This is a genomic window from Actinomadura spongiicola, from assembly GCF_003432485.1.
Lineage (GTDB): Bacteria > Actinomycetota > Actinomycetes > Streptosporangiales > Streptosporangiaceae > Spirillospora > Spirillospora spongiicola.
Genome location: NZ_QVNQ01000009.1, coordinates 1 through 54923 on the forward strand (window position 1 = coordinate 1; position 54923 = coordinate 54923).

Below are 54923 nucleotides of genomic sequence, written 5' to 3' on the forward strand. Positions count from 1 at the left end.
TCGTGGCTGAGCGGCTGCCGCCGCCTGCATCGCCGCTACGAACGCAAGCCCGAGCACTTCCTGGCCTTCGTCGGCATCGCCGCCACCCTCATCTGTCACCGCCGACTCGCCAAATGAGATGACGTCTTACTCGCAGGAAGGGCTGGCCTGCACGGTCGCGGCCACCCGGGACGGGGTGCGCTGGGCGGCCGAGCCGGAACTGCGCATGGGCCGCGAGCCGGGTGCCGAGGAGTGGCTTGACCTCGTCGAACCGGAAGATGACGCGCTCGTGCCGCGGTCACCGCTGTCGGTGCGCGCTCTGGAGGGCTGGTTCGGGGAGGGGCGGTACCGGGAAGTGTTCGCTCTGGCGCTCGACACCGGCGTGAACCGGCTGGTGCTGATGACGACCGACCAGTTCGACCTGACGTGCACCACGGTCGAGGCAGCGCTACGGCGAGCAGAGCTGGTGACGGGGAACATGGGACTGCGCTTGGTGCATGAGAGCGTGACGACCGGACCGTAGGGGTTGCCCGGTGTCATGACCGTCGGCCCCCGGGGAGCCACGGCCGAGTCGCGGGCAGGCAGACGATGGGTGCCCTGCTCCGGGCACACCCGTACCCCTCACCTTCGGTGTCTCTCGCCCCGGGTGGCGGCCGGTCCGGCGGGGACGGCGGGACGCGCGCTGTGGAGCATCTGCGGTCGGTCACGGCCGCGCTGGGCATGGCGGGCGTCGGGCCGCACGTCACGCTGAACATCTTCCAGGACTTCGACGGCGAGGACTGCGCGCCGCGGCCGGAGCGGGTGGGGGAACGTGATCGGATGCTGGACGAGGTGACGCGCTGGGCGACGGCCCTGCGGCCGCTGCGCGCTCCCCGTCCCGGCGCCGGCGACGGCGACCGGCCCGCGCTGCACGACCCGGTCGCCTCCGCAGGCGCGCGAGCCGCCGTGGAGATGCTGGTCGCCGAACTGAACGCGGCGGCCGAGGACCAGGACGCCGACCGCTACGACGGGATGTTCGCCGCCGATGTGCTGTGGGGCAGCCCGCACGGCCGCACGCTCGCCGGCTACGATGCCCTCAACGCCGTCCACCGGCGGCTGATGGCCCGGCCGGTCGTCCCGGCCTCGCGCTACGAGATCGTCCAGACGCTGGCCCCCGCGCCGGGCGTCGCGGTAGCGCACGTGCGCCGCCGACCGGTCGCCGACGACGGCAAGGACCACCCGCTGTCAGCCGAGATGGCAATGTACGTTCTGATCGAGCGGAACGATCACTGGTGGCTGGCCGGAGGCCAGAACACGCCGATAACGGAGGCGTCCTGAAAGACCGATGACAACTCCTGGGAAGCAAGAGATCCACGACAGCCCCATCGACTGGGTGGCCAAGCACATCCGCACCTACGTCGAATCGGGCGGACGGAAAGGGCACCTCTACCATGGGTCGCCCACGCTGCTACTGACCACGCGCGGCCGCAAGTCAGGCCTGCTACGCCGTACCCCTCTCATTTATGGGCAGCACGGCGATCGCTATCTACTGGTGGCATCGAACGGCGGAGCGTCCGAGCACCCCGCCTGGTACCTGAACCTCAGCGCACATCCGGAGGTCACCGTGCAGGTCGGCACCGACATCTTCACCGCACGGGGACGTACCGCTACCCCGGAGGAGAAGGACTCGCTGTGGCAGGTGATGACGTCGGTGTTCCCTCTCTACGACCGCTACCAGGCAGCCTCTGAACGAGACATTCCACTGGTCATTCTGGAAGGCGACACACCGCTGACCGTCGCCGGGTGAGCGCGGTGGCGTAGTGGCCCCGGCACTGAGCTAGGCGTGCGGGCGTGCTGTTCGGTGTCGTCCGGTCTAGGTGGGTTATCGAGGCGGGGGCGGGGCTTGCGCGTCGGGGAAGGGGAGTCTGTCGACGGCGTCGCGTCGGCGTCGTTCGGGGCGCCGGTCGTAGCGGGCCGTGGTGGCCGGGGAGGCGTGTCCGACCAGGTGCTGGACGGTCGCCAGATCGACGCCCTGGTCGAGGAGGTCGCCGATGAACGTCCGGCGGAAGTCGTGCGGTGTCATCGGCGGGAGGGCCGCCTGTCTGCGGCGTTTGATGACCGCGTTGCGCACGGCGGCGTCGCTCATCGCGCGGTGCTGGACGGCGCCCGACCGGTGCACCGGTTTGAACAGCGGCCCGCGCGGGGCGTCGTCGACCGCGAGCCACGCGCCCAGCAGGGTGGCGGCGCTCTCGTGGAGGTACTCCAGCCGCTGTTTTTCTCCCTTGCCGACGATCCGCAGTGACCGCTCCCCCGGGTCGTAGTCCTCGCGGCGGAGCGCGGCGACCTCGGCGCGCCGTGCGCCCGTCGTGTAGAGGACGGCCAGGAGTGCCGCGTCGCGGACGCCCGCGGGTGAGCGGTCGGTGGCGCAGGCCCGCAGCAGGGCGGTGAACTCGGTGGTGTGGACGCTGCGTCCGGCGGGCAGCCGTGTCCCGCGGAAGTTCCGCACCGACGCGGCCCGCTGGTAGTCGTCGGTGGACATCTCCCCCAGCCGCCACGCCGTCCGCAGGACGCCGCGCAGCGCGGACAGGTGCAGGTTGCGGTAGGCGGGCGACCACGGCACCGGCTGCCCTTCCGCGCCGTGGGTCGTCTGGCGTCCGACCAGGGCGCGCAACGCGGTCGTGTGCTCCGCGCGCAGTTCCGCCCACGGGAACGTCTCTCCGGGTGCGGGGCCGGGTTCGCGGCCGGCGGCCGTGTGCAGCATGGCGGCCAGCCGGTGCAGGCAGGCGCTCATCGCGCGCCGCGACCGCGGGCTCTCCAGCGAGGCGACGTACACCATGAACGGGCCGCGGTCGTGCGGGCCGGTGCGCCACACGGGCGTGGCGGTGGTCGTGGCGCGCGGCTGGAGATCGTCCATGGGACGGCAGCCTAGCCGAGCCAACTTCTGAGAACGAGCATTGTCGTCAGTTAGAAGTCGCGATTTCCAAGGCTTCTTATTTTCTGGAAATAGATATTCAGAAAGTCTAGGCTGGGTGGGTGACCGTGAACGAGCAGCAGGTGACGGCTGATCGGGGCTGCCGGTACTGCGGGCGTCCCGTCCCCCGGCGCGGAGGGCGCGGCCGTCCACGCGAGTACTGCCTGGACGGCGACTGCCAGGCCCGCGCCAAGCGCGAACGGGAGTTGAGCCGCGCCGCGCCCGGCCTGGAAGGGGCCCTGGCACGCGCCGAGGACCTGTACGAGCGGATGGAGCAGGGCCTGACCGCCGCGCTGGCCCCGCTCGCCCAGGCCTTGGACGCCGAGTTGTCGCCGCGTGGGGTCGAGGCACGGATCAGCGCGGTCCGCGCCGAGGCGCAGCAGACCGTCGCGGCCGCGCTCGCCGACCGTGAGGACGCCGCCGCCCGGGCGGTCCGTGCCGAGCGGTCAGCGGAGGAGGCGCGTGAGGAGGCCGCCTCCGCCCGCGGCGACGCCCAGCAGGCCGCACGTGAGCGCGACGACGCGCTCCGAGCGGCTGAACAGGCCCGTTCCGAAGCGGACGCTGCGGTACGGGACACCCAGGAGGAGGCCGAGCGGGCGATCCGCGCGGCGCGCGCCGAAGCCGACGAGCACGTCCGCCAGACCCGTCTGGAGGCCGACCGCGTCACCGCCGAGGCGCGGGCGCAGGTCGAACAGGCCCGCCTGGAAGCCCAGGCCGCCCGGTCGCAGGCCACCGAAGCCCGCCGCGCCGCCGACACCGCCCGCGACGACGCGGAACGGGCCCGCGCGGAGGCGACCGAGGCCCGCGAGGCGCAGTCCCGCGCCGAAGGGCTCCGTGCGGCCGAGGAAGCACGTGCCCAAGCCGCCGAGCAGGCCCGCGAACGCGCCGACCAACGCGCCGCCTCGGCACGGCACTCCCGCGGCGAGGCCGTCGCCGCCCTGGAGGCCGCCCGGACCGAGATCGACCGGTTGCGTCAGGACGCCGACCAGGCGCGAGACCAGGCCGACGCCGCGCGCAGGGACGCGTCCGACCTGCGCGCCGAGAACGAACGGCTCCGCGAGCAGCTGGCCGAGGCCCGCCTGGACCTGCGCGCCGAGCAGGCACGGTCCGCCGAACTGGCCCGCGACCGTGACACCGCCCGCGCCGAGGCCGTCGCCCAACGCGAACGCGCCATCGCCGCCGAACTGGCGACCCGCGAACCGGCACCCGACTCTTCTCAGGATTCACAAGACCGGTAGCGCAGAGCGGCACCGCCGGTGAGCCGTCCGCCCCGCCTGATTCGAGAGCAGCGCAGATGATGACCGGCTGGCGACTGGAGCGAGATGCCCGGTTCGTTCCTTGCTGGAGGGGCTGGTGGCGTAGCGTCGTCCCCTTGCAAGATCAGTCAGTCGTGTCGGGTGGCGAGGGACGCCGGAGGGGGCCGGGAGCATGGAGAACCGGGCAAGCATCGAGGAACGTTTCCAGCGTGACTGGGGTCTGGAACCGCCGGAGTCCATCTTCCGGTTCTGGGAGTTCCACCAGTCCTTGGACGCGGACGAGCGACGGGCCATGCACGACGACCTCTGGCTCGGCACCGCCGGCATCATGGACCTGTTCGCCGATCCCGGCGCGCGACCCCGTGACGGCATCGACATACGCGTGCACTGGCGCTTCTACCGGGACCCGCCCGAGTTCCTGACCTTCATGACCGGTGGCAGCGACGGCCTGCACTACGGCCTGTGGTTCGAGGACGGCCGCACCTGCACCGGCGTCGCCTCCTACTACAGCAACGACGGAGGCGGCCTGGACACCAGCGCTGCGACGCCGCTGGAGGCCGTCCGCGACTACCTCGAACGGGTCTGGTTCGATCTCGACGATCCGCGCCATGGAGAAGGCGCGACCGAGGCGCGGGATCGCCTGCGCCGGCTCCGCGACAAGCTGACCGCCTACGAGACCGCGGACCGGCCCGAGGTGGGCAGGGCCTACAGCGACCGGTACCACCCGCCCGTCATCCCGCCCGTTGACCCGGACCGGATCACGACCCTGGACAGCGCGGGAGCACTCGTCGTCGGAGAGACCGCGCTGGACCGTCCCGCCCACAACGGAGCCGACCAGAACAAGTTCGCGAGGTACGTGCACGACCTGTTCCAGGACGCCGAAGCCCGCGAAGAGAGCGTGGCGGACGCCCGGGGCCGGTGTGCGGCGGGCGATCCGGCCGAGGCCCTGGTTCTGGGCCGCGACCTGCACTGGACGTCCGGCGGCGACCCGGTCCGCGAGGCTCACGCCCACGAACTCCTCGTCATGGCCTACCGCGCTTTGGGGCGTTCCGCACTCGCGGAGATCGCCGACGCTCATCATCGCCACCGCGACCTGCCGTCCGTGGACGTCCTGGCCGATCAATAGACCTGAGGTGGACGACGCGTCCCACCGGCAGTTCGCCGTCGGACGCGTCTGATGGCGTACCGGACGAGGACCCTCCGTGTCACGGTCTCGTCGAAGAGGGGGGCGCAACAGCGGATGTGGTCGTGTTGTCCGGCGGCGTCCCGCTCGCGGAAGGGGCAGCTACTCCCCCGTGACTCGCACGGCGTCGCAACACCCGGAAGCCTCACAGTGTGAGAAGAAGATCGCTGAGAGGAGACCATGACCGCTTATAAACCCGTTAGCGGACCATGGCGACCGCTGCTAGCCTTCCGATGGCCGTGCCAGAGAACGAGGAGGTGGTACCCGTGAACGCAGTATCGACATGGGTGCTCCCCTCCGGGGCCGCGGTCGGGCGATAGGTCGTCCGGGAGCGCCGTTCAAGAGCACTCCCGAAAGGCACGACCATGCGATTCACTTCTGAGCAGCGCCTCGATGACGGCGCCTTGGAACGCGAGTTCACCCTTGGTGAGATCCCCGGCATCCTGTGGACCCCCTCATCGACGTCCGCGCCGGTCCCGCTGATCATGCTCGGCCACCCGCCGCTCGGACTGCGCAGGATGTATCCCCGGCTGGTGGCGCGGGCCCGGCAGTGCGCGGTGCACGGTTTCGCCGCGGCCACCATCGAGCTCCCCGGGAGCGGCGACCGGCCCCGCCTGCCCGGCGCCGAGCAGGCCCGCGTCGCCCTGCGCCGGGCCCTGGAGGCCGGCGAGCCGGTCGGCGAAGAGATCATCGACGCCCTCGTCCTCCCGCTCGTCGACAGGGCGGTCCCGGAATGGCAGGCCACCTTGGACGTCCTCCTGTCGCTGCCCGAGATCGGAGGACCGGTCGGATACTCGGGGGGAGTGATCTCCATCGGCATCCGGCTCGCGGTGGTCGAGCCGCGCATCGTGGCCGCCGGCCTGTTCGCCGGGAGTTTCGTGCCCCGCACCATGTTCGAGGAGGCCCGGCAGGTCACCATTCCGCTGCATGTGCTCCTGCAGTGGGATGACGAAGGCAACGACCGGCAGGTGGCCCTGGACCTGTTCGACGCCTTCGGTTCCGAGGAGAAGACGCTGCACGCCAACATGGGCGGGCACACCGGTGTTCCGCACTTCGCAGGGGAGGACGCGGCCGGGTTCTTCGCCCGGCATCTGCGCCAGCCGCAGGTTGGGGCCGCGCCGTCGGGCCGGCAACGGCGGTAGGCGGCACCGGCCGGCACGCCGCCATCGAGGACAGGTCCCGAGCCTCCTCGATGGCCGTGGCCGGCACACCGCACAACCGCCCCAACACCGCCCTCATCAGCTGGGTCCATGCCGCCAACTCGTTGAGCCGAGATGACGCCTTCGGGAGGTCGGTGAGGTCCAGGTGGCGGTCGGTGCGCAGCCGGACCTGCCCGTCCGGGGTCATGTTGGTGTGGACGGCGGGGTGAGCCCACGCCCGTCCTCCGCGCCAGACCGATGTGATCCGGAGGCACGGCCGAATCACGGACGAAGTGCACACGTCCGGGGTGGGAGGGCGCCGGCTGCCCTCCCACCCCGGGTCGTGAGGCCTACAGGACCTTCAGGAGCCCGCCGTCGATGACGTAGTCGCTGCCGGTGACGTAGCCGGCGGCCGGGGAGCCGAGGAAGGCGATCACGTTGGCGACCTCCTGCGGGGTGCCCCAGCGGCCCAGGGTGACGTTGACCTGATCGGGCAGATCGTTCATGAGCTGCTGGAAGTCGCCGCCGCGGGACTGGCTGAGGCGAGGGCCGTACTCGTCCCACAGCGGGGTGCGGATGAGCGCGGGTGAGACGGTGTTGACGCGGATGCCGCGGGGGCCGAGCTCGTCGGCGAGTCCCTTGCTGAAGGCGGTCAGGGCCGCCTTGGAGGCTCCGTACCAGTGCGGGCCGGTCGCCGGCCAGTGCGCCACGCTGGTGGAGACGTTGACCACCGCCTCGCGCAGGCTGGGAAGCAGGGCCCTGGTGATGCGCACGCTGCTGAAGAAGTTCAGCTGGAAGGCCCGCTGCCAGGTCTCGTCGCTCAGGTCGGGCAGGGCGCCGAGGTCGAGGCCCGCCAGGCCGCCGACGCCGTTGACGAGCAGGTCGACGCCGCCGAGTTCGCTGTCGGCGACCCGCCGCAGTTCCTCGATCCCGTCCGCGGTGAGCAGGTCGGCCTCGACGGTGACGGCTCCGCTCCTCTTGAGCTGGTCGGAGACCGCGCGGTCGGCGCCCAGCACCCGGGCGCCCTCGGCGATCAGGGTGCGGACGACCGCGCCGCCGATGCCGCCGCCGGCGGCGGTGACGACCGCGGTCTTGCCGGCAAGATGCAGATCCATGTTTTCTCCTCCTCTTACTTGATCGCCTGCAGGGCGAGGTCCGCGGACGTCAGAGCCCGCTCGCCCGCGCTGAGCGAATCGTGAATGAAGTGAACGGATACGTCGGTGATGCCGCAGAACTCCGAGATGCCCTCCCGCAGGACGCGGGCGACCGGCTCGTCCCAGCCGAGTTCGGCCCACCGCTCCCGCGTGTAGCTGACCAGGCCGAGCCAGAGCATCTGCTTGTCGCGCAGCCGCGGCACCCTGCGGCCATAAGCGAAGCCGTAGTTCCACACCCGGTCGATCCAGCCCTTGAGGATGGCCGGCAGGCCGAACCACCAGACGGGGAAGACCACGACGATCACGTCCGCGCGGTCGAGTCGCCGCGCGTGCGCCCGAACCTCCGCGGAGTAGGGCTTGTCGCGGTCGGCCCAGTCCGGCTCGTCCGCCGGGATCATCCGCGGGTCGAACCCCTCGGCGTGCAGGTCCAGGAGATCGACGGTGAGCCCGTCGGCGGCGAGCCGCTCACCGACGCGATGAGCGAGTTGCGCGGTCAGTGAGTCGGGGCGGGGGTGGGTCAGGACGAGCAGGGCGTGCCGTCCGGCGCTCACCTTTCCGCCAGATGGACGAGCATCTTGCCGAGGTTGGCGCCGTGCAGCACCCCGAGGAGCGCGGCGGGAGCCTGCTCCAGCCCGGCCACCACCGTGTGCTCCTCGCGCAGCGAGCCGTCGGCGAGCCAGCCCGCGGCACGCTCGATCCACTCGGGGAACAACGGGAAGTAGGAGCTGACCAGCAGGCCGCGCAACGTGAGCTCCTTGCTGTAGGCGGTGTAGAGGTTGCGCGGGCCGTGGACCGCCCCGGTGGCGTTGTACTGGCTGATCGCCCCTACCAGCGCGAACCGGCCGCCCGGCCGGGCCGAGTCGATGGCCGCCTCCAGATGCTCGCCGCCGACGTTGTCCACGTAGACGTCGATGCCCCCGGGCGCGGCCTCGGCGAGTCGGGCGCCGATGGGGCCGTCACGCCGGTCGAGGCCGATGTCGAACCCGAAGTCCTTCACGAGCCGGGCCACCTTGTCGGGGCCGCCCGCCGAGCCGATCACCTTGACCGCGCCGAGCCGGCGGGCGAGTTGCCCGGCCACGAGGCCGACCGCCCCGGCGGCTGCGGAGATGAACACCGTGTCGCCGCGCTGGACGGGCGCCACGCGGGTCAGCGCGGCGTAGGCGGTCAGGCCGGTGGTGCCCAGCACCCCCAGGTACGCCGCGGGCGGGGCGAGCGCGGTGTCGACGACGGTGGCGTCGGAGCCGTTCAGGACGGCGAAGTCGCGCCAGCCGAGGAAGTGCGAAACCGTCGCCCCGACCGGGACGTCGGGGTCCCGGGAGGCGATCACCTCGCCGACCGCGCCGCCGTCCAGCGCCGCGCCGAGCCGGAACGGCGCGATGTAGGACGGGGCGTCGTTCATCCGTCCGCGCATGTACGGATCGACCGACATCCACAGGTTGCGCACCAGGATCTGGCCGTCGCCGGGTTCGGGCACCTCGGTGTGCACCAGGGCGAACTGGGACAGGGACGGCTCGCCGTGCGGGCGTTCGACGAGCTGGATCTCGCGCCCCCTCATGCCGGGAGGTCCAGGATCGGGTAGTCGGTGTAGCCGCGGTGGTCGCCGCCGTAGAAGGTGTCGGCGTCGGGCTCGTTGTAGGGGCCGCCCGCGCGGACCCGGTCGGGCAGGTCGGGGTTGGCCAGCCACATCGTGGCCAACGCGATCGCATCGGCGACTCCCTCGCGCAGGGCCGCCGCCCCGGTCTCGGGCGTGGAGGGGAAGGAGTCGGCCGTGGGGTGCGGGCACAGCAGCAGGCCGCCGGGCCACTCGTCCCGGACGAGCCTGGTCATGTCGCGGGTGACGGCCTCGAACAGGTGCAGGTACGCCAGCGGCGTCGGCGCCAGCGCGCGCACCAGGGCGCGGTAGAGGTCGGCGGTGTCGCCCTCGACGATCCCGTTGTAGGCGAGCCCCGGCGACAGGCGCAGTCCGACCCGCTCCGGGTCGACCGCGGCGGCGACGGCCTCGACCACCTCCACGGTGAGGCGGATGCGGCCGGCGATGGAGCCGCCGTACCCGTCGGTGCGCAGGTTGGAGCCGTCGGCCAGGAACTGGTGGAGCAGGAAGCCGTTCGCGCCGTGCAGCTCCACCCCGTCGAAACCGGCGGCGATCGCGTTGCGGGCGGCCGCGGTGAAGTCGGCGATGGTGGCGGCGATGTCGTCGGCGGTCATCTCCCGCGGCACCGGATGCTCCAGCATGCCGTCGGGGGTGAAGAGCGATTCGCCCGACGCGACCGCCGAGGGGGCCAGCGGCAGCGCGCCGTCGGAGTACAGGATCGGATGGCCGATCCGGCCGCAGTGCACGAGCTGGGCGACGATCCTGCCGCCGGCGGCGTGCACCGCGTCGGTGACCGTCCGCCACGCGTGGACCTGCTCGTCGGTGTGCAGGCCGGGCGTCTGGATGTAGCCCTGGCCGATCTCGCTCACCTGGATGGCCTCGGTGATGATCAGCCCGGCCGAGGCGCGCTGGGCGTAGTACCGCGCGGTCAGGTCGCCGACCAGCCCGCCGTACGCCCTGCTGCGCGTCATCGGTGCCATCACCAGCCGGTTCGGCAGCTCAAGCTTGCCCAGGGTGACCGGTCGGAAGAACTCGTCTTTGGGGTTCACTGCGTCGTCCGTTTCTTGAGGGATCGGGTACGCCCCAAGATTCGGCGAAGGTCGCGTCCGCACCCAGATCCCCGTTCTGGCTACCCACCCGGTGACCAGCCAGGACATGACCGGCTACGCCATGACCACCATCCTGAAACGGATCATTTTGAACCGACCACGCCAGCCCGGCCTGCCGGGCCGCCGCGGCGGATCCGAAGCCGCCGCCTGTACGGCCTCGCTGTTGATCAAGGAAGCCGCGGGCTAGGCGAGGGGGAATCCGGGTGTGGCGAGAGCGGCGAGCCGACGCACCCGATCGTGCGACGGGGTGCCCGGTCGGGCCGACCAGAGCAGGAGACCCCGGACCTCGGGGTCGTCCGGAAGGAGCACGCGCTGGTAGTCGAACTCGATGGGGCCTTCCACCGGGTGGTCCCACACCAGGCTCTCGCCGCTGCCGGACCATTCCTCCACTTCGTGGGCCTGCCACAGCGCCTCGAACTCCGGGCTCCGCATGCGCATCGCCGCGATGTGCCCTTTCAGGCGCTCGTCGTGCGGATAGCGGGCCAGGCCCGTACGCAGATAGGCCACGTTGGCGCGGGCGTTGCGCTCCCAATAGGCGCCCCACCGCCGCGCGTTCTCGTTGAGGAACAGGTAGTGCGACGCGGTGCGTTGGCTCGGCACCGGACCCATTTCGCCGAACACCTGGTGGAACAGGGCGTTCCAGGCCAGCAGTTCGGTGCGGCGGCCGATCAGAAGGGCGGCGGTGAGCACCATGGAGTCCATCAGACCGAGCAGGCCGGGGCGGACGCCGGCGGACTCGTCGCTCAACGAGCCGGGCGCATCCGGCCGGGCCAGCCGGTGCAGGTGCGCCCGCTCATCCGCGGTCAGGCGCAGTGCGCCGGCGATGGCGTCCAGGACCTCGGCCGACACGTTCTGGCTCTGGCCCTGTTCGAGGCGCGTGTAGTGGGTGACGCTGACGCCGGCGAGCTGGGCCAGTTCCTCGCGGCGCAGCCCCGGCACCCGGCGCTGCCTGCCGTAGCTGGTCAGCCCGACCTCCTCCGGGCGCAGCCGGGCGCGGCGCGATTTGAGGAACCGGCTGAGCTCGCTCTGGACGTCCACGAACGAACAGTACAGGCGGGTTACAAGGCGATCCATGAGGGGTGCCGGTCATGTCGTAGCCGGTCACGTGCTGGCCGCCCGCCCCCGGGAACGGGATCTTGGTGTGGAGGCGACCTTCACCGAGATCTGGGGTGGGCACGGGCGTGGCGTCGGCAGCGGTACGTTGTGGTGTCCCTGGCGGGCGGGCGCTTGATCAGATGTCTGCGAAGGTGCGCCGTGGGGCCGTGAGGAGCAGAGCCGCGCGGACCGCGGCTACGCGGTCGGATCGATCGAGGTCACCGGCGAACCCCCGGGACCGCCGCCAACCCGAACGGGCTATGCAGGACGGCGGTGCCATGGCGGCGGCGGGCACCATAGCGTTCACGAACCCGCCTCGCCCATCTCTGACGGAGGGTGCATGACGTACGAGGACGTTGTGGCCGAGTCCGTGGCCGTCGAGGCAAGGCTCGCGGACCCTGCCGTGTACCGGGATTTCCTCCTTCACCGCCGGCTGCGGCGCAGCAGTGAGGCGCTGCGGCGGTTACTGCGGCTCGGTCCGCTGCGCGCCGATCTGGCCGCCGCCCGCGAGTTGGGCTGGACGGCGGAGATCGACCGGCTGGCGAGCGAAGTCGCCGCGCTCGAACGCGACGTCGCCCGCTGGGACCGTCACGACCCCTACGACGTGATCATGCACGTCAGGGGGCGGAAGCCGGACGACGATCAGGACACGGACCTGGGACTCGAAGCGGAACACCAAAAGATCGACCTGCTGCGAGAGTACGAGGCCCTCGCCCGCCGACGCGGCTGGCACGTCCGCTACCTGGACCAGGCCCGCGACCACTCCACCTTCGCCCTCACCGCGGGAGAGGGCGAGACGGGCGTCTGGTCGGTGCTCAAGGGCGAGAGCTCGGACTGGGTGACGGTACTCCCCGACGTCGGTGCCGAATTCCAGCTTTCCGGCGACGGGGAGGACCTACGCATCGAAACGTTCTGCCCGCCCCCTTACCGCCGTCCGTTCGACCTCCTCACCGTCCGGGTGACCCATGTGTCCTCCAGGGTCTCCGCGTGCGGAATGGCTCGTCGTCCGGGGGAAGCAAAGGCCAACGCGCTGCGCGTGCTCCGGGCCCTGTCGGCCGCCGGACTGTCCGAATGGTAGGTGCCTGTTCCTGCACCCGAGCCGTCCACCTGAGCGATGGGTCGCCGGACGGGCGATGATGTTAAGCCGTGTGGACGGGGCGGCAGTGTGCGGTGCCCGAAGAGGGGTTGTCGGCGGATCGTCGCTCCAGGCGCAGGTACCGCTCCGCGAGATCGGCTCGTCACGGGGTGGCGACCACGGCATGGCGTCCGAGGGCGCGCCGCCCCAGGACTCTGCCGAGCTGAACGCCTACCTCAGTGCTCCCCTCCACGGTCTGCGCCGGGCGCACGTCCAGCCTGCGGCTCACTGTTGTCGCAGGAGCCTCGGGCCGATTGGTTGGCCTTGTCGTCACCGCTGCCCCGTCCGTCCTCGATCAGTCGACTCCGGCGACGATGGCGGGAACGCACTCCCCCACGCTCACCAAGGGCGTGGGTGGCGGCCCGCTTGGCGTCGTTCGCCGCAGGCCGTCTGCTGAGGCGTCTCGTGGTGCCCCTCGGCGCGCAGGCGTCGCGTCGGGTCGCCGCGGGCCGGATCCACGTTCGTCAGTCGTCCCATCGGCGTCCCTTCAACGCCGGAGCGCGCCCCGTCATCCGCCGGTGCGTGGGCGGTGCCGGTCGGGGACGTTGCGGGCGCGCGGTCGTCAGGTGATAGAGCAGTGCCAGGAGCGTGACCGCGGCGGCCGGTAGGCCCAAGGCGGTTGGTGGGAGCGCGACCCATTCCTGGGCCAGTCCGCCGAGGCCGCCGCCGAGGGCCATCCCGGCGTAGATGGCCGAGGAGTTGAGGCCGAGAAGAACCGGCGCCGCGGCCGGGCTGAGGGCTATGAGCCGGTGCTGTTGGGGCACGACCACGACGCCCAGGGCCGTGCCCCAGACCAGGGCCCATACCAGGGTGGACGCCAGCGTGGCGGTCGCGACCGAGGTGAGGGCCAGGGCGACGGCGCCGACGGCGAGGGGGGCGGTCAGCACCCGCGCGGGGTCGTACCGGTCGACCAGTCGTCCGGCGACGATGTTCCCGGCCAGGATGCCGACTCCCCAGGCCAGCAGGACGACGGTGAGCAGCGCTTCGGAGCCGTCGGTCGCCTTCCTCAGGGCCGGGCCGACGTAGGTGTAGAGGGTGTAGGCGCCGAGGAACACCAGCGTGGTGACGGTCAGCAGCGCGAGGACCCGTCCCTGCCTGAGCGGACGCAGCCGGTCCCGCAGGGAGGCGGCCGGGAGTGTCACCTTGGGCAGGCCCGCGGCGATTCCGAGGACCGCGGCGAGGCCGATCCCGGCGACGGCCCACAGGGTGAGGCGCCAGTCGGTGCGGCCGATCAGCGTGCCGAGGGGAAGGCCCAACGCGGACGCCAGCGTGAGGCCGCCCAGCACGAAGGCCAGTGCCCTGCCCCGGCGTTCCGGGGGCGCGATGGCCCCCGCGGTGCTGGCGGCGGCGGAGTTGATCATCCCGGCGCCGATCGCGGTGACGACGCGGGCGGTCATCACCACCTCGTAGCCGGTGCCCAGAGCGGTGGCGGCGTTGCCGACCACGAAGACCGTCAACGCGACCAGGAGCGCGGACCGCCGGTCCAGTCGACCGGTGAGCGCGCCCATGAGGGGCGCCGACAGGGCCATCACCAGGGCGAACACCGTCACCAGCTGCCCGGCGGCGGGGGTCGAGACGTGCAGGTCGGTGGCGATGGCGGGAAGCAGGCCCGCGATGACGTAGCTGTCGGTGCCGACGGCGAAGGTCGCCAGGGCGAGGGGGAGCAGTCGTTTCCACACCGGGTGGTGCCGCCTTTCCGAAGGAGCCTCGGACGTGCCGAACGACACCCTAGGCAATATATGGATACTTGTCCATGTATCAAAGTGTCGTATCATGCCGGTGTGCGACACACGGGAGGCGGCCATGCGTGAGGTGTCACAACCGGCGGTGGAGGACATCCGGCTGGTGGACGTGTTGCGCGCCCTGGCCGATCCGGTGCGGCTGGACCTCGTCCTGCGGCTCGACCGGATGGGTGAGGACCTCTGCAACGCGATCGGCGCCGAGATCGGCGTTCACCAGACCACGTTGTCGCACCACTACCGGGTCCTGCGCGAGGCCGGTGTGACATGGACGACGGTGCGGGGCAGGTCCCGCCTGATTCGACTGCGCCGCGAGGACCTCGACGCACGCTTCCCCGGTCTACTCGACGCCGTGCTGAACGAGCGGCGCCGGGCCGGTGACACGACGACCGCCGGCACCGTCGAGGCGTCGTAAACCTCAGGAAACATCTGGCTCGGCAGCGACGGAGGGCGGGCCGGTGACGACGAGCAAAGCGCTTAACGGTCGCGATACTCAAGCCGTAACCGACCGGTTCCGGCTACGCCCATGGGTCACTGTTCCGCGTCTCCATCAACGGCGCGGATCGGCCGCCGCCCTACAACCTCGCGGGTGAAGCGGTTCTGATCCGGTCAGCGAGGAGTGTCATGGCCGGGCCGGACGCCAAGGGGCGCGCGACGTCCGTCCTGCTGGGCGGCATCACGCTCGCGTGCGTCGCCGGGGTGCCCGCGGGCGCGGCGCTCGGTCACGCCCTCGGCTGGCGGTGGGCGTTCTGGGCGGTGGCGTTGCTGTGCCTGCCCGCCGTCGTCGCCGTGGTCCGGTCGGTGCCGGAAACCGCCGCCGGGGCCTGGACGGTGCTCGACGGCAACGGGGAGCGTTGCGCAGCCCGAGGTCGGTGGTCGTGCTGCTGGTGGCCGCGCTGGTGAACGCCGCCACCTTCTGCGTCATCACCTATCTGGAGCCGCTGGTCACCGACGTCGCCGGTTGCGCCGCGGGGTGGGTGCCGGTGACGCTGGCGCTGTTCGGTCTCGGGTCGTTCACCGGGGTCACCGTGGCCGGACGCCTGTCCGACGCGCGTCCCATGCGGGTCCTTCTACCGGGCGGGTCGCTCTCCTCGGCGGATGGACGTTGTTCACGGTCGTGGCGGGAAGCGCCGTGGCCTTCTTGGTGCTCGTGTTCGTCCAGGGGGCTTTCTCGTTCGCCGTGGGGTCGACGTTGATCGCTCAGGCGCTGTACGCGGCGGCCCCGGAGCCCTCGCTGGGGTGGGTCGTTCGCGACGGCCGCGCTGAACGTGGGCGCCGCCGGCGGTCCGGCGGTCGGTGGGGTCGCCGTCGCCGTCCGGTTCGGGCTTCGCTCGCCGTTGTGGGTGAGTGCCCTGTTGGTGGCGGTGGCGTTCGCCGTCGCGGGTCTCGCTCGGGGGGCGCGTCGCCTGTGGGCCGTCGACGGAGCCGGTCCGGGGACGGTCAGTGGACGAAGACGCCGGCGCGGGCCGCGGCGTCGGCGGCCGCGGCGGCGCGGTCGGCGGTGGCCTCGTCGATCGGGTCGCCGGTGATGAACAGGCGGTGGTAGAGGGGCGCGACGGCGGCGCGGACGACGTCGGCGGCGTCGGTTCCGGAGGGGACCTCGCTTCGCTGGGCGGCGCGCCGGACGATGACGGCGGACTGCTCGTGCCGGCGGGCGAGGAACGTGTGCAGGGCGCGGGCGGCCTCGGTGCTGTGCGCGGCGGCGGACACGAACGCCCGGGAGACGGGGCCGTGCTCGGGGTCGGTGAGGCCGGTGAGGACGAGCCGTGCGAGTGCCCGCAGGTCACCGGCCAGGGTGCCGGTGTCGGGGATGGGCCACGGTTCGCCGGACGCGGCGTCCAGCGCGTCGGCGATGAGGCCGTCGGCGCTCCCCCACCGCCGGTAGACGGTGGTCTTGTGCACGCCGGAGCGGGTGGCGACGTTCTCCACGGTGAGACCCGGGTAGCCGTGCTCGGACAGTTCGGCGAGCGTGGCCTGCCGGACGGCGTCGCGGACCCGGGCGGTGCGGCCGCCGGGGCGGGCGGTGCCGGGCGCGGCGCTGGTCAAGCGACGTGCCCGCCGCGCGGGCGCCCGGGTCGTCGGCGAGGTTCCACACCGTCATCGTAACGCGACACCGGTTGCGTTAGGCGTGCGGTCGGGTCGCGCGTCCTGGTCGCCGGTTGGCCCCGCCAGGGTGTGCCGGGGTCCCGGGTCTCTACTGGCCGGTAGTGACGCTAAGGCTTGGTCCGCAGGTCAGCGGCGATCGTTGCAGCTGAGAGCGTTCGAGTGATCAAGTTTTGGCGCTACCGGGCGATAGTCGCTAGAAGCGCCCGCATGGTTACGTTTCATAGCTTATGAGTTCCTGTCGGATGAGCAGGTGCGGCGGTACGGAGCGTTCGTGACGGGCCCGACGCCGGAGCAGTTGGAGCCGTTCTTCTTCCTGGACGCGGCCGGGCTGGGGGTCGCGCAGACCGAGCGGCGGCACAACCGGCCGGGCTGGACGGTCCAGTGGGGGACGGTGCGGATGCTCGTTCCTGGAGGATCCTCTGGACGTGCCGCAGGTGGTGGTCGACTACGCCGCCGGGCAGCTCGGGATCGAGGACCCGTCGTGCCTCAAGCGGCACGCCGAGCGTACGCCGACGCAGTACGACCATGCGCGGGAGATCCGGGACCTGCTGGGGTTCCGGGACTTCGGCGACGTCGACTCAGCGATCAGGGGGTTCGCCGCTTCCCGGGTGGCGGCGACGCGGGATTCGCGGCGGGAGCCGTTCGACCGGGCGGTGCTGCGGCTGGTGGAGGACCGGGTGCTGCTGCCGGGGATCTCGACGCTGGCGCGGCTGGTGCGCGATGTCCAGCGTGATGGCCTGCGGGAGATCAACCGCGTGGTGACGGGCCCGGTCTCGCCGCACACGCGGCGGGAGCTGATCGCCGCGCTGAAGGTGCCGGACGGTAAGCGGGTCTCGACGCTGGAGTCGATGCGGACCCCGGTGACCAAGTTGACGGGGACAGGTCAGGTCGAGGCGCTGGACCGCGCGTCGTTCGTGATGGGGTTCGGTGGCGGTACGGTGGATCTGTCGACGGTGGCGCCGGTGAAGCTGGCGGAGCTGGCGTCCTACGGGCTGCACGGGTGTACACCACCCGCATTACCATCGCCGAGCGACAGCCACCACCAGGCAACTGAGCAGCACGCTTCACATCAGAATGGGTACTCGCCCGCAGTCCGCCGTGTGTCGTCCGCGTCCGCTTACCGCTCCCGGACGGCGTAGGTCAGGTGCGTCACCTCCGGGGAGGGCTCCGCGCGGATCTGCTCCAGAGCCACGCGCCCGGCGTCCACGCCCTCGAACAGGCGGATTCCGGAGCCGAACAGTACGGGCGACAGCGCGATCGAGAACTCGTCGATCAGGCCGGCGTTCACGTACTCCAGGATCGTCGCGCCGCCGCCCGCGATGCGGACGTCCCGGTCGCCGGCGGCCTCGCGGGCCTGGTCGAGCGCGGACTCGATGCCGTCGTTGACGAAGTGGAACGTGGTCCCGCCCGGCCGCTCCCAGGGGTCACGCTTCTCGTGCGTCACGACGAAGACCGGCGTGTGGAACGGCGCCTCCTCCGGCCACATCCGCTCGCCCGCGTCGAACATGCGCTTGCCCATCACGCTCGCGCCGGTGCGCTCGAACGTCTCCCGCGCGATGTCGTTGTCGCGCCCCTCCTTGCCGCCCCCGCCGAGCTTCAGGTTCTCCCGGAAGAACCGCTGCGGGAAGATCCTCGCCTGCAGTTCCATCCACTGCCGCTGCATCAATTCCTCGGGGGACTCGGGCGCGATGAACCCGTCCAGCGACATCGACACGCTGAAGAACACCTTCCCGGCCATCAGTTCTCGACTCCCTTCTGAACGATCTCGGTGACGTAGGCGGCCAGGTTGCTCAAGGTCTGCTGTCCGGCCTCGATCGCGTGGTACTTCTCGGCCGCCTCGTCGCGCAGTTCCTTAGTGGGGAACACGGCGCGCATCTCGATCCGGGTCGCCGCACCGTCGGGCTCGAACGTCAGGACCGACTCGAAGGCGTTCGGGTCGCCGCGGGACTCACCGTGCAGCATCGCGATCCGCTCCGGCTGGGCGATCTCGGTCCAGGTGATCCACTCCTGGTAGTCCGTCCCGTCCGGTCCGTGCATCACGAAGTCCCATTCTCCGCCGACGTGGAACTCGAACGCCCGCGTGGTCGTGGTGAACCCCTCCGGCCCCCACCACCGCGACAGGTGCCGCACCTCGGTGAACGCCTCGAACACCAGTTCCCGCGGCGCGTCGATGGTCCGGGAGATCACGATCTCCCGGTCGGCCGTCGCGGACGGGACCGCCGCTCCTCGTCCTGTCTCGCTCACCAGCTACTCCTTCTGCCTTGCCTGCTTCAGGTCCTGCACGTACGCCTCCAGCCGGTCGAAGCTCTCGTCCCAGAACCGCTCGAACCCGCCGGTCCACTCGTGAACCGGCCGCAGCCCGCGGGCGTCAAGGCCGTACAGGCGCTGCTTGCCCGCCTTGCGGTCCCGCACCAGCCCCACCTCCCGCAGCACCCGCAGGTGCTTGGAAGCCCCCGGCTGGGTCATCCCCAACTCCAGGGCCAACTCGGTCACCGGCCGCTCACCCGCCCGCAGCAGCATCAAGATCTCCCGACGCTGCGGCTCGGCGATCGCATTGAAGACGTCCGACGTCGTCGCTGCTCGTGCCATGACCTCATCGTATACCCATATCGGCATGCGTCAATTCGGAGGAATCAGGCGGGTTCGTCAGACGGCGATCGCCACCGACCCCCCTGAGCCGGCCCGCCCGCAAGGCCCATCACGTGTACGCCCTCCGCTCGCTTGGGGCCCGTGACGCGCTGCTTACCGGCATCCAACCCGGATCAGCCTTGGCGTCACTACCGGGCAGTAGAGCCCTGCGACCCCGTGCCCTGCGGTTCCGCCGACGGGTCCGGCGCGGGGACGGTCACGCGGGGTCGAGGCGTGGACACGTTTAGGCGACGAGCACGGGGAACGGCTCTAGCCAGGCTTCGAGACGAGCAGGACACGCGGAGGGGGCCGGAGTTATGAGCACTGTGCGGCCGGCACACGACGGAACCCAGGCCGGGCCCGACGTCACGGGCGCCCACCGGCAGGACTACGGTCACGCCCCCGAGTTCGACGGCGCACGACGCGAACCGGGCACCGGTGAGCTGGTCCGGCAGGCCAGCCAGCAGGTGTCGGAGTTGATGCGCGCCGAGCTGCGTCTCGCGGTGGCGGAGTTGAAGGACAAGGGCCGTCACGCCGGGACCGGCGCCGGGATGTTCGGCGGCGCCGCGCTGGTGGCGCTGTACGGGGTGGGGGCGTTGCTGGCGGCGGCGATCGCGGCGATCTCGCTGGCGCTGCCGGTGTGGGCGGCCGCGCTGATCATCGGCGGGTTCCTGATGGTGGTGGCGGGGGTGCTGGCGATGCTGGGCCGTTCGCAGACCAGGCGCGCCACGCCACCCAAGCCGGAGAAGGCCATGGAGGGCGCGCGGCGGACCGTGGCCGAGCTCAAGGAGAGGGCGACGCATCGATGACCACGCAGGGCAGGCACGGCGCCGACGCCGGGACCGAGGAGCTGCGCCGGCAGGTCGATCGGGCGCGTCACGATCTCGGTGAGACCGTGGAGCAGCTCGCGGCCAAGGCGGACGTGAAGGCCATGGCCAGGGAGAAGGCCGCGCGGGCCAGGACCAGGGCGCGGGAGACGGCCGCGTCGGCCCGGGACGTCGCCGCGTGGGCGCGGGACTCGGGCGCCGTGGAGCAGGCCGGGCGGGGCGGTGTCGTGGTCGGGGCCGCGGGTGTCGTGGCGTTGACCGCGGTGTTGATCCGGCGGCGCCGCGCTCCGCGGGGACGGTGGTCCGCGCTGACGCGCCGCGCCCACCGCCGCCGCCCCGTACAGATCCGCTTCCGTCCCGAGCAGCGCCGCGCCGTGCAGGTGCAGTGGCGGCGCGGCCGTTCGATCCGCTGAGATCCGCTGAGAAAGGCCCCCTTTTCATGGGCACGCCCTCGACCCCCACCGACCTGCCCGCCGCCTCGTGGGGGCGGGCCCTCAAACGCGCGGCCGGCGAGTTCCAGAAGGACAACCTGTCGGACTGGGCCGCCGCGCTCACCTACTACTCCGTCCTGTCGATCTTCCCGGCGATGCTGGTGGTGGTGTCGCTGGTCGGCATGGCCGGCACGTCGGTGACGCAGGACCTCATCTCCAGCGTCGGTGACCTGGCGCCCGGGTCGGTGCGGAGCCTGCTGGTCAGTTCCATCAACGAGTTGCAGGGCAACCGCGGCGGCGCGGGGATCGTCGCGCTGGTGAGCCTGGCCGGTGCGGTCTGGTCGTCGTCGGGGTATGTGGGGGCGTTCATGCGCGCGTCCAACATCGTCTACGACATTCCGGAGGGCCGCCCGTTCTGGAAGACGCTGCCGCTGCGGGTCGCGCTCACGCTGGTGACGCTGGTGCTGTTGTCGGCGTCGGCGATCGCGGTGGTGGTGACGGGTCCGCTGGCCCGGGAGGCCGGTGACCTGCTCGGGCTCGGTTCGCAGGCCGTCACCGTCTGGAACATCGCCAAGTGGCCGGTGATGTTCCTGGTCGTGGCGTTCCTGTTCTCGTTGCTGTACTGGGCGGGCCCCAACGCCAGACGCCGTTTCCGGTGGGTCACGCCGGGCGGTGTGCTGGCGATCGCGCTGTGGCTGGCGGCGTCGGCCCTGTTCGCGCTGTACGTGGCGGGGTTCTCCTCCTACAACAAGACCTATGGCAGCCTCGCCGGGATCATCGTGTTCCTGGTGTGGCTGTGGATCACGAATCTGGCGATTCTGCTGGGCGCGGAGTTGAACGCCGAGTTGGAGCGGGGTCGTGCCGTCGCCGGCGGTCAGCGTCCCGAGGACGAGCCGTACGTGGAGTTCCGTGACACCCGGGCGTTCGACGACGAGGAGCGCGACGCGATGGGCGTCGACGACGGGACGGACGCGCGGCGTGGGGACGGGCGCGGGGAGTCGGGGGCGCGGCGCGCGGAGGCGGGCGACGCGGCGCCGCGACCGCGTCACGGACACCGGTAGGCGGGCGGCGGTCCGCGGCCCGTCTCCGATTGATCACGGTTTGTGCAGATCACGGGTCGCACAAGTCCGGACACGGTGGATAGGATCACCGCATGCTCCGTCCCGCTTACCCGATCGAGACCGAGCGGTTGACCCTGCGGCCGTTCCGCACGGGCGACCTTGAGGGCCTGTACGCCTACCAGTCGTTGCCGGAGGTGGCGCGGTTCCTGTACTGGGAGCCGCGGGATCTGGAGGAGTCGCGGGCGTTCCTGCGGGAGAAGATGAGCGCGTCCACCGTGGAGAAGGAGGGCGACTGGCTCGTCCTGGCGGTGGTGTGGCGGGAGACGGGCGATCTCATCGGTGAGGTGAACCTGCAGTGGCGCAGCAGGGAGCACCGGCAGGGCGAGATCGGTTACATCTTCAACCCGGCCTATCACGGCAAGGGGTTCGCGACCGAGGCGGCCGAGGTGGTGCTGCGGCTCGGGTTCGAGGGCCTGGACCTGCACCGGGTGTGCGGGCGGTTGGACGGCCGCAACGCGGCGTCGGCCCGGGTGCTGGAGCGGCTGGGGATGCGCCGCGAGGCGCATCTGGTGCAGAACGAGATCGTCAAGGGTGAGTGGAGCGACGAGGTCGTGTACGCGATGCTGCGCCACGAGTGGGACGCCCGCCCCACCGTCTGAGTTCCCGTGACCGTCCCCGCGTCAACGGGCGGCGTGCTCCTCCAGTGTCCGGGCTAGGTCCCGGACGTGGCCGCGCAGTTCGTCGGGGCGGCGGACGGCGAACGGGAAGCCGAGCCCGGCCAGCATCCGCGCCATCCCGTCGAGCCGTTCGGCGCGTGCGGTCATCACCACTCCCCCGCCGTCTTCGGTGAGCGTCGCGACGGTCGCGGGGATGCGGCGGCGCGCCTCGGCGAGGGTGGTCTCCAGCACGACCTCGACCTCGTGCGTCCACGGGACCCGGGCCAGGGACCGGGTGACGTGCTGGACGGCGTCGACGCCGTCGGGAATCTCGTAGCGGACGGCGCCCGGCTCGGCGGACACGACCCGGTCGACGCGGAACGTGCGGATCTCGCCGCTGCGGTGATCGTGGCCGGTGACGTACCAGCGGCCGGAGTGGAACACCAGGCCGTAGGAGTCCAGGTCCCGGCCGGTCTCGGTGCCGCGCCAGGACCGGTACCGCAGCCGGACGCGGCGCCGTTCCCGCGCGGCGGCGGCCAGGGTGAGGACGGTGCGCATGTCGGGGTCGGTACCGGGCGCGGCGCCGTCCCGGGCGGCGCCGCGGGCGGGGGCGGTGAACTCGAGGGTCTCCTGCAGCGCCTGGACGCGGTCGCGGATCGCGGCGGGCAGCACGCGCCGGACCTTGGCCAGGGCGCTTTCGGTGGCCTGTCCGGGGAGGCCGATGCGGCGTCCGGCGAGCAGCCCGAGGACCACGGCGGTGGCCTCGTCGTCGGTGAACATCAGCGGCGGCAGTTTGTAGCCGGGCATGAGCCGGTATCCGCCGTGGCGGCCGCGTTCGGAGACGACGGGGACACCGAGGTCCTCCAGCCGCGTGGCGTACCGGCGGACGGTGCGCTCGTCCACGCCGAGCCGCCGGGCCAGGTCCCCGCCGCGCATCCGGTGGTTGGCCTGCAGCAGTTCGAGCATGGCGAGGACACGGGTCGTCGGATGCGATGGCGCGGGATGTGTCATGGGCCACTCACTTAACCGGGCGGTTCCTGTCCGGTATTGACCGTAGCGTGTGGTCACGGCTTCGAGAAGGGACGGCTGACATGACGGTTTTCGTACTGGTCCCCGGGTACTGGCTGGGCGCCTGGGCGTGGGACGAGGTGGCCGCGTCACTGCGCGCGGCGGGGCACGACGTGCACGCGGTGACGTTGACGGGGGTGGCGGAGCGGGCCGGGGAGGCGACGCCGGAGGTGAACGTCGACACGCACGCCGCCGACATCGTCCGGGTCGTCGAGGACGGCGGGTTGACCGGCGTGGTACTGGTCGCGCACAGCGGCGCGAACATGGCGGCCACGGCCGCGGCCGACCTGGTCCCCGAGCGGATCGCCCGCGTCGTCTATGTCGACACCGGGCCGATGCCGACGGGCATGGCGGCCATCGACTTCCACGACCCGCAGTCGCGTGCGGCGCTGGAGAAGCAGGTCGCCGAGGAGGGCGACGGGTGGCGGATCCCGGTGCCGCCGTTCGACCCGGACGCCGATCCGGTCAACCTGGCGGGGCTGTCGCGGGAACAACTGGCCGTCATGCGCGAGCGGGGCACGCCGCAGCCGTTCGGGACGGCGACGCAGCGGGCGGCGCGTCCCGATCCGCTGCCCGCGACGCCCCGCACGCTGGTGGCCACCACGATCCCGCTCGGTGAGGTGCGGCGGATGGCCGAGGAGGAGCATCCGCTCTTCTCGGCGATGGCCGGGCCCGGCTGGACCTACCGGGAGCTGCCCACCGGGCATTGGCCGATGTTCTCCAAACCGGGTGAGCTGGCCGCGCTGCTCGACGAGCTGTCCGTCTCCGGCTGACGTTACGGCCGACCGCGGTGACGGCGCGGGGTGAGCGCGGTTTCGTTCGTGGTCGGAGTATCGGTCCTGGCCGGTGGTGCGGGTGGGCGGCCAGTCGAACCGTTCGGGGCCGGTGGGTCAGGTGCCAGGCCACCGATGTGGTCACGGCGGCCGCGACCAGAGGCGGCGGCAGCAGGTTCCGCCGCGCGAACTTCACCCTGCCTTGACGGGAGGGGTTCATTTGCGGCGGAGCCACCGCCAGATCGTGCCCGCGGGGGCGTCCGGTTCGGTGAGGGGGTGTTCCTCGACGTCGTAGCGCCGCACGTAGGCGCCCGCGAACGCCTGGACGCTGGCGCCGACGGGCAGGGCCAGCAGCACTCCGATGGGACCGAGGACGGCCGCGCCCGCGAGGATCAGCCCGAACGCGACGGCGGGGTGCATGTCCAGGGTGTGCGCGGTGATGCGGGGTTGCAGCAGGTAGTTCTCCACCTGCTGGTAGGCGGTGACGAACAGCAGCATCCACAGCGCGGTGGACGGCGCGACGGTGAGGGCGATCAGGACGGGCACGGCGCCCGCCAGGTAGGTTCCGACGGCGGGGATGAACTGGGACACCACCCCGACCCACAGTGCGAGGGTCACGGCGTTGGGGACGCCGAGTCCGGCCATGGCGATGTAGTGCGCGACGCCGGAGATGAGGGCGAGCAGGGCGCGGGAGTAGATGTAGCCGCCGGTCTTCTCGACGGCGATCTCCCAGGCCCACAGGACCTGTCGTTGCCGCCGGGGCGGCAGCAGGGAGCACACGGTCCGGCGGAACTGGGGGCCTTCGGCCGACAGGTAGAAGGTGAACAGCAGGACGCCGAGTCCTTTGAACAGGACGCCGAGGGCGGTGGTGCCGAAGCCCCACACGTTCTCCGCGAGGCCGGACAGGTTCCGGGAGAGCGTGGAGGTGACGGTGGGCAGCCGTTGGAAGAGGGTGTCCTGTGACAGTCGTGTCCCGAACGTGGAGTTGATCCAGCCGATCAGGTTCCGGACGTAGCCGGGGAATCCGTCGATGACGTTGGTGGCCTGGGTGGCCAGCAACGATCCGATGCCGCCGAGGAACCCGGCGAACACGACACCGATGACCAGGAACATCACGGCGGTGGCGGGGCCGCGCCGCCAGCCGCGGCGGGCGAGCCAGTTGACGGCCGGTTCGATCGCGAACGCCAGGAACAGCGAGATCAGCAGGAGCAGCAGCAGTTCGCGGAGTTGTTCCAGCAGCCACAGTCCGGCCCGGAACAGCAGCACGATCGCGCCGGCGAGCAGGAACGCCTTCGGCAGCCACCGTGGCATGGGGCGCGGCTCGTCGCCGTCCCGTCCGGTGGGCGGCGCGGTGGGTGGTGCGGCGGGGGGCGGGGTGGGGGCGTCGGGCGGGACGTCGGCGGGCGCGTAGGCGGCGCTGTCGCCCGGCGTCTGCGGCGTCATGTCCGCACGGTAACCACGCGGCGCCGCGGGTCCGCCCGCGCGGGCCCTGCCCGTGGTGGGACCTTTGCCGGGATTTCACCCCGGGGCGGGCGGAGTCAGGTGGGGGTGCCGTTCCGCAGGTCGGTGATCGTTCTGGTGAGGCGGGCCCGGCGTCCGGTGGGGGTGCGGGCCTTCAGCAGCGGCAGGATCAGCAGGTAGCGGGCGGTCCTGTCGAGCGCTTCGAAGCGGGCGGCGGCCTCGGGGTGCGCGGCGAGCGCCTCGGCGAGGTCCGGGGGGACGGTCGCGTCGCGTTGTCCGGCGTAGGCGGCGTCCCATCGTCCGTCGGCGCGGGCGGCGTCGATCTCGGCGAGGCCGGGCGGTCGCATCCGCCCGGCGGCGATGAGCGCCTCCGCGCGTTCGACGTTGACCCGTGACCAGGGGCTTCCCTTGCGGCGCGGCGAGTAGCGTTGCAGGAAGTGGTGCTCGTCGTGGGATTTGCGTTGGCTGTCGATCCAGCCGTAGCACAGCGCGACCTCCCAGGCCTCGGTGATCGTGAGGCCGGTGACCGGCGCGCCCTTCTTGGCGATCTTCAGCCAGACGCCGCCCTCGGTGTCGTGGTGCTCGGCCAGCCATGCCTCCCATTGGGCGGCGTCGGTGAAGTGCATCATCCGCCCAGCATCACGCACCGGCCCGGTTCCCCGGAAGCCCGGGAGCGGGGGCGGGAGATGGGGTGGGTGGGGCGGTAAGAATCCCGTAAACGGGGTCGGGCAAGGTGCAGGTAGGTGATGGACGACACGGAAGGACACCAATCGTGCGCAAGCTCAAGCTGCAGGTTCAGATGAGCGTCGACGGCTTCATGGCCGGTCCGAACGGGGAGATGGACTGGTTGACGTTTCCGTGGACCGACGACATCAACGCCTACCTCGACGAGTTGTCGGGGTCGGTCGACACGATCGTGCTGGGTCGCAGGCTCGCCGAGGGGTTCATCCCGGCCTGGGAGGCGGGGCCGGAGGGTGAGGACCCGGCGTCCATCGAGTGGATGAACAACACGCCGAAGATCGTGTTCTCGCGGACGTTGAGCGAGTCGCCGTGGAAGAACGCCGTCGTGGAGAACGGTGATCTGACGGAGGTGGTGACCGCGCTCAAGGCCTCCGAGGGCGGCGATCTGATCGTCTACGGCGGCGCCACGTTCGTGTCGGGGCTGCTCGCCGCCGGGCTGGTGGACGAGTTGCATCTGCTGGTCAACCCGGTGGCGATCGGGGCCGGGATGCCGGTGTTCCCGGACGCGGGCGTGCCGCAGCGGTTGCGGCGGGTGGCGGCGCGGCCGTTCGACTGTGGGATCACGGCGCTGCGTCTGGAGCCGGAGCGCGGGTGACCGCGGCCCGGGGCGGGCCCGCCCCGGGCCGGTTCGCGGTGGGCCGGTTCGCGGTGGGCCGGTGGCGGGTTTCGCCGGGGCCGGTCAGGTGCCGGGTTCGGGTGGGGTGACGAACTCGGGCTGGTCCAGGACACGGAGCCAGCTGCCGTCGGGTTGGCGGCGGGCGACCTGGGCGCGGGCTCCGGCGCCGTCCCTGGGCGGGGTGGAGGTGAGGGCCAGGTCGCCGCTGACGAGGGTGGGCAGGGGTTCCTCGGGTTCGAAGTGGGGGCGGTCGGCCAGCACCTTCTCCCACAGCGCGCGGATCGCGTCGCGTCCGACGGTCCGGGAGCCGGGCGGGTAGGCCAGGACGGCGTCGGGTTCGTAGAGGGCGGCGACGCCGGCGGCGTCGCCCGCGTTGGAGCGTTCGACGAACAGGCGGGTGAGGTCCTCGGGGCGCATGGCCTTCTGGAGGGCCTTCTCGGTGGCCTTCTCGGTGGAGGTGTCGTGTGCGGTCATGGTTCTTCCCTGGTCGGCGTTGGTGTTCACCTTCCATGGTGGGCACCGTCCGGCGAGAAGTCCAAGACATGGTTCTGCTCGAAGCCAGAAGCTCGACTTATGGTTTGGGAGGGTGCCGTGCACGGTCGGGGTGACCGTCCGGTGTCGTTTCCGGGGGGGTTTACAGGTAGTGGCCGCTGGCGAGGTAGGGGAAGGGTTCGGGCATGCCGCGCAGGGCCAGGTAGCCCTCTTGGTCGAGGTCGAGGCGGGCGGCCAGACCGACGTCGACGGCCCAGTGGTTGGCGGTGGTGACGCAGTTGACGAGGGTCTGGTCGCGGGTGGCGGCGAGGGCCTCCCACAGGAGCGTCTCGGCGGTGGGGACGTTCTCGGCGGCCAGCAGCGCGGGACGGTCGCGGTGGGGGTCGATGTAGACGTAGCCGCGGTGGTCGCGGGCGTCGGACACGACCAGGCGCAGGGTGTGGAGCATGTGGAGGTGGTCGGGGCCGTGGCCTCCTCCGCGCAGGGAGGTGTCGAGGCGGTCCATCCATTCCAGGTCGTCGGGGCGTCCGTCGCGGAGTCCGCCGATGGCGGGGAGGGTGGAGCGGTCGACGCGTCCGACCATGCGCATCTGCGGGTGCAAAGTGAATCCGGCGAGGCGGTAGCGGCGGGTGGCGGCCGGGTGCGTGGTCGCCGAGAACAGGCCGGGTCGTCCGTCGGCGTGGGCGAGGACCGCGTCCATGAGGCGCCGTCCGATGCCGCGGCCCTGCCGGTCGGGCAGGACGCCGTAGGTCGCCAGGTACCACACTCGGCCACGGTTCTGGGAGATCGCGAAGCCGACGATGTCGCCGGACTCCTCCGCCACGTGGCAGCCGCCGGGGTCGGTCGACAGCAGGTGGCCGACGAAGTCGATCCAGCGGCGGGACGCGGCGGCGTCGGGCGGCTCGGGTTCCGGGTCGTCCCATCGCCGGCCGAGCCGGTCCGCCTCGAGGAACGTGACGGCCATGGCGCGTTCGGCGGCGGGGAGGTCGTCGGCCGTCAGGGGCCTGATCCGCACCGGTTCCGCGTCGGCGTGATCACGTGGGGTCGGGGGTGGGGTCACGGGTTGTTCTCCTCCGTTCCGGGAGCGTGGCGGAGGGGCGGGACGGGTGGCCGGCGCGGCGTCGGGTTCCCTTGGCCTGACGACGTTCCGTGCATCGCGGCCCCGATGTGGAATCGGGGGTTTTGCCCGACGTGCCCGGCGCAGTTCCCACGGGTCTGATCTAAGGGGGCGCCGCTCCCCCGGGCAACCCGTTTTCCGGCTCGGGCCGGTCCACGGGTCAGCGGGCGAACAGGGAGGCGTAGACGGTGCGGTCGTGGCGGGTGACGATCTGCCCGGCCAGGTGCGGGGCGGTCACGGTGGACAGTCGCAGGTCGAGGTGGCGGTCCTCCTCGCGCAGTTCGACGGGGCCGGTGGGGACGGCGGCGAGCCGTGCGCCGATGTCGGCGAGGCGGGCGGCGCGGGCGCGTTCCAGGGCGGCGCGCAGCCCGGCCGTGCCGTCCTCGCCGGCACGGAGCCGCAACGCCCCCCGCGCGCCGGTGCGTGGGCCTGTGCGTGGACCGGTGCGTGGGCCGTTGGGTGGGCCGTTGGGTGGGGTGGGTTCGGCGTGCCAGGCGGCGACGCCGTAGGCGAAGCACGTCAGCGGGGCCCACATCTCGGCGAAGTAGGCGGGGTCGGGTGCGATCTCCAGGCCGGCGAACCGGTCGGCGACGAGGAACAGCGCGCCGACCTGTCCGGGCAGGAGTTCCAGGCGGGACTGGAACTGGGTGAGCATCGGGCGTCGACGCGACAGGATCTGTTCCAGGTGCCCGCGGCGTGGGAGGCCGTGGCGGGCGTTGAGGTCGGCGATGTCGTCCCACAGTTTGGGGTAATCGTGGAGGCCGCGCAGGTCCAGGGCGCGGGCGCGTAGTTCCAGGGGCAGCACGAAGAACCATTGGTCGCGTCCGGTGAGGTGGCCGCCCTGGCCTGCTTGGACACAGCAGGCGTCCTCGAACAGCAGACTCTGTCCGGGGGTGAGGAACGCCGACCGGCACAGGGCGTGGTTCTGGGCGCGGTCCTGGATGTAGCCGATGTGCAGCGGGACGATCGCGACGCCCGTCGCGGCGGTGTTGGTGAGTTCGACGCGTCCATAGCCGGGGACGCCCGACAGGTGGAGGCCGGTGCGGGGCGGCGCGAACCCGGGGTGGGCGGGCCCGGAGATCGGCACCATGGTGAGCGCGCCCGCCTGCTGCGGGGTGCCGAGGCGGTGTCCGGCGAGGCTGAGGGGGCCGGGGACGAGGGTGTCGAGCGCCGTCATCTGGGTCATGCGGTGCTCCTCGAAGCTCCTCGAAGGGTGGTGGGGTGGGTCAGGCGGCCAGGCCGGGGGTCAGGTCGTCGGCCTGCCGGTCCAGGGCGTCCAGGCGGGCGTGGAGGGCGGCGCGCAGCCACGGCGCGCCGGCGGGGCAGTGCGCGAACATCCAGGGCAGCAGTTCGGCGAAGTCGTCCTGGTGCCAGAAGCCGCGTTGCGGCAGGGACGGGGCGGGGCGCCGCAGCCGCAGGTCGTCGCCGCCGGTGAACATGACATGGCAGAACACCACGGGGGTGGTGACACCGGCGCGCGGCAGGGCCGCCACGACGCGGGCGAGGTCGCCGGGGAACAGGTTCTCGTAGCCGTCGGAGACGACGGCGACCAGGTCGGGGTCGGTGCCGAGGGCGTCGAGGACGCCGGTGGCCAGGTCGGTCGCGCCGCGGGGGGCGCGTTCGTCGCCGCCGACCTCGATGACCTCCAGCCGCGCGCAGACCTGCGACAGCACCATCCGCAGCGCGGCGGCCTGGGACAGCGGGGCCCATTCGCGGTCGCCGTGACCGCGCATGGACGCCGAGGCGTCCAGGACGAGCGCGAGGGTCCCCTCGAAGCGGGGGAACGCGGCGGCCGCGGCGCCGACGTGGCGGCAGAGCGCGACGTACAGGTCCTCGGTGGGGCCGTCCCGGTACAGGTGGACGAGGGTGGCGGCGATGTCGCCGCGGTCGGTGACGGTGACGGTCGGGGGGTGCGGGCGGGGGGTGTCCACCGGCAGGACGGGCCGGTCCAGCACCGTTGTGGCGTGACCGTCCACGCTGGCGGGCACGGCGGCGGGGGCGGCGGGGTCGTGCGCGGGGTTGTTGGCGGGGTCGGGGGTGTAGAGGGCGCGGACGCGGGCGCTGGCCGCGGCGGTGGGTGCGGTGAGGAAGCGCAGCAGCCGTCGCCGCAGGTAGTCCGAGGCGGTGTCGCCGGCGTCGATGCGGCGGGCGCAGCCGCGGGCGGTGGTGGTGCCGAGGGCGTGCTCGAAACAGTCGAGGAGGGCGGGGCGGCGCGCGGCGATGAGCGCGTCGGCGTGGGGGTGTTCCAGGACGAACCGCAGCACGGCGCGGGTGGTGTGCTTGTGGTTGGCGCGCAGCCGCCGCAGCGCGAGCAGGACGGTGATGACGTGCGCGGGCGGCAGGCCGAGGGTCAGGACGCGGACGACGCGGGCCGGCACGGCGCGGGCCGGCACGGCGCGGGCCGGCACGGCGCGGGCGCGCTCGTCCAGTCCGGCCTGGGAGGCGGCGAGGATCTGCAGCAGCACCCGGGCGCGCTGCCAGGGCCGCGCGCCGGGCGCCAGGCCGAGCAGCGCGTACTCTTCGGCGTCGCGGGCGTGGACGGCGCGGTGCAGGTCGGCGTCGTCCCAGCGCAGCGCGCCGCCCCGGGGCAGGGTGAGGGGGGTGTCGTGGGTCTGCAGGTGGGCCAGGAACGTGGGGGTGTCCATGATTGTTCGCCTCCGCAATCATGGAGTGTAGGAATCTTCACCGAGGGCCCGACACTCATTTTCCGGCGGTGTCGAGGGCGGCGGGCGGCACGGCGGCGCCGGACGCGGCGGGGTGGTGGGCGGCGGCGCGCTGGGCGAGGTAGGCGCCGGTCAGCACGATCGCGCCGCCGAGCAGCTGCGGCGGGGTGAGGCGCTCGCCGAGCACGGCCCAGGCGATGAGCGCGGCGGCGACGGCCTCGGTGTAGCAGATGGCGGCGCCGACCTGCGCGGACAGTCGTTGCAGTCCGGCGACGCCCGCGAGGTAGGCCAGGACGGTGCTGACGATCCCGAGGCAGGCGACCAGCGTCCAGCCGGGCGCGGTGTGCCCGCCGAGGGGGACCCGCGTGGACAGCACGTCCCAGGGAAGCGCCCAGGGCGCGGCGGGTACGGCGAGCGCGGCGGCGGCCAGGACGCTGCCGGACGCGGTGATGACGAGCGGGTCGACGTGCCCGGTGAGGCGGTCGATGGTGAGGAAGTAGGCGGCCTGGCAGGCGGCGGCGCCGAGCCCGGCGGCCAGACCGAGCGGGTCCAGGGTCAGGCCCGTCCACACCTGCACGACCAGGGCCAGCCCGGCCATGGCGACGGCGACGCCGACGGCGGCGGTGCGGTGCACGGGGGCGCGGCGGACCAGCCGCAGCCATGCCAGCACGAGGACGGGGCCGCTGAACTCCAGCAGGATCGCCACCCCGACCGGCAGCCGCGACGCGGCGACGAAGTAGCAGGCCTGGCATCCGGCGACACCGGCGGCCCCGTACAGCACGAGGGGTCCCCAGTGGGCGCGCAGGCGTTGGGGCAGGCTTCGGGCGGGGTGTCGGGGCGAATGTCGGGGCAGGTCGCGGGTGCTGGAGCGTGCCCGGAGGAGCAGGGCGAGCGGCACGAGCACCAGCGCCGCCGTCGCGATCCGCAGCCACACCGCCTGCAGTGGCCCGAGCCCGGCCTCGATGAGGGCCTTGCCGAACGGGCCGGAGGTGCCGAAGCAGATCGAGGAGAACACCGCCAGTCCGACGCCCCATGCCCGGACGCGCGTCGCCCCGTCCACCGCCACCCCCGCTCAGGTCGTCGTCGCGTTCACCGCCCACGCGCACACGAAAAAACGAACATACCGCCACAACACTCCTTACTTCGTGCGAATTTTCGCGGATGCGGAGGTGGGGGTCACGGCGGCGCAGCCGGTGAGGAGATCGGCGGTGAACGCGTCGAGGCGGCCGCCGGGACGGTCGAGCAGCGCGGCGGTGATCCGCCGCCGCATCCCGTCGCGCCGGTGGCGCAGGCGGGCGTCGACTCGATCAGCCGCGGCGTCGCCGGGCTCCGGTGCCCTGGACGGAGGCGACTGCGACGCCGTCTGGGAGCGGTGCCGGCGGCGCAGCGGCCTGAGCCCCGGCGGCCCGGCCGCGGCCCGTCCCGGTGCCTGGCCCTCCCGCGGGCCCGGTCGGCCGCCGGGATGATTCCGGACGGTTCGGTCCGGCCTACTAGGATCGGCGGATGAGCTGGCAGGCGGCCGGGGTGGGGCCCGGCGGAACCGGCGGCGGTCCGAGCGGGGACCTGTTCGCCTCGGTCGAGGGCAACGTGCGGGAGCTGGTCGCCTCTCCCTGGTGGCAGACCGCCCCGCCCGCCGACCGCGCCGCCCAGATCGCGGCGCGGATGCTGTGGGGCGCCGGGGAATGGTGGCTGTACGGGGCGTGGGGCCGCTGGTACCGGTGCGGTCTGGACGGCAGTTGGCATCCGTGCCCGCCGCCGGCCTCGTTCGAGGACCGCCGTGTCGCCGTGCCCGCGCCGCGCGGGGCGGGCACGCCGCCGATCCCGCCGCAGCTGTACCCGACCGGCCCGGACCTGTCGGCCGGGCGGGTCGCGCCGCTGGGGTTCCTCGGGCCCGTCCCCGACACCGCGGTGGTGGCGCGCATCGCCCAGTCCCTCACCACGGCCCTGGCGGTGGACCCGCAGCAGTTCGCCCAGCGCGACCCGATGTTCCAGCCCGGGACGCCGTCCACGGTCGCCGCGGCGTGGGGCGCGCTGCTGTGGTGCGCCGGGTCGCCGGTGGCGTTGACCGAGCATCCGCTGATCGAGTCGTTCATCCCGTTCCTGACCACGTCCGCCGACCGGCTGCACTGGATGATGCCGCCCGACTTCGCGACCCTGGCGGGCTACTACATTCACCGGCTCGGCGCCGGTGACGGCGGCGGCGCCGCCCATGTCGCCCGGGTGATGTACGAGGTCGCGGCCGGGTTGCAGGCCGACCCGCGGTTCCGTCCCGGCGCGGACGCGCTGGCGGCGGTGACGGCGGCGTCGCTGCGGATGGTCAACCAGGACATGGCCACCGTCCGGTACGGGCCGGATGCGATCGTGCAGGAGTGGCGGCGCCGTTGCCCCGCCGAGTTCGCCACCACGATGGTCCGTGACACCGCGCCCGGGGAGTTCCTGCGGCTGGCCCTGTACGACCTGCAGCAGATCGTCGCGGGGTTGACCGGTCCGCGCCCGTCGGCGCCGGGCCGCGGGCACGACGAGGTCCGCCGCGCCGGGTTGGCGGTGCTGGCCGCCGATCTGCAGGCCGCGCCGGGCGCGTTGCCGGCGTTGCAGCGGTGGCTGGACCCCGACAGCGCCCGCACGGTGCAGGCGGTGCTGGCCGATCCGGCGAACCCGCTGCGGGCGCTGTGGCCCCGGGACGGGCGGCTGCCCGAGGCGTTGCGCGGCGACGACGCCGACGCGCTGGCCGCGCTGCTGGCCACCACCTACACGCTCGGGTTGACGTGGTGCCGGTTGGCGCAGGTCCCGCCGCCGTCGACGGGGTTCGCGGTGCCGCAGGCGGTGGCGGCGGAGCTGACGTCCCCGGCGATGCACACCCCGCCGTCGACCGACGAGCTGTCGGCGTGGGACATCATCAAGGCGGCCCGCGAGCATCTGGCCGCCGAGCGCGGCGGCGGCGCCGACCAGCCGGTGGCGCCGGTGCCCGAGCCGATGCGGGAGGCGCCGGGCCCACCGCCCGCGGTCGCGCCCGCCCCACCGCCCGCCGCGCCCCCTGCGGCACCTCCTGTCGGGCCGCCGCCCGCCGCTCCGGTGCCGCCGCCGTCGGCGCCCGAGCCGCCCGCTCCCCCGGCGCCCGCCCCACCGCCGCCCGCACCGCCGACACGGGCCGCGCCCGCGGGGCCGGTGCCCGAGCCGTCCCGGCCGGTGGACGAGCCCGCGTGGCCGGACGCCACGACCGCCGACGCCGCCGCGCACCCCTCCCCACCACCGGGCCCACCCCCCGGCCCACCACCAGGCCCGCTGCCGGGCCCACCGCCGGGGCCGGGGCAGGGGTCGGCGGGCGGTCCGGTGTGGCCCGACGAGGCGCAGCACACGCAGTTGGACACCGACGCGTTCCGGACCCAGCTCGACCCGGGCCCGGCGTGGCCCGGCGCCGGCGCGCCACCTGTGGCGCCACCCCCCGTGCCGCCTGCTGTGCCGCACGCCCCGTCGCCTTCGGGGGCGGAGCCGGTGCCGCAGGCGGATCTGCCTCCGCCGCCGGTGCCGGTGCCCGAGCCGGTGCCGCCGGTTCCGGAGGCGCCCGTCCGGGAGCAGAGCCCGCAGATCGCCGAGGCGTACGGGATCCGGTTCCTGTGCGGCGCCGACGACATCGAGCGGGTGGTGACGGAGGTGCGGCGGCGCGGCAAGTGGGCGCGGCGGCTGCGCGGGCAGGAGGTGTCCAGCGCGTCGGCGCCCGCGTTGCTGCTGATCGGGACGCCGTCGAGTGGGCAGCGGCGGTTGGCGAGGATGGTCGCGGCGGCGTTGGCGGAGGTGGAGGCCTCCAGCGGCGAGGTCCACAGCGTCCATGCCGAGGATCTGCGTGAGCACGGCCCCGACGGGTTGCGCGCCGTACTGGAGGAGCACGCCGGGCACGTCCTGCTGCTGGACGGTCTGGACGGTCTGATCCTGGACGAGGCGCAGGGCCCGTCGTACGCGTCGGTGCTGTACCGGACGCGGTTGGAGGGCGTCAACGACACCGCGCTGCTGGGCACGTGCGAGCCGGACCGGGTCGGGGAGCTGTCGGCGGCGTCGCCGGAGCTGGTGACGGACCTGCGGGCGGTGCGGCTGCCGGATCTGAGCGAGGCGGCGGCGCGGTCGGCGCTGGTGGGGTTGCTGGCCGAGGAGCGGCGGCTGCGGCTCGGGTCGGACGCCTGGACGGTGGTGAACCGCGAGGTGGGCCTGCTGCGTCCGCGGGGCCGGCTCACCGGCGCCCGGCTGGTCGAGGCCTATCTGGACCGGGCCGCGACCCGGCATCTGGGCAGCGCGGAGGCGACGCAGGCGATCGGCAGCGCGCTGTCGTTGACGGCCGCCGACTTCGAGGGGCTGGCCGCCGAACTGTCGGGCCGCTGACCCTCGGGCGTGACCCGCCCGGTGAGGTCGGGGTCACCGGGCGGTCCGATTCCCCTTGCCCGCAGGGGATTTGGGCCCCCGGCGGCGCGCTGGAACGTCGGTGGGCGCGGTCACGATGGGGTGGTGGATCGTGTGGACCGGCTGCTGGCGCTCGTCGCGGAGTTGCGCGCGGCGTCGCCCGAGCCGGTGGAGGCGGCGACTCTGGCGGAGCGGTTGGGGGTCAGTGAGCGGACCGTCCGCCGTGACGTGGAGTTGCTGACGCACGGCGGGTTGCCGGTGCGGGCGCGTAAGGGCCGCGGGTACGTGCTGCCGCCGACGGCGGAGCGGGTGCCGTTGACCGAGGCGGAGTCGCTGACGGGTCCGGTGCGCGACACGCTCGCCGAGGCCGTGCGGACCCGCCGCATCGTCCGGCTCGCCTACACCGATCAGGCGGGGGCGCGCAGCTTCCGGGACGTGGAGGCGCACGGCCTGGTCGTGGCGCCCTACGGGGAGTACCTGGTGGGGTGGTGCCGGATGCGGGACGGGCCACGGATGTTCCGGGTGGACCGGGTCGGCGCGGCGTTCCTGGCGGGCCGGGGCGCGGAGGTCCGTGACCTGGACGAGTTGGTGGCGGCGTTGCGGGTGCCGATGCCGCGTCCGCCGGACCGGGCGGGGCCGCGTGGCCCGGCGGGTGCGGCGCGGGCGCGGGCGTGGACATTGGACCGGGTGGAGTACGTGCGGTCGCGGCTGCGGGACGTGGTCGCGGAGGTCTCCCCCACCGGACCGCGCCCCCGGTCGGCCCCCCGGTCGGTCCCGGGGTCGGGTGCGGCGGCGCTGCGGGGGGTGTTGGGGCATCTGGCGGAGTGGACGCGGTGGCAGGCGGCGGCGGTCCGGTCGGCGGCGACGGGTGAGGAGCCGGTTCTGCCGGGACGGCGGCCGTGGTTCCCGCCCGAGTTCGACCGGGAGATGCCCTACGAGGCGAGGGAGCGGATGATCCAGGACGTGATGGCGCTGCGGTCGCTGGGGGATGTGGCGCGTGACCTGGAGGAGGTGTTGGCGTCGGTGGCGCATTGGGCGGCCGACTGCGATGACGCTCTGTGGGAGGTGGAGTTGCCCGACCCGCGTCCGTACGGTCCGCCGGGTGCGCCGCGTCCGCTGGCGGATCTGCTGGCGGGGTGGCGGGGCCCGCTGGCGCACATCGAATGGCACCTGGACCGGTTGACCGACGAACCGCCGCCGTCCCCGTTCCTGGACGAGGAGGACGTCTGGCTGGTGGACCACTGCCCTTTGCAGGCCTGACCGACTCTCGCAGCGGTCGGATCTCGCGCTCCGCCGCTCCCGGGTCGCGCTTGGACGCTGCCGTCCGCCGTCGTCGCCCGTCCCGCCGGTGTGACCCGGTGCCGTCGGTCGGCCGCCCGTGGAGACGCCGACGGCGCGCGTTCGGCGGGCCGCCTGAGCCGGTCTCGCGGCGGGGTCGGGTCCCCATGCCTGACCGGGGTACGCGGGTCGAGTTCCGCAACGACCGGCATCCGTCTGGTTATCGGCCTCGTCAACCACGTATGGGTCCATCCCTCCGACCTTCAAAGACCCACGAGCGAGGAAGGTCGCGAGACGATTCGGCAGCGTCTCAGTAGCTGGTCGCCCCGTGCTCGCGGGGCTCGCCGCCACGGTGAGCCGGATACCACGCGGACCGTGTTAGCGGCAGCGACTGTCCCCTCGCCCCGCCACAATTCTCAACGCGCCCGCGGGACCCACCCGCCCCCCGAGACCCGGTCAGGCCTACGGACACCTCTCCCGCGAAATCTCGAGTCCTGATCAGGCCCCCGTTACCCGGCCGGGACCTGACCTGCCGCGGTTGTGGCGGGTCGAGGGTGGTGGCGGCACGCAGGACCAGCGACCCCTTGGTGAGGAGGGAGAACGGGTTGGCGGCGTCCCGCGGCGCCGCCAGGATCCCCGGCATCAACCGGTAGCGGCCCTCGGCGCGCCGGTACGGGTTGAGGGTGGTGGCGCGTTGAGGCGTCGAGGTTGCGGCGGGTCCAACGCCACCAACGTCCATGGGGAAGCGGTCGCGTGGGGTTTCCCTGAGGGGTGGCCGCCTTCGGATGTCGCCGGGAAGCCGTCCTCTGCGCCCTCCTCCACGCCGCCCCTCGACTCCCATCACTTACGACGGCACCCGAGGTCGTTGGGGGTGGTGGTGGTTCGGGGGTGGCGGTGGACGGGGCACTCGCGTCGAGCCGTTACAGTGGTTACGTCGGTGTGGGATGTGTCCCCCGGGCTCTACCTGACGCCTTCGGGGAATACCGCCGGTCCCTTGTGGTCCGGGCTGGAGCTTCGTTGTGCCTTTCGCCGTGAGGCGACCACCACACCGGCGCTTACGCCGTTGCCCCGGCGAGGAGTTCCTCGCCGGGGCAACGGCGTTTCTGCGTCTGCCCGCTTCTGTGTCTGCCTGTTTCCGTGCGTGCGGGTGTTTCCGTGCGTGCGGGTGTCTGCGGGGCGGTGGGGTGGGGTCGCGTGCCCGGGCACGGGAAGGTCGGTGCGGTTACGGCGGTGTCATAGTGCGGCCGCCGCGATGGCGGCGCCGACCGCGGCGAGGACGATGATGACGGCGGCCGTGGCGAGGACGATGGTGCGTGCGCGGCGGCGGGGGGTGCCCAGTCGTGCGAGGCGATGGGCCAGCCGCGGGTCGTCCTCGCTCAGGCGGACCTCGATCTGTGTGAGGATCCGCTGCTCCTCCATCGACAGCGCCATGCTCATACCTCCGGGGGTCAGGTGTCTGAATTCCTCCCCCCGGAGCATGATCATTATCCCTGGGGGGTGGTGACGGTTGCGCCGCGGCCGGGTCGGCTCTGGTGGTGGAGGCTGTTCAGGGCGGTGACGTAGTAGGTGTAGGTGCGGCCGGGTCGGGCGGTGGGGTCGTCGAGGCGAGGGCCGCGGACGTGGCCGATGAGGTGGGCGGGGTCGACGGGGGCGCAGCCGGGGCGTTCGCCGTCCACCCGGTAGACGGCGTAGGACGCGGCGTCGGCGTCGGCGTCGGCGTCGGTGGCGGTGGCGGTGGCGGACCGCCAGGTGACGCGGACGCCTGCGGCGCTGTCGCGGACGCCGTCGAGGGGCGTGGCGGTGGTGTTCCGCACGGCGGGTGGGGGCGCGGTGTCGTCGCGGGGGCGTCCGGGGTGGTCGGCGGCGGGTGGGATGGCGGGGCGGGCGTAGTGGTCGGCGCGGAGCCGGTCGGCGAATCCGCGCTTGTTGGCGGCGATGTCGGAGGCGCTGAAGAAGACGTCGCCGCGGACCTCGGGGTGTTCGGCGTTGAGGGTGAGGTGCCGTGACAGTTCGGCGGGGTTCTTCCAGGCGGCGTCGGCGCCGACGCGGTAGGCGCCCTGTCCGATGGTCAGTTGCACGCCGGTGCCGTCGACCTGGTCGGCCCACCAGCGGACGAGTTCGGCGTAGTCGGCGCGGGGGTCGCCGATCGGCCAGTACAGCTGGGGGGTGACGTAGTCGATCCACCCTTTCTTGATCCAGGTGCGGGTGTCGGCGTAGACGTCGTCGTAGCTTTGCAGGGCGCGGGTGGCCGACCCGGCGGGGTCGGTGCTCTTGTTGCGCCACACGCCGAAGGGGCTGATGCCGAACCGTACCCAGGGTTTGGCGTCGTGGATCTTCTCGGAGAGGGTCCGGACGAGGGTGTTGACGTTCTCGCGGCGCCAGTCGTCCTTGTCGGCGCCGCGGCCGTGGGCCTTGTAGGTGGCCTGGTCGGGGAACTGCGCGCCGCCCTCGGGATAGGGGTAGAAGTAGTCGTCGAAGTGGACGGCGTCGATGTCGTACTTGGTGACGACGTCCATGACGACGCGGGTGGCCAGGTCCCGGACCTGCGGCAGGCCGGGGTCGTACCACAGGCCTTTGCCGTATTTGCGGACCCAGTCGGGGTGCTGGCGGGCGGGGCTCTTGGGCGACAGTTTCTTCAGGTCGTCCTGGCGGGAGATGCGGTAGGGATTGAACCAGGCGTGGAATTCCAGGTTCCGGGCCCGCGCCTCTTTGATCATGAAGGCGAGGACGTCGTAGCCGGGGTCCTTGCCCTGCGTGCCGGTGATCCACTGTGACCACGGCTCGTACGGGGAGGGGTAGAAGGCATCGGAGTTGGGGCGGATCTGGACGAACACCGCGTTCAGTTTCATGTCGGTGGCGGTGTCGAGGAGCCGGGTGAACTGCCTTTTCTGTTCGGCGGCGGTGTCGGCGGTGTCCTTGGGCCAGTCGATGCCGGCGACGGTGGCGATCCACATGCCGCGCAGTTGGCGTCCGTCGGCGTCGTCAGGCGGGTCGACGCGCGGGCATTCGGTGGCGGCGCCGGCGGGGCCGGGCCCGCGGCCGCCGGAGCCGCGGCCGTTCTCGCCGCCGAGCGCGGGTATGCCGCAGCCGGCCGCCGCGCCCGCGGCCACCGCCGCCAGCAGGGCCGCCATGACCGTCCGGATCCTGGTTCGCGATGCCATAGCGGCCCATTGTTACTCACGCGCCGCGATGCCGCGTACGGAACACCGATGCCCGTGTGATCCCTCACCGTCCCGTTTAGCCCGATACGCGAATTGCGATCTTCGAACACGCGTTCCATACTGGCCGGACACGACATCGATCATGCGTTCGAGAGGGGTGGGGGTGCGCTGGGATCATCTGCGGTTGGACGGCGACCCGGGCGCCGAGCCGCCGCTGATCGAGCGGCGGGCGGTGGCCCGCACGTTCGACACCCCGGGGTTTCGCGGTATGACCTTCTACGAGGTCCGCGCGAAGACGATCGTCAACCGGGTTCCGGCGGCGTCCCGGATGCCGTTCCGTTGGACGATCAACCCGTACCGGGGCTGTTCCCACGCGTGCGTGTACTGTTTCGCGCGCCGGTCGCACGAGTATCTGGACCTGGACGCGGGCGCCGACTTCGACTCGCGGATCGTGGTGAAGGTGAACGCGGCCGAGCGGCTCCGGGCGGAGCTGGCGTCGCCGCGGTGGCGGGGCGAGCACATCGCGATGGGCACCAACGTCGACTGCTACCAGCGCGCCGAGGGCCGCTACCGGTTGATGCCGGGGATCCTGGCGGCGCTGCGGGACGCCGCCAACCCGTTCTCCCTCCTGACCAAGGGGTCGCTGGTCCTGCGTGACCTGCCGTTGCTGCGGGAGGCGGCCGAGCGCACGGCGGTGAGCGCCGCGGTGTCGGTGGGGTCGCTGGACCCGGACCTGTGGCGGCTGGCCGAACCGGGCACCCCGCCGCCGCGCCGCCGCCTGGAGGTGTGCGCGGCGCTGAACGGGGCGGGCGTCGACTGCGGTGTCCTGATGGGGCCGGTCATCCCGCATTTGTCGGACTCGCCGGCGCAGCTGGACGCCGCCGTCCGGGCGATCGCCGAGGCGGGCGCCACGTCGGTGTCGGCGATCACGCTGCATCTGCGTCCCGGTGCCCGCGAGTGGTTCCTGGCGTGGCTGCGCGAGCACCATCCACGCCTGGTCGTGCCCTACGCGCGCCTGTACGGGGCGGGCGCGTACGCGCCGCGCGAGTACCAGGAGCACATCGCCCGGCAGGTCCGGGAGCTGGCGGCCCGGTACGGGATCGCCGGCCGCGTCGGGCACCGGCCCTCTCCCCCGCCGCCCGACCGTCCCCGGCAACTGTCCTTGCTCACGCGGCCGGACGGACGGGACGACGACGGGGGCTGTGAGGGTGGTGGCGTCGGGGACGGTCGTGTCGAGGGTGGTGCCGGGTGGGCGGCGTCGTGACCTCGATGCCGAGGGCGGGGACTCGGGTGGCGGGCTCGGCGCCCCGAGTCAGGGCGTTCGGACGGCGTTGAGGTGCCCGGGATTTCCCGGGGTCGATCGGTCGGGCGCACCGGCTCGACCGGCCGGCCGCGCGGCAGGCCGTGGCCGGTTCGCCGTCCACGTGAGGCGAATCACCCCGGTGAGAACAGCGTCGCCGCCGCCTAGACCTGCCGTACCTGCGGCTCCGGACCGGACAGCGACGGGCGTTCGGGCTGCCGGGGTCGTCGCGGCCACCACCCTGATGGAACCGGCGCCGTTCCGCTGCCGCTTCCACGTTCCACGGGACGCGCCGGGGGCCGGTTCGGGGGCCGGGTCAGTCGACCGGCTGGAAGACGAAGAACTCGTTGTCGTCCTGGTCGACGAACGCGGCGAACCACTTGCCGTAGGGTTGCAGTTCCGGGTCTTTCGTGAAACGGACGCCGCGTTCAGTGTAGGTCTCGTGCAGGGCCTTGATGTCGGCGGTTTCGAACGCGATGTCGGTGTAGCGTCCGATCTTCGCCTCGTCGCCGACCGGGAGGTCCTTGGTGGCCAGGGTGATGGTGGTCTGCGCGCCCGGTGGCGCCACCTCGATCCAGGTGAAGCCGGGCCCTTCCCGGTGTTCCCGGATTTCGAATCCGAGTTTCTCGGTGTAGAAGCGCAGCGCCTCGTTCTGATCGCGAACGTAGACCCCGACCTGGGCGATCTTTGAGATCATCGGATCTCCTTCGAATGCGCGGTTCGGATGTCATTGCATGTTAGCAGCGCCCTGCGCCGAATGTCAGTGAATGCGTTTAGCGGCGTTCGAAAAGAAACGTCGCCGTGTTCGCCTCATAAGCGCGGGGCCGGGTGGGGGTCAGGCGTGTTCGGAGTCCAGTTCGACGGGGCCGGCGATGACGTCGACCATCGCGCCGTTGCGGAGCACGGTGACGGGCAGCGGACGTCCGATCGCCTCGGCGAACATGAGTCGTTGCAGTGACTGGGCGGTGGAGACCGGTGTGCCGCCGGCGGTGAGGACCAGGTCGCCGCGGCGCAGCCCGGCCCGGTCGGCGGGGCTGTGCGGGACGACCTCGACGACGCGCAGCGCCTCGTCCTGCCCGATGCGCGGCCGCAGCGCCGCCGGGACGGGAACGGGCGCGGCGACCAGCCCGAGGAACGCGCGGCGGACCCGGCCGTCGCGGATCAGCGCGCCGATGATGCGGCGGGTCGTCGCGTTGATCGGCACCGCCAGGCCGAGGCCGATCCCGGCGACGGCGGTGTTGACGCCGACGACCCGGCCCCGGGAGTCGGCGAGCGCGCCGCCGGAGTTGCCGGGGTTGAGGGCCGCGTCGGTCTGGATGACGTCCTCGATGACCCGCGCGACGGTGCCGGTGCGGGTCGGCTGCGACGTCGGCAGCGACCGGCCCAGCGCCGACACCACCCCGGCGGTGACCGACCCCGACAGGCCCAGCGGGTTCCCGACGGCGACGACGAGTTGCCCGACCACGAGCGCGTCGCTGTCACCGAGGGTGACCGGGGCGGGGACGGGCCCGTCGGCGCGGACCACGGCCAGGTCCGACAGGGGGTCGGTGCCGACGACGGTGAACGGGGCGGTCGCGCCGTCGGCGAAGGCGACCTGCCCGCCGGACGCGGCGCCGACGACATGGGCGTTGGTGAGCAGGAAACCGTCGCCGGTGAACACCACCGCGGACCCGGCGCCCTCACCGCGCCGGTGCCGCACCCGCAGCGCCGCCACCCGCGGCGTCAACTCTCGGGCGACCGCGGACACCACCCGGGAGTAGGCGTCCAGCGGCGCGCCGTCAGAGGAGTCGGGGGAGTCGGGGACAGGATCGGGGCCAGGGGCGGAGACCATCACACCTCCCGATGATTACACCGTTACACGGTAACGCCCGTGGGGGCGGGGGTGTTCCCGCCGTCGAACTCCTCCCGCAGGACGCTGTACCGCCCCGACCGTCGGGATCCGCCGGTACGACACCACCCCGGGCCGGTCGGCGCCGTCGACCATCAGCATGGCGGTGTCGTCCCCGATCCACCCGTCGGTCTCCCACCGGCGCCGGAACCGCCGCGGGTCACGCCACCCCTCCCGCAGAAACGGCCCGCACAGCAGCGGATCGGTCCGCAGCCGCTCCACGTTCGGCGCCCGCCCCTGTAGGCCGTAGGGTGCGGGCATGGAAGCCGCATCCCGCGGCCCGCGGGGGACGATCGACGGGCCGGTCGTGGTCGAACGGGCGGCCGGTGTCGGCGGCGAACTGGTGCTGCGCCGCGCCGGCGACCACTACGAGATCATCAGCAACGGCGTGTTCCTCATGGACACCCGCAACGGCGAGTCCGAACGGCTCCTGGTCCACGCCGCCCTCGACACGGGCCTCGACGCCGGTCTTGATACCCGCCCCGACGTGCGGCCCGTGGAGGGGGCGCGGGTGCTGATCGGCGGGCTCGGCGTCGGGTTCTCCCTCGCCGCGGCCCTCGCCCACCCGCACGTCGCCCGCGTCACCGTCGTCGAACGCGAACCCGCGGTGATCGCCTGGCATCGCACGGCCCTGCGGCCCTGGTCGCGGGACGCGCTCGACGACCCCCGCGTCACCGTCGAGAACGCCGACCTCCTCGACGTCCTGACCCGCCCCGACACCGCCCGTTACGACGCGCTGTGCCTGGACATCGACAACGGGCCCGACTGGACCGTCACCCCCGGCAACGCCCGCCTCTACGGCACCGCCGGACTCGACCTGCTCACCGGCCGCCTCACCCCCGGCGGGACCCTCGCGGTGTGGAGCGCGAACGCCGCACCGGCGTTCGAGGCGCTGCTGCGCCGCCGGTTCGCGCATGTCGACATCCGGGCGGTGCCCGTCCCGCGCGGCGAACCCGACGTCATCTACCTCGCACGGCACCCCGCACCGGACGCGCCGGACGCCGGGTAGACACCGCCGAATGTCCGATCCGGCGCGACCGTCCCCTTGCTTCCCGGTACCCACCTGATCGGCCCCGGTCCACCCGTTCGCTAGGTTTCGGCCTGACACACCACGTTTCGGGAGGATCTGTGGCCACTGCCCACGCAGCCCGACGGCGTCCCGCCGTCCTGGGCGACCTGCTGCCCGGTGCCCTCGCCCGCGACGCCGCGCTCGTCGCCGCCGCGGCCACCCTCACCGGCATCGCCGCGCAGATCACGGTCCCCATGCCCGGCACCCCCGTGCCGGTCACCGGCCAGACCTTCGCGGTGCTGCTCACCGGCGCCGCCCTCGGCTTCGGCCGCGCCGCCCTCGCCATGCTGCTGTACCTGCTCGCCGGCGTCGCGGGCATGCCCTGGTTCACCGAAGGCGGCTCCGGCGCCGGCGTCCCCACCCTCGGCTACGTCATCGGGTTCGTGATCGCCGCCGCCGCCGTCGGACGCCTCGCGCAGCGCGGCGGCGACCGCACCCCCGTCCGGACGGCCGCGACCATGCTCACCGGAACCGTCATCATCTACGCGGTCGGCGTTCCGTACCTGATGGCGTCCCTGGACGTGGACCTCGCCCGAGCCCTCGACCTCGGCCTCACCCCGTTCCTGGTCGGCGACGCGCTGAAGGTGCTGCTGGCCGCGGGACTGCTTCCCGCCGCGTGGAAACTCACCGGCGCCGCCCGCGACCGCTGACCCGGGTCGGGACGAGCACCGGTGGGCCCGTCCGTCCGCGCATAAGCCACGGACGGACGGGCATCCCACCCACGACCGGTACGGCCCCCCGCACGGCCCCGCCCGCGGCGCCGCCGGTGCGCCACCGGCTGTGGCGCACACCTCACGGCCCGCGCCGCCCACCGCCATTTGAACAGGTTCAAATCTGTCGTACAGTGGGTCGCGTGAAGCTCGCCGCGACCGCACAGGACCACCTCACCGTCCACACCGTCCCGGTCCCCGACCCAGGCGACCTCATCGCCCGGCTCCCCCACCCCACCGCACTCGCCTGGATCCGCCACGGCGACGGCATCGTCGGCTGGGGCGAAGCCGCCCGCATCACCCTCCCCGCCACCCCCGCCCCCTTCCCCGCCGACCGCTTCACCGCCGCCGCACGCGCCCTCCGCCACCTGTTCGACACCGCCGACGTCCACGACCCCCTCGCCCTCCCCGGCACCGGACCCGTCGCCTTCGGCTCCTTCGGCTTCGACCCCACCACCACCGACTCCGTCCTCATCGTCCCCCGCCGCGTCCTCGGCCGCCGCGACGGCACCGCCTGGCTCACCACCATCGGCGACACCGCCGAACCCCCCACCCCCGCCACCCCACTGCGCACCCCCACCCGCCTCCACTGGACCGACGGCGCGCTCCCCGAACACGCCTGGAAACACGCCGTCGCCACCGCCGTCGACCGCATCCGACACGGCCACCTCGGCAAAGTCGTCCTCGCCCGCGACCTCACCGCCCACGCCGACACCCCCATCGACACCCGCGTCCTCCTCCACCGCCTCGCCCGCCGCTACCCCGCCTGCTACACCTTCTCCTGCGACGGCCTCGTCGGCGCCACCCCCGAACTCCTCATCCGCCGCACCGGCGACCACATCGAATCCCTCGTCCTCGCCGGCACCACCGCCCGCGGCGCCGACACCACCGACGACCACACCCGCGCCGCGCGCCTGTTCACCTCCGCCAAAGACCGCGAAGAACACCGCTACGCTGCCGACATGGTCCGCGACGCCCTCACCCCCCTCTGCCACGACCTCACCATCCCCGACGAACCCACCCTCCTCACCCTCCCCAACCTCACCCACCTCGCCTCCCCCGTCCACGGCCGCCTCACCGACCACCACACCGTCCTCGACGTCGTCGCCGCCCTCCACCCCACCCCCGCCGTCTGCGGCACCCCCACCACCACCGCCCTCGACCTCATCCGCGAACTCGAAGGCATGAACCGCGGCCGCTACGCCGGACCCACCGGCTGGATCGACGCCCGCGGCGACGGCGAATGGGGCATCGCCCTACGCTGCGCCGACATCCACGGCACCCGCGCCCGCCTCTTCGCCGGCTGCGGCATCGTCGCCGACTCCGACCCCGCCGCCGAACTCGCCGAGGCCAACACCAAATTCCGCGTCATGCAGGACGCCCTGCACAGCTGACCACGCCCACCAGGTAACGTTTCCTCGGCCCCACACCAGCACCACCGAAGGAACCAGACCACCGTGGACGTCGAACGCACCGCCCTGCCCGGCATCGGTTTCCAGCACATCATGACCACCGGACGAGGCCGCCGACTCGGCGTCATCTCCCACCGCACCGGCCGCCGCGACCTCGCCATCTACGACAAGGTCGACCCCGACACCTGCCTCGCCACCGTCGCCCTCACCGCCGACGAGGCCGACACCATCGCCGAACTCCTCGGCACCGGCCGCATCATCGAACACCTCGCCGAACTCCACCGCCAAGTCGAAGGCCTCGTCACCGAACAGATCCCCATCACCCCCGGCTCCCCCTACGACGGACGCCCCCTCGGCGACACCCGCTCCCGCACCCGCACCGGCGCCTCCATCGTCGCCGTCGTCCGCGACGGCACCGTCCACGCCAGCCCACGCCCCGACTTCATCTTCACCGCCGGCGACATCATCGTCGTCGTCGGCACCGGCGAAGGCACCGCCGCCGTCGCGCACATCCTCACCCACGGCTGACCCGCATGGGCTCCGCCGTCCAGCTCATCGAACTCGGCGCCATCATCCTCGCCCTCGGCCTCCTCGGCGCCGTGTCCGTCCGCTTCTCCATCTCCCCCATCCCCCTCTACCTCATCGCCGGACTCGCCTTCGGCTCCGGCGGCATCCTCCCCCTCGGCGCCAGCGAAGACTTCGTCTCCGTCGGCGCCGAAGTCGGCGTCATCCTGCTCCTGTTCACCCTCGGCCTCGAATACACCGCCGACGAACTCGTCGGCACCCTCCGCACCTCCGCACCCGTCGGCCTCGCCGACCTCGCCCTCAACGCCGCCCCCGGCGCCATCGTCGCGCTCCTGCTCGGCTGGGGACCCGTCGCCGCCTTCGCCATGGCCGGCGTCACCTACGTCACCTCCTCCGGCATCACCGCAAAAGTCATCGGCGACCTCGGCTGGCTCGGCAACCGCGAAACCCCCGCCGTCCTGTCCGTCCTGGTCTTCGAAGACCTCGCCATGGCCGCCTACCTCCCCATCCTCACCGCCCTCCTCGCCGGAGCCGGACTCATCGGCGGCGCCACCGCCCTCGCCGTCGCCGCCGCCACCATCGTCGCCATCCTCTTCGTCGCCCTCCGCCACGGCACCCTCGTCGAACGCTTCGTCACCTCACCCAGCGAAGAAGTCCTCCTCCTCAAAGTCCTCGGCCTCACCCTCCTCGTCGCCGGCATCGCCCAACAACTCCAGGTCTCCGCCGCCGTCGGCGCCTTCCTCGTCGGCATCGCCCTGTCCGGCCCCCTCGCCCACACCGCACAGAAACTCCTCACCCCCCTCCGCGACCTGTTCGCCGCCGTCTTCTTCGTCTTCTTCGGCCTCCACACCAACCCCTCCGACCTACCCCCCGTCCTCGGCATCGCCGCGATCCTCGCCGTCACCGGTATCCTCACCAAGACCGCCACCGGCTGGCTCGCCGCCCGACGCGCCAAGATCGGCCCCACCGGACGCCTCCGCGCCGGAGCCGCCCTCGTCCCCCGCGGCGAATTCAACATCGTCATCGCCGGACTCGCCGTCAACGCCGGCACCAACACCCGCCTCGGCCCCCTCGCCGCGGCCTACGTCCTCATCCTCGCCGTCGCCGGACCCCTCATCGCCCGCGGCGCCGAACCCCTCGCCACCCGCCTCCGCAAACGCCGCGCACTTCACCCCACCCCACAGACGGACGAGGACGTCCCACTCCCCACCGCACCCACCGCCAAGCCCACCTGACCCCTTTCACTCAAACCCACCCCGCTCAACCCACCCCGCTCAACCCGAGGAAGCCTGGCAGCCCGGACACCAGAACAGGTTCCGTCCCGCCAACTCCACCGTCGCCACCACCGTGCCGCACACCAGGCACGGCAACCCCGCACGCCGGTACACGTACACCTCACCACCGTGCCCGTCCACCCGCGGCGGCCGCCCCATCGCCTCCGGCGTGTGCTCCGCGCGCACCGTGTCGATCCGCCCGACCCGCACACCCTCCGCCATCAAACCCACCAGGTCGTCCCACACCCTCGACCACCGCTCCCGCGTCAACCGCCGCCCCGGCGACCGCGGATCGATCCCCTGCCGGAACAGCACCTCCGCCCGGTAGATGTTCCCCGGCCCCGCCACCACCGACTGATCCATCAACAACACCGCGATCGGTGTCCGCGAACGCCCGATCCGCCGCCACGCCACCTCCGGATCCGCGTCCGCCCGCAACGGATCGGGCCCCAACCGATCACGCAGCACCTTCACCTCACCCGGATCCAACACCTCACACGTGTTCGGCCCCCGCAGATCCGCCCACCCCGCACCACCCACCAACCGCAACCGCACCGCCCCCACCGGAACGGGAACCTCACCCACCCCAAACGCATACCTGCCATAAAGCCCCAAATGAACATGCAACACCCGGTCAACACCGAACCCGAGCAACAAATGCTTGCCATACGCGTCCGCGCCCACCAACACCCGACCGTCCAACAACCCCGCACCACCGGCGAAACGCCCCTGCGGACTCGACGCGGCGACACGACGACCGCCGAACATCCGCTGATGCTCGGCGGCCAAACGATGAATCGTGTGTCCCTCAGGCATGGCCCCGGAGCATAACCCCACCCCGCGCCCCCACCCCACCAGACCTACCGCAACGGCTCCCCCACCTCACGCATGTACCGCAGAGCCAACCGATACGACCCCACCAACCCCGCCTCCGCGTACGGCACCCCCACCTCCGCGCAATGCGCCCGCACCAACGGCCGCACCCGCCGCAAATTGCAACGCGGCATCCCCGGAAACAGATGATGCTCGATCTGATAGTTCAACCCACCCATCAACCAATCCGTCACCACCCCACCACGCACATTCCGCGACGTCAGAACCTGCCGCCGCAAATGATCCCACCGCGCCCCCGGCTCCGGCATCGCCATCCCCTTGTGATTCGGCGCGAACACCGCCCCCAGATGCACACCGAACACCGCGTGCTGCACCGCCACCAACGCCAACGCCTGCCCCACCGGCAACAACGTCAACGCCAACGCGAAATACCCGACCGCGTGAACCAACAACAACCCGCCCTCCACGAACCGGTCCCGACGCGGCCTACCACGCAGGAACAGCAGGCTGCCCACCTTCAGATTCACCCCCTCCAACGCCAACAGCGGAAAGAACAACACCGCCTGATGCCGCGCCACCCACCGCAACACACCCCGCTGCCGCCCCGCCTGCTCCTGCGTCCACGCCAGCACACCCTCACCCACATCAGGGTCCTTGCCGACATGATTCGGATTGGCATGGTGCCGGTTGTGCTTGTCACTCCACCAGCCGTGCCCCATGCCCAACAACAGATTCCCCAGCACCAAACCCAACCACCGGTTCGCCCGAGCGCTCCGAGCGATCTGCCGATGCCCCGCGTCATGACCAAGGAACGCCGTCCGGACCGCAATCACCGCCAACGGAACACCGAGCAGGACCGTCCACCAACCGTCCCCCGCCCACGCGACCGCCGCCCACACCGCCGCCGTGGCCACCAGATTGACCCCGATCGCCCACGCGTAATACCCGCGACGACGCTCCAACAGACCACTGGCGCGCACACGCCGCGCCAACGGCGCGAAATCACTTCCACCCGACCGGGCGGCACCCTCAGCCCCCGAAGCGGACGGGACGGGCGGAGCGGGCAGGGTCACGGCCATGAAGCCTCCATCGACGTAAGCGGGGGAACCGGACAACTCCCCGAGAGACTACGGAGCGTGAACCCGCGTCAGTAACCCGCCACGGAGCCATCCACCACCTGGCTCCCAGGTCCCGCCACCGCCCCACCCACATCAGCCCCCGGAACCACGACACGCGAGAACACCACCCGGACCCTGCGCCACAGTCGGGACATGACGGCCATATAAAGTCAAACGCCATGGACGACGGCACTCGCTGGATCGCGCTGGACGGCGCGGCGAACGCCCGCGACCTCGGCGGACTCCCCACACTCGACGGCCGCACCACACGCCGCGGCCGGATTCTGCGCGCGGACAACCTGCAGGACCTCACGGTCACCGACGTGCGGCTTCTCATCGACGACTACGACGTCAAGAACATCATCGACCTGCGCAGCAACGCCGAGATCCACCTCGAAGGCCCCGGACCCCTGACACGCATACCGTCCGTCACCGTCCACCAACTCTCGCTGTTCCCCGAAAGCGGCCGCCACACCGACGCCACCGCCGACACCGTCGACGTGGACAAGGCGATGCCCTGGCAGGACCGTTCCAACGCCGGTTCCGAGCAGGACCGCTCACTCGGCATCTACCTCGGCTACCTCAACGACCGCGGCGACTCCATCGTCGCCGCCCTCCGCGTCATGACCCGCACCGACGGCGCCTCACTCGTCCACTGCGCCGCGGGCAAGGATCGCACCGGCGTCGTCTGCGCCCTCGCCCTGGACGTTGCCGGCGTCACGCGCGAGGCGATCGTCGCCGACTATGCCCAGACCGGCGAACGACTCGACGCGGTGCTGCGCCGGCTGCGCGCCAGCGACACCTACGCCGCCGACCTGAACTCCCGCCCGGCCGACACCCACCTCCCCCACGCGGCCGTCATGGACAAGTTCCTCACCCGCGTCGACGAGGAATTCGGCGGCACGATCAACTGGCTCACCCTCCACGGCTGGACCACCGACGACACCGACGCGCTCCACACCCGGCTTCTCGGTTAAGGCTCAGGTGTTGGTTTTTTGATCTTGAAAGTAGGGTTGTAGAGACACCACCCTGGGCCTTTACGTTGTAAATTAAGTGTTGAAACAACCGGGGGGAAGGGCGTCGCGAGGGGCGCCGGTCAGGTGAGTGTGGCGCGGACGGCGGCGTGAGCGGCCTTGCGCATCTCCCCGTGCAGAGCCGCGTTCGCGTGGCGGTCGGTGCGGGCCTCCACGATCCGCAGCCCCTCCCCCACCATCGCCTTCGGCAGGGCCGCCGGCGCGTCCAGCAGCCGGTACGGAACGCCGTGCGCGGCCGCCACCGCCTCCAGATCCACCTGGTGCGGCGTCCCGAAGACCCGCTCGAACGGCCCCGCCAGCGTCGCCTGCGGCAACAGCGAGAAGATCCCCCCGCCCTGGTTGTTCACCACGACGATCGCCAGATCCGGCCGCCGGTCCCGCGGACCGATGATCAACCCGTTCTGGTCGTGCAGGAACGCCAGATCGCCCAGCAGCGCGAACGAACGTCCACTGTGCGCCAGCGCCGCGCCGATCGCCGTCGACACCAGGCCGTCGATCCCGCTCGCACCACGGTTCGCCATGATCCGGATGCCGCGGCGCGGTCGCATCACCTGGTCCAGATCACGGATCGGCATGCTCGCGGCCGTGAACAGCAACGACCCGCCCGGCAACGCCGCCACCAGGTCACGGGCCAGCCGCGGCTCGCTCACCCCCGGCACCGCGTCCAGCACCTCGTCCACCGCCGCCGCGGCCGCCAGGTCCGCGGCCCGCCACGACTTCAACCACGCGTCGTCGCCCGACACCACCGGGATCTCCACCTCCGGCGCGACCTGCGTCGCCGACCGGACCGGGTCCGGCCAGTGCGCCAGGTCAGGCGCCAGCACGATGTGCTCCTCCGCGCGGCGCAGCAACGACAACAGCGGACGCGACAACCCCGGCTTGCCCAGCGTCACCACCACCTCCGGACGGTGCCGCTCCACGAACTCCGGAACCCCCAGCAGGAAATGATGCGACGACAACGCGTGATCGCCGTACCGGGCGTTGCCGTTCGGCTCCGCCAACACGGGCCAGCCCGCCATCGACGCCGCCGCCACGTACCGCTTGACGTTGGACGCCCCGTCCCCCACCACCAGCACACCCCGCCGCGTCGGCGGAACATGCAGCACCGACCCCGGAGTCGCCGCCCGCACCTTCGTCCACGCCCCGGTGACGTCACCGTCCAGCGGCTCGCACCACGACTCGTCACCGTCCGGGATCAACGGCTCACGGAACGCCGCGTTCAGATGCACCGGACCCGGCACCGGCGCCTGCGCCAGACCCCACGCCCGGCTCACCAACGACCGCCAGTACGCCACCATCCCCGGACGGTTCTCCGGCACACCGACCTCGGTGGACCACCGCGCCGCCGTCCCGTACAGCTTCACCTGGTCAATCGTCTGGTTCGCGCCCGTGTCCCGCAGCTCCGGCGGACGATCCGCCGTGATCACGATCAGCGGCACACCCGACTCGTGCGCCTCGATCACCGCCGGATGAAAGTTCGCCGCCGCCGTCCCCGAGGTGCACACCAGCGCCACCGGACGACCCGACCGCTTCGCCATCCCCAGCCCGAGGAACGACGCCGACCGCTCGTCGATCCGCACATGCAGCCGCAGCCGCCCCGCCTCCTCGGCCGCGTGCAACGCCAGCGCCAACGCCGCCGACCGCGACCCCGGCGCCAGCACAGCGTCCGTCATGCCGCAGCGAAGCAGCTCGTCCACCAGGACGGTCGCCAGCGCCGTCGCCGGGTTCACGGACCGGCCTCGATCACCGGGGGTCCCCCCAGACGCTCCTGCGCGGCCAGCAGCCGGTCACGCCAACCGGAGTCGCCGGGCACCTCCCAACGGCGCAGCGCCTCCACGTCCACCACGGGCCGCCGCACCGGAATCTCCCCCGACACCGGCACCAACGAATCATGGACGACATCGCCGTCCAGCAACGACAGCGTGCCCAGCCCGCACGCGTACCGCAGCTCCGGCAGCGCCGCCGCCAGCGCCACCCCCGCCGCCAACCCCACCGACGTCTCCACCGCGCTGGACACCACCACCGGAAGGCCGCACGCCTCCGCCACCCGCAGCGCCGCCGCGACCCCACCGAGCGGCTGCACCTTCAACACCGCCACATCGGCGGCCTCGACGGCCCGCACCCGCAACGGATCCTCGGCGCGGCGAATCGACTCGTCCGCCGCGATCGGCACGTCCACGCGCCGCCGCACCAGCGCCAGCTCCTCCAGCGTCGCGCACGGCTGCTCGGCGTACTCCAGCTCCCACCGATCCAACGACCGGATCATCCGGGCCGCGTGATCGACGTCCCACGCCCCGTTCGCGTCGACGCGGACCCGCCCGTCCGGGCCGATCGCGTCCCGGACGGCCTCCACCCGCGCCAGGTCGTCGGCGTCGCTCTGCCCCCGCTCGGCCACCTTCACCTTCGCGGTGCGGCAGCCGGACTCCTTCGTCATCGCGAACGCCCGATCCGGGTCGACCGCCGGGATCGTCACGTTCACCGGCACCCGGTCCCGGACCGGCGCCGGCCACCCGTCCCAGGCGGCCTCCCGCGCCGCCGCCAGCCACCGCGCGCACTCGGCCGGACCGTACTCGGCGAACGGCGAGAACTCCCCCCACCCGGCAGGCCCCTCGATCAGCACGCCCTCCCGCCGCGTCACACCGCGGAACCGCGTCCGCATCGGGATGGAGTACACCCGCACCCGTCAGACCCCCTGACCTGCCCGCCTAATCACCGTTTACCGGATCACACCGTCCGTTCGACCATTAGTAGTACCACGGGAAACGCGACCAATCGGGGTCGCGCTTCTCCAGGAACGAGTCCCGCCCCTCGGCGGCCTCCTCCGTGCCGTAGGCCAGCCGCGTCGCCTCACCCGCGAACACCTGCTGCCCGACAAGACCGTCATCGACCAGGTTGAACGCGAACTTCAGCATCCGCTGCGCCGTCGGGCTCTTCGCGTTGATCTTCCGCGCCCACTCCAGCGCCGTCGCCTCCAACTCCGCGTGCGGCACGACCGCGTTGACCATGCCCATCCGGTGCGCCGCCTCCGCGTCGTAGGTCTCACCGAGGAAGAAGATCTCACGGGCGAACTTCTGCCCGACCTGCCGCGCCAGATACGCCGAACCGAACCCGCCGTCGAAACTCGCCACGTCCGCGTCGGTCTGCTTGAACCGCGCGTGCTCACGGCTGGCGAGCGTCAGATCGCACACCACGTGCAGGCTGTGCCCACCGCCCGCCGCCCATCCCGGCACCACGCACACCACCGGCTTGCCCATGAACCTGATCAGCCGCTGCACCTCCAGGATGTGCAGCCGCCCCGCCCGCGCCGGGTCGATGGTGTCGGACGTCTCACCGTCGGCGTACCGGTAGCCGTCCCGGCCCCGGATCCGCTGGTCGCCGCCGGAACAGAACGCCCACCCGCCGTCCCGCGGGGACGGCCCGTTCCCCGTCAACAGCACACACCCGACATCGCTGGACATCCGCGCGTGGTCCAGAGCCCGGTACAACTCGTCCACGGTGTGCGGACGGAACGCGTTCCGCACCTCCGGCCGGTCGAACGCCACCCGGACCGTCCCGTGATCCACGGCCCGGTGGTAGGTGATGTCGGTGAAACCGAACCCCTCGACCTCTTTCCACGCGTCCGCGTCGAACAGCTCCGAGACCATCTCGTCCACGTCTCCCTCTCCGTCGGGGGCCCGCGCCCGGCCGGGGCCGCGGCGCTCCACCCCATTCAATCGCCCCCACGTTTGAACGCGTTCAGCGGGGTCGCCTACCCTGGGGGGATCATGGACCGCCCGCTGCACGCCGCCCTGCTGCCGCCCGGCCCCCACCTGTTCCGCGCGCTGGCGGAGGCCCTCGATGGCGGCCCGGCGCTCTGCCCCCTCTCCCCCGACCTGCCCGAGCCCGCGCTCCGCGACCTCCTGGACGCCCTCGCCCCCGACGCGATCCGCACACCGGACGGCCTCGCCCCGTACCGCCCCCG

At 72.4% G+C, this 54923-nt stretch carries 58 protein-coding genes and 3 pseudogenes (1 of these 61 running past the window's edge); 30 read left to right on the top strand and 31 right to left on the bottom strand.

Annotated elements, in window-relative coordinates; all coding sequences use genetic code 11:
* From D0T12_RS26070 to D0T12_RS26085, 4 genes and pseudogenes are all read left to right on the top strand, one after another.
* Window positions 1-117: pseudogene (locus D0T12_RS26070) on the top strand (IS5/IS1182 family transposase); the annotation flags it as partial.
* 1 nt (window position 118) lies between these two features.
* Entirely contained in the window at window positions 119-502 is a 384-nt protein-coding gene (locus D0T12_RS26075) for a hypothetical protein (RefSeq protein WP_117402529.1), read from the top strand.
* A 107-nt stretch (window positions 503-609) separates the two neighbouring features.
* Window positions 610-1296, top strand: coding sequence for an SgcJ/EcaC family oxidoreductase (locus D0T12_RS36000; protein ID WP_199487712.1), 687 nt, complete (start codon window positions 610-612; stop codon window positions 1294-1296).
* 55 nt (window positions 1297-1351) lie between these two features.
* Window positions 1352-1765 carry a nitroreductase family deazaflavin-dependent oxidoreductase gene (locus D0T12_RS26085; protein ID WP_325050845.1) on the top strand — a complete coding sequence of 138 codons (414 nt, stop codon included), beginning with the start codon at window positions 1352-1354 and terminating at the stop codon, window positions 1763-1765.
* A gap of 75 nt (window positions 1766-1840) precedes the next feature.
* On the opposite strand, the gene D0T12_RS26090 is transcribed toward D0T12_RS26085, so the two are convergent.
* The gene (locus tag D0T12_RS26090) at window positions 1841-2872 is read right to left on the bottom strand and encodes a tyrosine-type recombinase/integrase (RefSeq protein WP_117402533.1); all 1032 of its coding nucleotides are present in this window, start codon (window positions 2870-2872) and stop codon (window positions 1841-1843) included.
* Window positions 2873-2991: 119 nt separating this feature from the next.
* Here D0T12_RS26090 and D0T12_RS26095 point away from each other — a divergent pair, with 119 nt between their 5' ends.
* The 3 genes from D0T12_RS26095 (at window position 2992) to D0T12_RS26105 (ending at window position 6510) form a co-directional block, all read left to right on the top strand.
* On the top strand, window positions 2992-4167 hold the full coding sequence (locus tag D0T12_RS26095) for a coiled-coil domain-containing protein (RefSeq protein ID WP_117402535.1): 1176 nt from the start codon (window positions 2992-2994) through the stop codon (window positions 4165-4167).
* 190 nt (window positions 4168-4357) lie between these two features.
* Entirely contained in the window at window positions 4358-5311 is a 954-nt protein-coding gene (locus tag D0T12_RS26100) for an ADP-ribosylation family protein (RefSeq protein WP_117402536.1), read from the top strand.
* A 422-nt stretch (window positions 5312-5733) separates the two neighbouring features.
* Window positions 5734-6510, top strand: a complete 777-nt coding sequence (locus tag D0T12_RS26105) for an alpha/beta hydrolase (RefSeq protein WP_117402537.1) — start codon at window positions 5734-5736, stop codon at window positions 6508-6510.
* A 347-nt stretch (window positions 6511-6857) separates the two neighbouring features.
* On the opposite strand, the gene D0T12_RS26110 is transcribed toward D0T12_RS26105, so the two are convergent.
* From D0T12_RS26110 to D0T12_RS26125, 4 genes are read right to left on the bottom strand one after another with little or no spacing between them, the layout of a single operon-like run.
* A complete protein-coding gene (locus tag D0T12_RS26110) occupies window positions 6858-7622 on the bottom strand; it encodes an SDR family oxidoreductase (protein WP_117402538.1) in 765 nt (254 codons plus the stop codon).
* A 14-nt stretch (window positions 7623-7636) separates the two neighbouring features.
* Entirely contained in the window at window positions 7637-8212 is a 576-nt protein-coding gene (locus D0T12_RS26115; protein WP_117402539.1) for an NAD(P)H oxidoreductase, read from the bottom strand.
* On the bottom strand, window positions 8209-9216 hold the full coding sequence (locus D0T12_RS26120) for an NADP-dependent oxidoreductase (RefSeq protein ID WP_117402541.1): 1008 nt from the start codon (window positions 9214-9216) through the stop codon (window positions 8209-8211). Before D0T12_RS26120 ends, D0T12_RS26115 begins: the two co-directional genes overlap by 4 nt.
* Window positions 9213-10301, bottom strand: coding sequence for an alkene reductase (locus tag D0T12_RS26125; RefSeq protein WP_267900423.1), 1089 nt, complete (start codon window positions 10299-10301; stop codon window positions 9213-9215). The genes D0T12_RS26120 and D0T12_RS26125 overlap by 4 nt, the downstream gene beginning before the upstream one ends.
* A gap of 106 nt (window positions 10302-10407) precedes the next feature.
* Between D0T12_RS26125 and D0T12_RS35555 the strand changes: the two genes are divergently transcribed.
* On the top strand, window positions 10408-10548 hold the full coding sequence (locus D0T12_RS35555; protein ID WP_158581636.1) for a hypothetical protein: 141 nt from the start codon (window positions 10408-10410) through the stop codon (window positions 10546-10548).
* Here D0T12_RS35555 and D0T12_RS26130 read toward each other — a convergent pair.
* Complete coding sequence (locus tag D0T12_RS26130) at window positions 10545-11399, bottom strand: helix-turn-helix domain-containing protein (RefSeq protein WP_158581637.1); 855 nt, start codon at window positions 11397-11399, stop codon at window positions 10545-10547. The two genes, D0T12_RS35555 and D0T12_RS26130, sit on opposite strands and share 4 nt — an antisense overlap.
* Window positions 11400-11796: 397 nt before the next feature.
* Between D0T12_RS26130 and D0T12_RS26135 the strand changes: the two genes are divergently transcribed.
* Window positions 11797-12534, top strand: coding sequence for a peptide chain release factor 1 (locus D0T12_RS26135; RefSeq protein WP_117402547.1), 738 nt, complete (start codon window positions 11797-11799; stop codon window positions 12532-12534).
* A 521-nt stretch (window positions 12535-13055) separates the two neighbouring features.
* On the opposite strand, the gene D0T12_RS26140 is transcribed toward D0T12_RS26135, so the two are convergent.
* Window positions 13056-14318, bottom strand: coding sequence for an MFS transporter (locus D0T12_RS26140; RefSeq protein WP_199487713.1), 1263 nt, complete (start codon window positions 14316-14318; stop codon window positions 13056-13058).
* 76 nt (window positions 14319-14394) lie between these two features.
* Between D0T12_RS26140 and D0T12_RS26145 the strand changes: the two genes are divergently transcribed.
* The 3 genes from D0T12_RS26145 (at window position 14395) to D0T12_RS36755 (ending at window position 15526) form a co-directional block, all read left to right on the top strand.
* Entirely contained in the window at window positions 14395-14745 is a 351-nt protein-coding gene (locus tag D0T12_RS26145; RefSeq protein ID WP_117402972.1) for an ArsR/SmtB family transcription factor, read from the top strand.
* A 209-nt stretch (window positions 14746-14954) separates the two neighbouring features.
* The gene (locus D0T12_RS36750; protein ID WP_117402549.1) at window positions 14955-15233 is read left to right on the top strand and encodes an MFS transporter; all 279 of its coding nucleotides are present in this window, start codon (window positions 14955-14957) and stop codon (window positions 15231-15233) included.
* Complete coding sequence (locus tag D0T12_RS36755) at window positions 15185-15526, top strand: MFS transporter (RefSeq protein WP_147339646.1); 342 nt, start codon at window positions 15185-15187, stop codon at window positions 15524-15526. Before D0T12_RS36750 ends, D0T12_RS36755 begins: the two co-directional genes overlap by 49 nt.
* Window positions 15527-15770: 244 nt before the next feature.
* On the opposite strand, the gene D0T12_RS26155 is transcribed toward D0T12_RS36755, so the two are convergent.
* Entirely contained in the window at window positions 15771-16376 is a 606-nt protein-coding gene (locus D0T12_RS26155; RefSeq protein WP_117402551.1) for a TetR/AcrR family transcriptional regulator, read from the bottom strand.
* A gap of 295 nt (window positions 16377-16671) precedes the next feature.
* Here D0T12_RS26155 and D0T12_RS37455 point away from each other — a divergent pair.
* Both D0T12_RS37455 and D0T12_RS26165 read left to right on the top strand, forming a co-directional pair.
* Window positions 16672-16827, top strand: a pseudogene (locus D0T12_RS37455) (hypothetical protein); the annotation flags it as partial.
* Between the two features lie 16 nt (window positions 16828-16843).
* A complete protein-coding gene (locus tag D0T12_RS26165; protein ID WP_117402553.1) occupies window positions 16844-17575 on the top strand; it encodes a DUF4158 domain-containing protein in 732 nt (243 codons plus the stop codon).
* Here D0T12_RS26165 and D0T12_RS26170 read toward each other — a convergent pair.
* From D0T12_RS26170 to D0T12_RS26180, 3 genes are read right to left on the bottom strand one after another with little or no spacing between them, the layout of a single operon-like run.
* A complete protein-coding gene (locus D0T12_RS26170) occupies window positions 17554-18174 on the bottom strand; it encodes a dihydrofolate reductase family protein (protein ID WP_117402555.1) in 621 nt (206 codons plus the stop codon). The two genes, D0T12_RS26165 and D0T12_RS26170, sit on opposite strands and share 22 nt — an antisense overlap.
* On the bottom strand, window positions 18174-18680 hold the full coding sequence (locus D0T12_RS26175; RefSeq protein WP_117402557.1) for an SRPBCC family protein: 507 nt from the start codon (window positions 18678-18680) through the stop codon (window positions 18174-18176). The genes D0T12_RS26170 and D0T12_RS26175 overlap by 1 nt, the downstream gene beginning before the upstream one ends.
* A gap of 3 nt (window positions 18681-18683) precedes the next feature.
* Entirely contained in the window at window positions 18684-19025 is a 342-nt protein-coding gene (locus D0T12_RS26180; RefSeq protein ID WP_117402974.1) for an ArsR/SmtB family transcription factor, read from the bottom strand.
* A gap of 356 nt (window positions 19026-19381) precedes the next feature.
* On the opposite strand from D0T12_RS26180, the gene D0T12_RS26185 reads away from it, so the two are divergent.
* The 4 genes from D0T12_RS26185 to D0T12_RS26200 all read left to right on the top strand — a co-directional run bounded on the left by D0T12_RS26185 (window position 19382) and on the right by D0T12_RS26200 (window position 22042).
* Entirely contained in the window at window positions 19382-19873 is a 492-nt protein-coding gene (locus D0T12_RS26185) for a phage holin family protein (protein WP_117402559.1), read from the top strand.
* Window positions 19870-20304: a DUF3618 domain-containing protein gene (locus D0T12_RS26190; RefSeq protein WP_117402561.1), complete on the top strand. Its 435-nt coding sequence runs from the start codon at window positions 19870-19872 to the stop codon at window positions 20302-20304. Before D0T12_RS26185 ends, D0T12_RS26190 begins: the two co-directional genes overlap by 4 nt.
* Before the next feature lie 26 nt (window positions 20305-20330).
* Complete coding sequence (locus D0T12_RS26195; protein WP_117402563.1) at window positions 20331-21383, top strand: YihY/virulence factor BrkB family protein; 1053 nt, start codon at window positions 20331-20333, stop codon at window positions 21381-21383.
* A 92-nt stretch (window positions 21384-21475) separates the two neighbouring features.
* Window positions 21476-22042: a GNAT family N-acetyltransferase gene (locus D0T12_RS26200; RefSeq protein WP_117402565.1), complete on the top strand. Its 567-nt coding sequence runs from the start codon at window positions 21476-21478 to the stop codon at window positions 22040-22042.
* A gap of 21 nt (window positions 22043-22063) precedes the next feature.
* Here the strand turns inward: D0T12_RS26200 and D0T12_RS26205 are convergent, their stop codons facing one another.
* Window positions 22064-23050: a helix-turn-helix transcriptional regulator gene (locus tag D0T12_RS26205; RefSeq protein WP_233526295.1), complete on the bottom strand. Its 987-nt coding sequence runs from the start codon at window positions 23048-23050 to the stop codon at window positions 22064-22066.
* Window positions 23051-23130: 80 nt separating this feature from the next.
* Between D0T12_RS26205 and D0T12_RS26210 the strand changes: the two genes are divergently transcribed.
* Window positions 23131-23880 (top strand): alpha/beta fold hydrolase, encoded by a 750-nt coding sequence (locus D0T12_RS26210; protein ID WP_117402566.1) that lies wholly within the window; start codon window positions 23131-23133, stop codon window positions 23878-23880.
* A 216-nt stretch (window positions 23881-24096) separates the two neighbouring features.
* Here D0T12_RS26210 and D0T12_RS26215 read toward each other — a convergent pair whose 3' ends face one another.
* Window positions 24097-25323 carry an AI-2E family transporter gene (locus tag D0T12_RS26215; protein ID WP_233526296.1) on the bottom strand — a complete coding sequence of 409 codons (1227 nt, stop codon included), beginning with the start codon at window positions 25321-25323 and terminating at the stop codon, window positions 24097-24099.
* A 95-nt stretch (window positions 25324-25418) separates the two neighbouring features.
* Window positions 25419-25970 carry a YdeI/OmpD-associated family protein gene (locus D0T12_RS26220; RefSeq protein ID WP_117402568.1) on the bottom strand — a complete coding sequence of 184 codons (552 nt, stop codon included), beginning with the start codon at window positions 25968-25970 and terminating at the stop codon, window positions 25419-25421.
* A 143-nt stretch (window positions 25971-26113) separates the two neighbouring features.
* Between D0T12_RS26220 and D0T12_RS26225 the strand changes: the two genes are divergently transcribed.
* Entirely contained in the window at window positions 26114-26677 is a 564-nt protein-coding gene (locus D0T12_RS26225; RefSeq protein ID WP_117402570.1) for a dihydrofolate reductase family protein, read from the top strand.
* Between the two features lie 84 nt (window positions 26678-26761).
* On the opposite strand, the gene D0T12_RS26230 is transcribed toward D0T12_RS26225, so the two are convergent.
* The 6 genes from D0T12_RS26230 to D0T12_RS37075 form a co-directional block, all read right to left on the bottom strand.
* On the bottom strand, window positions 26762-27172 hold the full coding sequence (locus D0T12_RS26230) for a YybH family protein (RefSeq protein ID WP_199487714.1): 411 nt from the start codon (window positions 27170-27172) through the stop codon (window positions 26762-26764).
* 160 nt (window positions 27173-27332) lie between these two features.
* Window positions 27333-28250, bottom strand: a complete 918-nt coding sequence (locus D0T12_RS26235; RefSeq protein WP_199487715.1) for a GNAT family N-acetyltransferase — start codon at window positions 28248-28250, stop codon at window positions 27333-27335.
* Window positions 28251-28467: 217 nt separating this feature from the next.
* Window positions 28468-29493: an ARPP-1 family domain-containing protein gene (locus D0T12_RS26240; RefSeq protein ID WP_117402572.1), complete on the bottom strand. Its 1026-nt coding sequence runs from the start codon at window positions 29491-29493 to the stop codon at window positions 28468-28470.
* Window positions 29494-29533: 40 nt separating this feature from the next.
* Complete coding sequence (locus tag D0T12_RS26245) at window positions 29534-30952, bottom strand: VWA domain-containing protein (protein ID WP_117402573.1); 1419 nt, start codon at window positions 30950-30952, stop codon at window positions 29534-29536.
* Window positions 30953-31007: 55 nt separating this feature from the next.
* On the bottom strand, window positions 31008-32030 hold the full coding sequence (locus tag D0T12_RS26250; RefSeq protein WP_117402983.1) for an EamA family transporter: 1023 nt from the start codon (window positions 32028-32030) through the stop codon (window positions 31008-31010).
* Window positions 32031-32108: 78 nt separating this feature from the next.
* On the bottom strand, window positions 32109-32240 hold the full coding sequence (locus tag D0T12_RS37075; RefSeq protein WP_267900424.1) for a hypothetical protein: 132 nt from the start codon (window positions 32238-32240) through the stop codon (window positions 32109-32111).
* A 233-nt stretch (window positions 32241-32473) separates the two neighbouring features.
* Here D0T12_RS37075 and D0T12_RS26255 point away from each other — a divergent pair, with 233 nt between their 5' ends.
* Entirely contained in the window at window positions 32474-35341 is a 2868-nt protein-coding gene (locus D0T12_RS26255) for a hypothetical protein (RefSeq protein ID WP_117402574.1), read from the top strand.
* 123 nt (window positions 35342-35464) lie between these two features.
* Window positions 35465-36619 carry a helix-turn-helix transcriptional regulator gene (locus tag D0T12_RS37080; protein WP_158581640.1) on the top strand — a complete coding sequence of 385 codons (1155 nt, stop codon included), beginning with the start codon at window positions 35465-35467 and terminating at the stop codon, window positions 36617-36619.
* Between the two features lie 583 nt (window positions 36620-37202).
* On the opposite strand, the pseudogene D0T12_RS36765 reads toward D0T12_RS37080, so the two are convergent.
* The 3 genes and pseudogenes from D0T12_RS36765 to D0T12_RS37085 all read right to left on the bottom strand — a co-directional run.
* Window positions 37203-37325 (bottom strand): annotated as a pseudogene (locus tag D0T12_RS36765) (Rv2578c family radical SAM protein); the annotation flags it as partial.
* A gap of 545 nt (window positions 37326-37870) precedes the next feature.
* Entirely contained in the window at window positions 37871-38074 is a 204-nt protein-coding gene (locus tag D0T12_RS26270) for a DUF3040 domain-containing protein (protein WP_158581641.1), read from the bottom strand.
* 47 nt (window positions 38075-38121) lie between these two features.
* Window positions 38122-39798: a glycoside hydrolase family 10 protein gene (locus tag D0T12_RS37085; protein ID WP_267900425.1), complete on the bottom strand. Its 1677-nt coding sequence runs from the start codon at window positions 39796-39798 to the stop codon at window positions 38122-38124.
* Between the two features lie 163 nt (window positions 39799-39961).
* On the opposite strand from D0T12_RS37085, the gene D0T12_RS26280 reads away from it, so the two are divergent.
* Window positions 39962-41062, top strand: a complete 1101-nt coding sequence (locus D0T12_RS26280) for an Rv2578c family radical SAM protein (RefSeq protein WP_407642117.1) — start codon at window positions 39962-39964, stop codon at window positions 41060-41062.
* Between the two features lie 352 nt (window positions 41063-41414).
* Here the strand turns inward: D0T12_RS26280 and D0T12_RS26285 are convergent, their stop codons facing one another.
* From D0T12_RS26285 to D0T12_RS26295, 3 genes are all read right to left on the bottom strand, one after another.
* Entirely contained in the window at window positions 41415-41795 is a 381-nt protein-coding gene (locus D0T12_RS26285) for a VOC family protein (protein WP_117402584.1), read from the bottom strand.
* A 138-nt stretch (window positions 41796-41933) separates the two neighbouring features.
* Window positions 41934-42929 carry a S1C family serine protease gene (locus D0T12_RS26290; protein WP_117402586.1) on the bottom strand — a complete coding sequence of 332 codons (996 nt, stop codon included), beginning with the start codon at window positions 42927-42929 and terminating at the stop codon, window positions 41934-41936.
* Window positions 42930-42944: 15 nt separating this feature from the next.
* A complete protein-coding gene (locus D0T12_RS26295) occupies window positions 42945-43247 on the bottom strand; it encodes a hypothetical protein (protein ID WP_117402588.1) in 303 nt (100 codons plus the stop codon).
* Between D0T12_RS26295 and D0T12_RS26300 the strand changes: the two genes are divergently transcribed.
* The 5 genes from D0T12_RS26300 to D0T12_RS26320 all read left to right on the top strand — a co-directional run bounded on the left by D0T12_RS26300 (window position 43246) and on the right by D0T12_RS26320 (window position 47937).
* The gene (locus tag D0T12_RS26300; RefSeq protein ID WP_117402590.1) at window positions 43246-43995 is read left to right on the top strand and encodes a spermine/spermidine synthase domain-containing protein; all 750 of its coding nucleotides are present in this window, start codon (window positions 43246-43248) and stop codon (window positions 43993-43995) included. The two genes, D0T12_RS26295 and D0T12_RS26300, sit on opposite strands and share 2 nt — an antisense overlap.
* A gap of 119 nt (window positions 43996-44114) precedes the next feature.
* Window positions 44115-44705, top strand: coding sequence for a biotin transporter BioY (locus tag D0T12_RS26305; RefSeq protein ID WP_117402592.1), 591 nt, complete (start codon window positions 44115-44117; stop codon window positions 44703-44705).
* Between the two features lie 203 nt (window positions 44706-44908).
* A complete protein-coding gene (locus D0T12_RS26310) occupies window positions 44909-46159 on the top strand; it encodes an isochorismate synthase (RefSeq protein WP_117402594.1) in 1251 nt (416 codons plus the stop codon).
* Window positions 46160-46222: 63 nt separating this feature from the next.
* Complete coding sequence (locus tag D0T12_RS26315) at window positions 46223-46705, top strand: cation:proton antiporter regulatory subunit (protein WP_117402596.1); 483 nt, start codon at window positions 46223-46225, stop codon at window positions 46703-46705.
* Between the two features lie 5 nt (window positions 46706-46710).
* Window positions 46711-47937, top strand: coding sequence for a cation:proton antiporter (locus D0T12_RS26320; protein ID WP_117402598.1), 1227 nt, complete (start codon window positions 46711-46713; stop codon window positions 47935-47937).
* A 39-nt stretch (window positions 47938-47976) separates the two neighbouring features.
* Here the strand turns inward: D0T12_RS26320 and D0T12_RS26325 are convergent, their stop codons facing one another.
* Window positions 47977-48792: an Fpg/Nei family DNA glycosylase gene (locus D0T12_RS26325; protein ID WP_117402985.1), complete on the bottom strand. Its 816-nt coding sequence runs from the start codon at window positions 48790-48792 to the stop codon at window positions 47977-47979.
* Window positions 48793-48836: 44 nt separating this feature from the next.
* Window positions 48837-49889, bottom strand: coding sequence for a fatty acid desaturase family protein (locus D0T12_RS26330; RefSeq protein WP_117402599.1), 1053 nt, complete (start codon window positions 49887-49889; stop codon window positions 48837-48839).
* Between the two features lie 218 nt (window positions 49890-50107).
* Between D0T12_RS26330 and D0T12_RS26335 the strand changes: the two genes are divergently transcribed.
* Window positions 50108-50905, top strand: a complete 798-nt coding sequence (locus tag D0T12_RS26335; protein WP_117402601.1) for a tyrosine-protein phosphatase — start codon at window positions 50108-50110, stop codon at window positions 50903-50905.
* A gap of 119 nt (window positions 50906-51024) precedes the next feature.
* Here the strand turns inward: D0T12_RS26335 and menD are convergent, their stop codons facing one another.
* From menD to D0T12_RS26350, 3 genes are all read right to left on the bottom strand, one after another.
* Window positions 51025-52692 (bottom strand): 2-succinyl-5-enolpyruvyl-6-hydroxy-3-cyclohexene-1-carboxylic-acid synthase, encoded by a 1668-nt coding sequence (gene menD / locus D0T12_RS26340; RefSeq protein WP_117402603.1) that lies wholly within the window; start codon window positions 52690-52692, stop codon window positions 51025-51027.
* Window positions 52689-53621 (bottom strand): o-succinylbenzoate synthase, encoded by a 933-nt coding sequence (locus D0T12_RS26345; RefSeq protein ID WP_233526297.1) that lies wholly within the window; start codon window positions 53619-53621, stop codon window positions 52689-52691. The genes menD and D0T12_RS26345 overlap by 4 nt, the downstream gene beginning before the upstream one ends.
* A gap of 85 nt (window positions 53622-53706) precedes the next feature.
* Window positions 53707-54606: a 1,4-dihydroxy-2-naphthoyl-CoA synthase gene (locus D0T12_RS26350; protein WP_117402987.1), complete on the bottom strand. Its 900-nt coding sequence runs from the start codon at window positions 54604-54606 to the stop codon at window positions 53707-53709.
* A gap of 120 nt (window positions 54607-54726) precedes the next feature.
* Here D0T12_RS26350 and D0T12_RS26355 point away from each other — a divergent pair, with 120 nt between their 5' ends.
* Window positions 54727-54923 carry the start of an AMP-binding protein gene (locus tag D0T12_RS26355; RefSeq protein ID WP_117402607.1) on the top strand. 997 nt of this gene lie beyond the right edge of the window, so 197 of the gene's 1194 nt are visible here — the first part of the coding sequence; its start codon is at window positions 54727-54729; its stop codon lies beyond the right edge, outside the window.

Coding starts and splice junctions, on each gene's coding strand:
- D0T12_RS26255 (WP_117402574.1), top strand. CDS start 32,474: ATGAGCTGGCAGGCGGCCGGGGTGGGGCCCGGCGGAACCGGCGGCGGT.
- D0T12_RS26335 (WP_117402601.1), top strand. CDS start 50,108: ATGGACGACGGCACTCGCTGGATCGCGCTGGACGGCGCGGCGAACGCC.
- D0T12_RS26230 (WP_199487714.1), bottom strand. CDS start 27,172: ATGACCGCACACGACACCTCCACCGAGAAGGCCACCGAGAAGGCCCTC.
- D0T12_RS37085 (WP_267900425.1), bottom strand. CDS start 39,798: ATGGCATCGCGAACCAGGATCCGGACGGTCATGGCGGCCCTGCTGGCG.
- D0T12_RS26295 (WP_117402588.1), bottom strand. CDS start 43,247: ATGCCCGCACCCTACGGCCTACAGGGGCGGGCGCCGAACGTGGAGCGG.
- D0T12_RS26300 (WP_117402590.1), top strand. CDS start 43,246: ATGGAAGCCGCATCCCGCGGCCCGCGGGGGACGATCGACGGGCCGGTC.
- D0T12_RS26270 (WP_158581641.1), bottom strand. CDS start 38,074: ATGAGCATGGCGCTGTCGATGGAGGAGCAGCGGATCCTCACACAGATC.
- D0T12_RS26120 (WP_117402541.1), bottom strand. CDS start 9,216: ATGAGGGGGCGCGAGATCCAGCTCGTCGAACGCCCGCACGGCGAGCCG.
- D0T12_RS26195 (WP_117402563.1), top strand. CDS start 20,331: ATGGGCACGCCCTCGACCCCCACCGACCTGCCCGCCGCCTCGTGGGGG.
- D0T12_RS26330 (WP_117402599.1), bottom strand. CDS start 49,889: ATGGCCGTGACCCTGCCCGCTCCGCCCGTCCCGTCCGCTTCGGGGGCT.
- D0T12_RS26185 (WP_117402559.1), top strand. CDS start 19,382: ATGAGCACTGTGCGGCCGGCACACGACGGAACCCAGGCCGGGCCCGAC.
- D0T12_RS26350 (WP_117402987.1), bottom strand. CDS start 54,606: ATGGTCTCGGAGCTGTTCGACGCGGACGCGTGGAAAGAGGTCGAGGGG.
- D0T12_RS26135 (WP_117402547.1), top strand. CDS start 11,797: ATGACGTACGAGGACGTTGTGGCCGAGTCCGTGGCCGTCGAGGCAAGG.
- D0T12_RS26105 (WP_117402537.1), top strand. CDS start 5,734: ATGCGATTCACTTCTGAGCAGCGCCTCGATGACGGCGCCTTGGAACGC.
- D0T12_RS26320 (WP_117402598.1), top strand. CDS start 46,711: ATGGGCTCCGCCGTCCAGCTCATCGAACTCGGCGCCATCATCCTCGCC.
- D0T12_RS26100 (WP_117402536.1), top strand. CDS start 4,358: ATGGAGAACCGGGCAAGCATCGAGGAACGTTTCCAGCGTGACTGGGGT.
- D0T12_RS26110 (WP_117402538.1), bottom strand. CDS start 7,622: ATGGATCTGCATCTTGCCGGCAAGACCGCGGTCGTCACCGCCGCCGGC.
- D0T12_RS26210 (WP_117402566.1), top strand. CDS start 23,131: ATGACGGTTTTCGTACTGGTCCCCGGGTACTGGCTGGGCGCCTGGGCG.
- D0T12_RS26240 (WP_117402572.1), bottom strand. CDS start 29,493: ATGACCCAGATGACGGCGCTCGACACCCTCGTCCCCGGCCCCCTCAGC.
- D0T12_RS26285 (WP_117402584.1), bottom strand. CDS start 41,795: ATGATCTCAAAGATCGCCCAGGTCGGGGTCTACGTTCGCGATCAGAAC.
- D0T12_RS26170 (WP_117402555.1), bottom strand. CDS start 18,174: ATGGCCGGGAAGGTGTTCTTCAGCGTGTCGATGTCGCTGGACGGGTTC.
- D0T12_RS26215 (WP_233526296.1), bottom strand. CDS start 25,323: ATGACGCCGCAGACGCCGGGCGACAGCGCCGCCTACGCGCCCGCCGAC.
- D0T12_RS26245 (WP_117402573.1), bottom strand. CDS start 30,952: ATGGACACCCCCACGTTCCTGGCCCACCTGCAGACCCACGACACCCCC.
- D0T12_RS26200 (WP_117402565.1), top strand. CDS start 21,476: ATGCTCCGTCCCGCTTACCCGATCGAGACCGAGCGGTTGACCCTGCGG.
- D0T12_RS26090 (WP_117402533.1), bottom strand. CDS start 2,872: ATGGACGATCTCCAGCCGCGCGCCACGACCACCGCCACGCCCGTGTGG.
- D0T12_RS26180 (WP_117402974.1), bottom strand. CDS start 19,025: ATGGCACGAGCAGCGACGACGTCGGACGTCTTCAATGCGATCGCCGAG.
- D0T12_RS26345 (WP_233526297.1), bottom strand. CDS start 53,621: ATGCGGACGCGGTTCCGCGGTGTGACGCGGCGGGAGGGCGTGCTGATC.
- D0T12_RS26145 (WP_117402972.1), top strand. CDS start 14,395: ATGCGTGAGGTGTCACAACCGGCGGTGGAGGACATCCGGCTGGTGGAC.
- D0T12_RS26190 (WP_117402561.1), top strand. CDS start 19,870: ATGACCACGCAGGGCAGGCACGGCGCCGACGCCGGGACCGAGGAGCTG.
- D0T12_RS26075 (WP_117402529.1), top strand. CDS start 119: ATGACGTCTTACTCGCAGGAAGGGCTGGCCTGCACGGTCGCGGCCACC.
- D0T12_RS26220 (WP_117402568.1), bottom strand. CDS start 25,970: ATGATGCACTTCACCGACGCCGCCCAATGGGAGGCATGGCTGGCCGAG.
- D0T12_RS36750 (WP_117402549.1), top strand. CDS start 14,955: ATGGCCGGGCCGGACGCCAAGGGGCGCGCGACGTCCGTCCTGCTGGGC.
- D0T12_RS26205 (WP_233526295.1), bottom strand. CDS start 23,050: ATGACACATCCCGCGCCATCGCATCCGACGACCCGTGTCCTCGCCATG.
- D0T12_RS26290 (WP_117402586.1), bottom strand. CDS start 42,929: ATGGTCTCCGCCCCTGGCCCCGATCCTGTCCCCGACTCCCCCGACTCC.
- D0T12_RS26325 (WP_117402985.1), bottom strand. CDS start 48,792: ATGCCTGAGGGACACACGATTCATCGTTTGGCCGCCGAGCATCAGCGG.
- D0T12_RS35555 (WP_158581636.1), top strand. CDS start 10,408: ATGACCGGCTACGCCATGACCACCATCCTGAAACGGATCATTTTGAAC.
- D0T12_RS37075 (WP_267900424.1), bottom strand. CDS start 32,240: ATGCGGCGGCGGATCACCGCCGCGCTGCTCGACCGTCCCGGCGGCCGC.